We start from the raw sequence: 57671 nt of genomic DNA, 5'->3' as shown, positions 1-57671 counted from the left end.
AGGGTTCGGACCGTTCCTTGTACCTATTCGGCTGCCAGCTTGGCGCGCTCTTTTTAGCGGTTCTTGCCGACTTGCATGAAAGGTCCGCGGCAACGTCTCCATGGATGGGCCGCGCGGCGCTGTTCAACGAACCTGAGATGTGCGGAGCACTTCAAATCGCGGCCTTCAAGGGCGAGCCATTTCGGCTGATCGCGCGCGTGGACCTCAACGGGGAGGGCGGTGCGCCGTCTTGTCGCTCTCGAAGCCAGGTAAACGCGTGGGGCGACGCCCGAAGCGTGCTTTGAACTCTCTAGAGAAGTGGAGCAAGCTCGCAGATCAGCAAGAGTATACGATCTCCGAAATGCGCTCCTCACCTAGAGACAATCGATGAGCGGCGAAGGATAGACGATCTCCTTGAGCAGTCTGCCGAATGCTGTACCATTTGTCAGCACAGGGTTTCTGGACCGTGCGCATGGAGCAGTTAAATTTCTCAGCAGCATTTCGCGGGCCGAAGCCCCCCTTGTCCAGGTTACAGCAGATAAACTGAACGATTTGAACTATTCGGCTTTCGGCCGCTGGGGTGGCAAGTTCGCCATAAGACGTCGATTGACTGCTGCATGAGGCTTGCAAGCATTAGAATGGCGCACTTGGGATAACCCTCGGGCGGATTTTGCGTGTGGGACTTGCGCGTTACATGCGCAACGGCGGCTGCCGCAAAAAACGTTTGTGGAATGTTAGCATTCCGCAGAAGCGATGCATGCGCCCGTGACCTGCTTCGCGTCCCAACTATCCAAGAAATCAATAATGAAGAAGGCAGTTGCACTGCTCATCGCGATTTCGTATCGCCGCCAGTTGTTGAGAGCAGGGGTCTCGCCCGGGAGATGATGCCTTGAGGCCCGTTGGCGACACGCAAGCAACAGGCTTCAACGACCAACGCGCGTTTTCGGATAGCCTGACATGACAGAGGCATCGCTGTGGACGCCACAGCAGAGACGGTTCGTCTTGACACGATAGATGTCGGCGATCTTGCGATGCGCGATTGTGCAATCCAGGCCGATCGACTTGATATCGCCTCTTGCTTGTCATGGGAGGCGCGGCGTTCCTGTAACGGTGACAACATCAATTCTTCCACTGCACATTGAAGACTGGAGCGAACCGACGCATCTGAATGCCAAGAACAAAGACTGTGCTGTCGCTCTTATCAGCATCGAGCGAACAATGCCATCTGCTCTGTTACGCGCCAACTATGGTCGGATTGCTCATCATGCCCTAGCAATCGGTGTGCCGTAGTAGACGCGCGACATCTAGTGGAAGAGCGGCCATATACGATCCATGCTGCAAGGCCTGCGCACCTTCAGTTTGAATCGTTCAGCCGAAGAAACGGTCTTATTCAGCGTACCCGCTAAGCCTTGCGCCGGTGAAGGACCTCCTTCAGCCGCAGCCGGTACGACTGGGGTTCTAGGAAGCAGCTCAAATAAGGTGTCGTGTCGCATCTACGCCAATCGTATCCCAGATGTTTGGTTCACGACGTGTCCGGAGCCAAACGCTGACAGTGCGACCAGTGTCGACCCCAGATGAAGCTCCTGATTGTGCATCTTTGCTAGACTCAGCTGATGTGCGGGGCGGCATGCCGATTGCTTTAGGCTCGACAAGGCGCTGAGCCTATCGAAAGATAGGGCGGCGCGAATTGTCGCACGTATGGAGTGCTGTTAGCGGAGAGCAGTTCGAACACCGGACCCCAAAACGCAGCGTTTCGTTCCGAGGATGCTTCATCTGTCGACCCCTCAAGACGCTGGGGCTCATGATCGTACCGCTCCAGCGATGACACTGAACAAGCTAAGAGCTCTTAAATGCAAAAAAGTGGGATCGACCTTGCAGCCATTCTCGACCTTGACTCGATCGGGGTCGACCAATTTCGCGGCAACAGTCCGAACGCCAGCGAGCAACGGGTATTCGGCGGCCTAGTCATCGGACAAGCGATGTTGGCAGCATGTCGCACAGTCAAAGCCCGGCTGCCACATTCGCTGCATTGCTACTTCATCCACACCGGCGATCCTCAGGTACCCTTGATCTATAGGGTCGAGCGCCTGCGCGACGGTAAAAGTTATTCAACCCGGCGCGTCACGGCGATGCAGCGCGGTAGCGCAATCGTTTCGATCATGGTCTCCTTTCATAAGGGTGAGGAAGGCGCGTTCGAACATCAGGATAAAATGCCGGAGGTGCCAGGGCCTGAGCATTTCGCAGCCGAAGAGTTGTCGAAGAAACCACTATATCCGGATCCACCCGAAATTGTCCGCCGTTATTATGAACCCGATCGTCCGGTCGAGCTTCGTCCCGTCGAGATCGGCCGGTATGTTGGCCAAAAGATCGAGGACGGAAGACTCCATATGTGGATGAAGGCCGCGACAAAGCTGCCCGACGATCCGGCGTTGCACATATGCGCACTGGCCTATGCCTCGGATTTGTCGCTGCTGGATGCCGTGATGGCTCGCTATGGGCGTACGCTGTTCGATGGACGCATCTTGTCCGGAAGTCTTGACCACGCAATGTGGTTTCATCGTCCTTTCCGTGCCGATGATTGGCTGCTCTATGCCAAGGAATCGCCGAGCGCGCAGAGCGGTCGTGGCCTCGCCCGTGGGCTGATCTTTAGGCGCGACGGCACGCTTGTGGCTTCGGTCGCCCAGGAGGGCTCGGTGCGCGAGCGACGCTGAGCTTACGCAGCGCAGTGAAATTGTGCCTTGGGCGAGCGAGCGGCAAGCAGCCCGTCTATGCTGCTTGCTCGCGTGCCTTGCCGAGAAACAAAGGAGTGGATCAACGACCATTTGATCCCTGGCAAATCACATCGCCTCGATTGCGGGCGACTGTCAGTACGGTGTTCCCGGCGCTCAGGGCCTTTCATTCTGCGATGAAGTCTGCGGTGTCAGGACCTTACTCCATTCATAACCATATTCGGTCGTGCCGTTGGTCAATCCACTTTCGGCAGGCCAATGCCTGACCATGCGTCTGCGCATTGCACCATCGTACGGAGGCCCGGTTGAACCCGCAGTGTTCATCGCGCCAACTCAGGCCACGCACTGGTCCGGTTGAGGTGCTTCGCAATGATTTCGGTTTGAATACGCAGTCAAGCAACACCGACTGTTCGCTACCTTGTGCAGTAGTTGATCCGGGTGCTTGGCTGGGACATGATCCTCGCGGGGCTGGCTGTTGCCCGAATGCTTAGCCCGTCAACTCTGAAACTACCAAACCCGGCAGTTGCTACGTCCGTCACGGAGCGCTTCAGTGTTTATTACAGGGGGCTGGGGCCGGGCACGAATCAGACCGGGCTCTATTCGATGGCTGAGTTTTTGACAAGAACGCGTGCTCGAGAGAGGAAAGGCGCAGGCGCGGTATCGCCGAAGGTGGAGAGTTCTATGCTCACAACGACAGGTTCGAAGATCCCTTGCGCAGGGCTTCCATTCCCAAAATCGGAGTACGATTGCCGGCAGCAGAAGGTGCTTGAAGCGGTAGCGCGTGCAGAACTTGATGCAATTGTGGTTACCGCTATCGGCCACCTCAGATACCTTACCGGCTATCATGGGTTTGGTGGGTACTTCGCTCCGTTCCCGTTGATTCTAGCACCGGGGTGTGCGCCGGTTTTCGTTGCAAGAGAGTACGATGCCGAGGCTGTCTGTGCCGAAGGATGCGTCGATGAGGTCGTTTGCTATAGGCACCCTGGCGATGTTGCTAAGACCTGTGCCGAGGTTCTTCGCCAGCACCGGCTGCAGGATCGGAGAGTGGGTCTCGAACTCGGATGTTGGAATCTTGCACCGGCCGATGTGAGTGCAGTGCAAGGACTGTGTCCAGGCATGAAAGTATCCGACGCGTCCCATTTAGTTGCGTCAGTCGCTGCAGTCAAAAGCCCGCTTGAGCTCGACGTGATGCGTCAAGCAATGACGATAACCGATCTCGCCGTGCGCGTGTTTCGGAACTCGGTTCGCGAAGGCGTGAGCGAAACGGAAACGTACGCAGCCATAGTTGGAGAAGCCAGCAAAGTTGGCGGCGAAATATGGCGATCCGTTACCCTCGTGTTCGGTGATCGGACGAAGATGCCGCACGGTGTCCCGACCCCACACGCACTCCGAAACAATGAACCCGCCATGATTGAGATCGGCGGCGTGAAGCACGGCTATGCCGCAGGGCTGGTCCGCAGCGCGGTGCTTGGTCGGCATCGTGAGGCCGAATCGTTGCACGCTCTTTCGGTTGAAGCGCTCGAATCCGCCATTGCCGCGATTAAGCCTGGGGTAAGCGCGAAGATCGTGGACGCCGCCGCGCGCAAGGTGATTGAGCAATCTGGACGCCCGGGCGCCTTTCGCCATCGTACCGGGTACCAAAGTGGCATCCACTGGACAGAACGAGGGAACCTCAGCCTGGAGCCTGCCGCAGAGGAGATTTTACAGGCGGGAATGACCTTTCATCTTCCCATTATTCTGTTTGGGGAAAGCGGTCATCTGTTTGGCTGCAGCGAGCACGTGGTCGTCACAGACTCTGGGGCGGAAGTGCTCAGCCGTACAGGTCACAACCTATTTCATGCTGTGGGCTCCACATGAATGGCATTGAGGCGTTTCAACATTTGCTGGCGGAGGCAACTGCTTGGCGCCACCATCTTCATGAGAATCCCGAGCTGGAATATCGGCTTTACAACACTGCTAGATTTGTAGCCGAGAAGCTCGCTTCTTTCGGCGTTGATCATATCGAAACGGGGATAGCTGAAACTGGTATCGTCGCCTTGATTGACGGCAATTGTGGAAACGGGCCGACGATCGCACTGCGCGCGGATATGGACGCGCTTCCGATACTTGAACATTCCGAGAAGCTCTGGTCCTCGAAAGTGCCGGGCAAGATGCACGCCTGTGGGCATGATGGTCACACGGCCATGCTATTAGGCGCCGCGAAATACCTCGCCACGACTCGGCGGTTCAAGGGATCGGTCGCCTTGATCTTCCAGCCCGCTGAAGAGAGTGGAGTGGGCGGTCAAAGGATGGTCCAGGCAGGAATCATGGATCGTTTCTCAATAGCGAAGGTGTTCGGCCTGCACAATGTGCCAGGAATCGAAGTCGGCAACTTCGGCATCTGCCCAGGTCCGATCATGGCCGCTCTCGACGAGTTCGACCTCATCGTGAAGGGGAGGGGCGGTCATGCCGCCAAGCCTCATGAGGCCGTCGATCCGGTAGTCATCGCCGCACAGATCATCGTCGGCCTGCAAACCTTGGTTTCTCGGAACACAAACCCGATGGAGGCGCTCGTGATATCCGTCACCAAACTCAACGCGGCTCAGGCCTACAACGTCATTCCGGATCAGGTCGAGCTGGCCGGTAGTATTCGAACTCTTGTGCCCGGGCTGCGCGACTTCGCACAAGGGCGGATATTTGCGGCTGCGCGAGGCATAGCGCGCGGATTTGGCGCAGACGTCGAATTTGAGTACTGCAGGTCCGCGCCGGTCACGATCAATCATCCGGAAGAAACTAATCTGGCGGTCAAAGCAGCACGCAATCTGGTTGGACCGGCTTGCGTCGATGAGAAGATAAGCCCGCGGATGGGCTCGGAAGATTTCGCTTACATGCTTGAAGCAAGGCCGGGCGCAATCATCTTTCTTGGCAACGGATCGACAGCTGGTTTGCACCACCCGGCATATGACTTCAACGACGACGCCCTGCCTTATGGCATCGGCTATTGGGTGAAGGTCGTCGAGACGGTGCTGGCTCCGTGAAACTTCGACCGTCCGGCGCTGTCGCTTGGAGTCTTAAAAGAGATCAACGACCTTAGGCTCTCTCCAGATCTTGAACCCGCTGGGTGTGTGCGGTGCAGCGCTCGATCGGTCTGCATCGCAGCTGCCTGCCGACTGCTCGAGCAAGCAGGTCCTGAGCGTGCTTGCGCCACGCCTTCTCTATCGCGAGAGGCGATGGCGGGCATCCGCGGATCGCGTTTCGACCTCGAATAAAAGAGAGGGACTGGTCGCCTCGCATTTGACTGGAGGCCGGAAAAGGCTGCTTGCCCTCTCGAAGTCGCCGCGAGCCGGGACATATCGCTCGCCGATCAGATACGGTTGGAGGCTGATGGGCGGCGCTCGCTATACACCGGCAGAACGAGTGCATTCAGGTACGGAAATTCGACAGGGAACGTACCACGGGGAAATAGCGCGCTGTTTGTAATAGCTCATGGAATTTTTTGCAGACGTCATCCGGAGTCGGTCGACCGCGCGATCATGCCCTTGATGACGCTTCGATCTTTCGTCCGGCAACCTTTTCCGCGAAACACATAGTCGGTCTCCCCCAGAGAACGCGGCGCCGGCGATGCGGACGCCATTGTCGGTCGAATCATTTACAAAGCAGACCGCATCGAGCTCAGAGGCGACAGCCTGCACAAAATGAACGCCGAGCTTGCTATCTGCACTCCGTCTACCCCACGAGTCCATGCGACCGTATCACGACTGCGACGAGCCGGGTGGGTGTCGCGCTGCGGTCGAATCGATTGGTCCGATCGCCAAGTCAGCACAGGGTCATTTTGACACACAGTCACTCAATTCGCTATCGCGTTGCTGTTACTCGGGTGAAAGTCCCAGGGACGAAGAAGGCGCAGGCTCCAAGCGGCTGCGCCAATCACGTATGGGTCTTTCAACCATGAGTTGTTGCGCGTCGTGCATCACGGTCGACTAAGGAGAAGAACGGGCTTTCAAGGTGTCACATTAATATCGATAAGCAATCTCACGCGGGAACGGGAGGGCCCAAAGAAGCGCGGCCAGTGCTCGCGGCGATGCGTGTTGGCTTCTCAGCGGCACTTACCGGATGCCGACCGAACTTAGTCGATTATGCTGAATGCTGAACTTCGATGGCGGTATGAAACGGCAGAGCGTTAGATTCGACAGCATCTAGCCCTCCTTTTTGGAAGCGATCTTTAGTTAGCTCGCTGAACAGGAAGATGGGAGCGGGTGTTACCAGCAGACCGGTGGATTGGAATGAAACGTGACATAACACAATTCCCTCGGGCTCTACGTTTCTCCTAGACCTTCAAAATCTATTATGTCGCGTAATCGGGGCTGATGCGGTCGAGGCGGCGCTTGAGAGCCGTCCAGGGCCGAAGGTTCCTATTGTACCCCTCTCGTTGGAACTGCTCCGCCGTATGAGCGGCCACTCTGTCCGACGGCAGGACGATTTTGTGTCCACCTTGCATAGCAGCGATCTGGACCCGGCACGATTGCTCCAAAAGGTACATGTTGAGGAAGGCTTCTGACACGGTACGGCCAACTGTAAGCAAGCCGTGGTGTTTTAGGATCATGACGTCTTTGTCCCCGAGATCGCGCACGAGACGCTCGCGCTCGTTGAGATCGAGCGCAACGCCTTCGTAATTGTGATAAGAAATGCCACCGTAGAAGCACATCGATTTTTGGTTTAATGGCAGCAGTCCCTGTTCTTGAGCCGCAACGGCCATTCCTGCCAAGGTGTGCGTGTGAATTACGCAATGAGCATCCTGACGAGCCATGTGTACGGCGGAATGAATTGTGAAGCCTGCGTTGTTTACTTTAGCCTCGTCCTCTTTCTGAAGCGCATGCCCCTCCGGGTCGACGACGACGAGACTGGAGGCTGTGATTTCGTCAAACATCATGCCGTAGGGGTTGAGCAGGAAACGATGCGCGTCCCCAGGTAGGCGCGCTGACAGGTGCGTGGAGATAAGGTCGTCCATGCCAAAGTGAGCGATCAAACGATAAGCCGCAGCCAAATCGCAGCGGATGTCCCATTCATCCGAGGCATCGCTAAACATGGTCTCTCCTCCTCAAACCTAGCAAGGGAATCTCGAACTATAATAGCGACGGCGAAAAAAGGTTTTCACCGGTGAATGCCAATCCCTCGTGGATATTCCGCTCGTGGCGAATGATTTCGCAGCTTTCGCGCGCTCTCATGGACATCTTTCCGGTCCTCTAGGCGGGGCCCCTTTGCTGCGCTTGCTTGAGGCGCAAGATAGTTGCCCAAAGCCTGGAGGCGTTTCACGCCTCACAGCCGCCAGCACTGTAGGTCGCAGACCGTGAACTCTTGAGAAGCGAGATACCAGGCATTGTGTCTCGCAGCTGATTGCGTCACCTAGATGCTGTCATGACCGAGCTCGGCGAATGCCCCGCTCGAGCCGCGCAACCGAATCTCAGCCATTAAAGTTTGTGCGGAGGCTGCTCGGGACGCTATAAGCGTCTTCGTCCGCACATTCTCCATTCCTGCAGGTGCCGGAGGATCACAGCTGTATGCGTGCGTCTGTGCAGCACATCAGCCGACTTGTTTGTGCTGGCGGCGCTACCGGCGCCCCCGATAAAGCGTGCCTTGAGCGCGAATTTCGTCCGCGAATTCTTCAAGACGACGGTGGACGGCTGACGTCTAATACGTTGGTGGAGCCACGCAAGCGGAGGCTTTCACGAGTTAAAGCGCGTGGGGCGAAGCGCTACGTGCTACGAGCAATATCAACTCGTCGATGCCATTGTCAGTCGGCAGAGGTCTGTGATGCTGTAAACTGGGAGCTTCGTGATGCGGCGGATCGCCGGAGCAACAATCGGAAACGCCGCGCATTCGAACAAAATTATGGCGATCTCCGGATGGGCTGAGCGGAGACGCGCGATGCACGCGGCAACATCTGCCTCGATCGCGGGGACGTCGAGCGGCGGTGCCGGGCGCTTGAGCTCGTCATGCCAAAACTTGCCCCCTTCGATGCCGCCGATCACGACCCTGGCCCGCTCCGCCCGATCATCGATCCCGAGCAGATCTTCGCTGCAACAGGTCGAATCATAGGTCAGGACGGCGATCTTGGCGCGCTCCGGCAATTGACGAAGCAATGTGGGTAACAACAGCAGGCTTGACATCACGACCGGCACTGTGACCGAAGCCGCCACCGCCGCTTGATGCCGAACAGAAAAGCCGCAGGTCGAACTTATCGCGACCGCCCCTCGTTCGACCAGGCGCTGGGCGGCGGCTATGAAGGCGGGCTCAAGCGCCGCATCGCCGCGTACGACGTTCTCAACCCAAGCTCCCGCGACCGTTTCTGAGATGGTTTGAAAATCGAACGTCGCCGGATTCAGCATTGAGCCGGACGCCGGGGCAGGCGGTATAGCACCGGGGGGGAGCCCGCGCTCGAGATGCAGGATACCGAGGGAGCGGGGCGTTAGGTACGAGGTCATATAGCAACCATAGCCTGGTTTTAGGTGGAATTATCCGCAATTCCGGCTGGTGGTCGCGGAAATTCTGCTTTCCATTAGGCAGAAGAGTGGGGTTTTGCTAATTCAGTCTACCAAAGGAAGAGGGCGACAATCCTGGCCTGACGGGCGCAAGCGCTGGACCTAAAGGCGCAAGGCTCATTCTTCGATCCTATCGGCCGAAAGATTTGACAGATCATTTTCGAATGAGCGCATAACTGCTCGCTCTCGATGAAAGGGATCTATGGGCACGCCTTGACAGCGATGAGTGTTCGTCGAGTCGAGCTCAAACCAAGCACATTTCATGGAAATGAAGCAGAATTTCGGCGGCAAATGGCCGCACATCGGCGATCCTCGGCTCGGAGGAATCGTATCATCAAAAATTAAGCAAAAGCGGAACCCACCGGCCGCTCAGTCACCGTGGATTGGTTGCCTTATACGAAGCTCCCGTTTCGGTTGTCTAGAGCAATCCTGGGCGGTTTTGAGGACTCGCGCTGAAGGGATGAAACGAATGTTGCGCGCTGCTGGGCCTGAAGTGACAGGCAATCTTGCGTCCACGCGACAAAGTGCTGTCGTGTTCCTTGATGGTGTTGATCAGGAAAGCGACATTGCAAGCCGGAGAAACTGTGCTGCAAAATGGACAAGTATCGGAGACGCTCATTGCCTCTTCGCCAATCTTAGCGTCCAAAGAGGTACTCTTGACGAAGCTGCCCTTGCCTGGCTTTGCGCGCTTACCGCATTTGAAGTTGCCAGGCGACTATCCGATGACGACGATCCGCAAAGGGTGGACGTTGTGGCCAAGCTGGAGGCCTGCGTCGAGGCTTTCGGATCCTTAGATCAGAGGCTGGAGCGTGTCGAAATCAAACTCTATGATCAGGGCGAGTTGTCTGCCTACTACGTGCCCGCCAGTACTTCCAGTTCGTGCGTCCCCGCAATTGTGTGCATCAGCCGGGAAGAAGAAACGGCAGGGATCCTGCTTGGTAGACTCTTGCCTCTTATAACTGGTCGAAACATGGCGGTTCTCGTCGTCTCATACGATGACGTCTCAAGTCATTGGCTTGGACTGTCAGAAATATTGCTTTCTTGTTGCTTGGATCATTTGTCGACCCTGCCGGAGATTGATGCGTCTCGAATGGCAATCTACGGAGATGGCCTTTCAGCCGCGCTCGCGACCAATTTTGCTGCGACTGACCGGCGCGTGTCTGCGGCGATTTGCGACGGGGGGCTTTGGAGCTGGACCCGGACTCGGTCATCTATTGAGTGGATGAGTAGGACTGCTGAAACTCCGGATGATGGGCTGTCCTCGACGCAACGATCGCGTTTGGCGAGGAAGTTAAGATGCCCCATTCTCGTCGTTGCTGGCGAGTGCAGTATTGTCAACGCCTCTGAAGCGATCAAATTAGAGGCTGATTGCGCCTCGGCGAGCATTGACCTGGAATTGTTAATACCACGGACCCCAGAGGGGGCATTCGAGAACTTCATGGCATGCGATGAGGCTGCCTTCGAATGGCTCGAACGCAAGTTCGAGCGCGCTCCAGCTTCATAGCAGCCCGAGGCTTAATTTCTGAGATGCCAGTCTGCTGTTCTTGGCGATCGCGTTTAGTCGCTTATTCAGATACGCAAGCGACTCCTCATCCAAGCCATTTAGAATCGTCGAATTGACGGCTTGTCTCTTGTCCGACAGCTTAGCAATTTCCGTCCGCACCTTTGGGGTCAACGAGATCTGCAAGAATCTCGCATCATCAGGCGAGGTTGCGCGGATTAGAAATTCCAGCTGTTCAAGTTTCTTCGTCTGAGTCGTGATAAACGCGGGGTGAAACCCCAATTTATTGGCGACTGCAATGCCGGAGACACCGCTGCCATGGTCGAGTTCATCGACCGCCATCAGCATCAGCCATTGAGATTCGCTTATACCGATTAATCCCGCCCAACTCTTATCGATCTCTTCCAGTTGAGCGCGAATCTCGACGATGTTCCAGATCAGGTCCCTTACAGCCCTGTCAAATTGCTCTTGTGTGGCCATCTTCATTCTTTTTTGCCAGTTTTGATTGTCCGCGGCGGCGAACGTGAGCGGAGTCCGCTGCATCCTATCCAACCTCGGGAAGACTGAAATAGCCCAGACAGAGCATGCCCACCATCAAATTTATCAATTGACTAATACAATTGACTGGTGATATCAAGGTCGCGGTCACTAAGACTCATAAGCAGCTTTGCTCATTGAAATCTCCAAGAAAGCCCTCGGGATGCCCCCCGGGGGCTTTATTTTTAGACGAATCTGGAGCCTTTTGCCGCGTTGAACGGTGCGCATGTTGCCAATTAGCAACGGTTCGGCACAATGTGATACTTTCAATCATTAATTAATTGCAGAAATTTATGATCGAAAGTATGTCTCGTTGGGACAGCGAGGGGGTCCTCGAAGTCGTTCCGTCAAGCGGTCCGCCTGGGGTGGAGCTGGTAGCGGATCTTTGAAGGACGGAAACGCGGTTTCCAACTTGGAGGGTCATCGATGAAAGTCATCAAGAGTATTGTTCTTGGATCTGCGGCAATGTTCGTGGGGGCTGGCGCGCAGGCCGCCGATCTCCCCGTCAAGGCCAAGGCGATCGAGTACGTGAAGATCTGCTCGCTGTATGGTGCTGGTTTCTACTACATCCCAGGCACTGACACGTGCTTCAAGCTCGGCGGCTATCTTCGTGCCGACGCAGTCCTGGGAAGCAGCTCTGACTTCGACTTTCCTAGCAGCGGCGCGCCGGGCGCTCAGAACCGCCTCAGCAACTACTACGAGACATTGGCTCGCCAAGCTCTGAGAATCGATACGCGCACTGCGACCCAGTGGGGCGTGGTCCGGACCTACTATGAGGGTGTGTTCACCTGGCGAACCGGTACCTATTCCGGTGCAGGCACGACTGGCGTGAATGGCTCGACGGCCTATACTACATCGCCTGCTGCTCAGGTCGCTGGTGGTTCGCTTGGCGTCTACTACGCTTTCATTCAGTTCGCTGGGTTCACCGTCGGTAAGGCTGAGTCTCAGTTCAGGACGCCTTGGGCCCAGTATCCCGCGAATAACCTCGAGCTGCCGGGAAGCGGCTGGGATCCGGTAAACCAGTTCAGCTATACCGCTGACTTCGGTCAAGGAATTACAGCCTCGTTCTCGGCCCAAGATCAGGTGCAGAACTACACGACCAACGTCTGGAATGTGAGTGGCGCGACCGCAGCTGGCCTGGCGACCGGTGCGTACGGTGCGAATGACATTGGAGGCTCGCGAGCTCCAGACCTCGTCGCGATGCTTCGTGTTGATCAGGCCTGGGGACTGTTCCAAGCGTCAGTCGCTGCGCATGATAACCATGCAGCCTACTACGGTGCCGATGAGACGACTGGCCATCCGGGCGACAAATGGGGCTGGGCTGGTCAGCTAGCATTGTCGATCAAGAATCTCCCGACGGGCGCGGGCGACACGATCAACTTGACGGGTGTGTATGCAAACGGTGCGAGCCGTTACGTCTTCCAGGACTATATGTCGACCACCTTCGCGATGTATGGCGGCGCCGGGGCGGCAGGTGCTTACCAGAGTTTGGGGATTGCTGGTGTTGCTGACTCCGTGTTCGTCACCGGTAAGGGCCAGGAGCTGACCACGACCTATGGCTTCAACGGTGGCTACACCCACAATTGGGATCCATACTGGAACACGTCCGTCTTCGGCGCCTGGGCGGCCGTCAGGTACAACGGCACAGCCAAGGGCTATATCTGCGGTGCATTTGTCGCAAGCCTCGCATTGTCGAGCGGTGTTGGCGGCTGCAACCCCGACTTCAATTATGCGGTAGTTGGTACGAAGACGTCGTGGACTCCGATCAAAAATCTGACCTTCACGGGTGAACTGGCTTACCTGATGCTCGACCAGAAGTATGCGGGAGGAAGCACCGTGACCCTACCGTTGCAGTCGGGTATCGCGAAGCCGATTGCTACTTATGAGCTGAAGGATCAGAACAGTCTCGTGCTGCTGCTCCGCGCTCAACGCAATTTCTAAGTGGTTTCTATAGCGAAAGGAGCAACGAACAAGGCTCTCAACTAACCTCCAAGAAGGCCTCCGGCATGCCCGCCGGGGGCCTTTCTCGTTAGAAGTCGACTTCCGCCTGTGTGGCTCGATTGATCAGCTTCGAGAAGTCGTTCACTCTCGGCACTCACGACATGTTCCCGGAGGCGAGCTGCATAGAACCAGCATATTCGTTCTGGCCCCGCGAACGGCTGTCGAAACTTAGGTCTGTTTTTGATCTCTTAAAATCTGCCAATGCGTCATGGGGGGAGGGTTCAGGCGCGGAGGGTGCGCACGTTGGCAGCTTTATCCGAACGGAGGAAATGACGGCCTCAAGTGCCTGCTTCGTGCGGCAATAGGAATGAAGGAGGGAAGCAGCCTGACCTCCAATCGCTTTGCCTCAAAACGTCGAACTGGCGGGCTTCGGGCATTACGCCCCGCGCCCTACCGATCAACAACGCAGAATTTCGGCCGATGTGTCTCTTATTTAGAGGAATTCACCTTTGCAAGGTTCTCTATAATGCTGCGATCAGGATCTTTTAGGGCTTGAAGAATACGTGCGCCGGGCGTGGCCTAGCCTTTGAGCGAAGTCGAGAAATCTTCTTCCCAGGTAAAATGGGGCAGCGACCATTCAAGCGCCGCCGAAATGCGCAGCCTCTCCTCAAAAGACTTCAGATAGCCAGGAACCAAGGAGCTAAGACAATGACCGTCAGCAAAGGACCTCAAGTGTTTCCGCGCACGGAGTACTTGCGAAGGCTTGCCGCTGTAAAAGCAGAAATGGTCAAGCGCGACATCGAGGCGCTCGTGATCACCTTTGATCGCAGTATCAATTATCTGACCGGTTACACCGCGCGATCCGCCTATGTCCCGCAGGCTCTTGTGGTTTCCGTTCACGAAGAGGAGCCTTCGCTCGTCTTACGTCTCATGGATGTGCCAGCCGGGATCCATCTGACGTTTCTCGAGCGGAACAAGATAATTGGGTATCCCGAATCGCTCGTTGGCAACCCGGAGAAGGATGGTTACGACGCTGTGATCGATTTTCTTCAGGAAGCTAAGCTGACCGACCGCGGGGTTGGTCTTGAAATGGGGCAGCTTCCAGCGCGCGCGGCAGAAAACTTCAAGAGGCGACTACCCGGTGCGAGGTTCGTGGACTGTACGCACGTCGTCACTTGGATCAGGGTCATCAAGTCCGATCTTGAAATAGCTCTGATGAAAGAGGCCGCCGCGATTGCTGATGCGGGGATGTTGCGTGCGGCCGAAGTCATTCGCCCCGGTGTGCATGAAGCTGACGCGGTCGCCGAGATCCTTTCGACATTGGCGCGCGGCGCCAACGGCAAGCACGGCACCGGAATCGCGAATATCTTCATGTGCTCCTCGCCGCGCACCGGAACAAGCCATATCATCTGGAGTGACGACATCTTCCGCCAGGGCTCACAAATCAATCTTGAGCTCGGCGGCGTGCGCCACACCTATACGGCAGCGGTTATGCGCACCTTCTCGATTGGCAAGCCTTCCGACCGTCTGCGGCGCCTACATGAGGCCGAGGTCGAGGGCCTAGAGGCCGCGCTGGAAAAAGTCCGACCCGGAGCAACCTGCAGCGACGTCGCCGAAGCATTCAATCGCACGATCGGGAAGTCGGGCTTTCAGAAAGAATCTCGCTGTGGCTATGGCATCGGCATCGATTGGAACGAGGCGGTCACGAGCCTTAAGGAGGGAGACATGACGGTTCTGAAACCAAACATGACCTTCCATCTGATGCTGGGCAACTGGATCGATGAGGATTTCGGCTATGTGCTCAGCGAAACATTCCGCGTTACGGACTCGGGAGCCGACGTAATGACTCGGGTACCGCGCAAAATTTTCGAGATTTAGCTCGACTGCGGGATTTCCCGTCAGAAGCCAGGCACACGGAAGGCTGCCTCTCTTTGGCAACGTCCCTCGGGACGTTGCCACTATACTCGCTGGACGCTTCGGCCTTATAGCTTCCTCTTGTGGCTGCCGCTCTGATCCGGGTTCGGAGCACTCACGATATCCGCTGATGATCCATTCTGATCCGGCCTGCCTCGATGGACCGGTTTCGCCCTTCTCTCAATCATCCATCGGGATGGTTGCGGAAGTGCTGCGATCCGGTTTGCGCGCTGACGAAGCTGATCACATCAAACTCGATGCCCGCGTCGGTCGTCTCGAATACCGAGCCGTCTTGACCATGGCGCGCCTGGCAGCACCAAGTCTGCGGACCGGACGGCTTCGAGCACGGAAGACAATGGTCGCGCGCTCCCTTGCTTCCTGCAGAATTTCCACATATTCGGCCCAATTTTCGCAGCTATTCGGCCTCAACTCGCGTTAGAATTTTTGCCTCTGGAGCGGGGAAAAAGACCAGGCAAGGGAGCGGAGATGCGGGTTTCTTCGACGGCGCAAATCAACCGTGATCAGTTAAAATCGGTGCAAGGTCAAATCGCCTTTGCCCGACGCTCGCCGAGCGAGAAAGCTCCAGCAATCGTCGTGCCGGGCTCCGATGGACCGCTGGTGAGCTATGACGTCACCATACGGGACGCGCGTCCGATTGTGGACGAACTTTCTCTCGACAGCGAAGGCTTTACGCTCATTCAGCACAAGATCTCCTGCGCGAACGAGCGTGATCCGGAGGTGATGCGCGACAGGTATCTCGAAGAAATGGTCCCGTTCATCAAGGACTACTTCAAGGCCTCGTGGGTCGTACCCAAGAAAGATGCCGTTATCATTCGCTCTGTTGGCGCAAGCTCTGTTCTTCCCGCAGAGAAGGGAGCCGGTCTGGTCAGGCCGTATGTGGCCAGCTTTGCTCACATTGACTATGCGCCGATCGCCGGCCCGGTGATGGCCGCGCGGGAAGACCAACTCCAAGGCATTCCGATCCGGGCTTATTCTCGATTGATGATCATTCAAGCTTGGCATGCTCTCTCGGAGCCTCCGCAGGATTTTCCCCTGGCGTTCTGCGATGGCAACTCGGTTGTGGATACGGACCTGGTCGATACCGTTTACGAGAAATACGACGTCAAGCACAAGACATGGCTTGTTCACTACAGTCCAGTTCACCGCTGGTATTACTTCCCGGAGATGACCTCGGAGGAGTTCGCTCTTTTTAAGGGGTACGATTCCGAAGACGATCACAATCCGAGGTCCGCTCATGCGGCGTTCGACAATCGTCGCGCCTACCCCAATGCGAAACCCCGCAGGAGTGTCGAGGCTCGCTTCTTCGTGTACTACGACTGAAGTACTGAGAGCGGTTTCGTAGAAGCGAAATCATTATGCAAGTTCAAAGGGGGACTTGCGGCAATCCAGGTGGAGGGGAGACGTTCCTTAGATGAGCACAGTTCTGATCACGGGCGCGAATCGGGGCATCGGTCTTGCGCTTGCGCAGCAATACGCAACTGAGCGGGCCGAGGTCTTTGCGTGCTGCCGCGATCCAGCAAAAGCCGGCGACCTCAAAGCGCTCGCCGCGTCATCCGGCAGTCGCGTGCGGATCATTCCACTGGACGTAGCTGACGAGTCCTCGATCGCCTCCCTTCAGCGCACGGTCGGCGATCAGCCAATCGACATTCTCATCAATAATGCCGGCATCAGCGGCCTATCGGCTGACCGGATCGAGGCCGAAGGCTACATGACCACGATGCGCGTCAACGCGCTGGCACCTATGCTGATCGCGCAGACCCTGCACGACAATTTGAGACGCAGCACCCAGAAGAAGCTGGTGGCCATCACCAGCATCATGGGCTCGACCAGCAGCGCCGCCGGCGGCAAGTACGCTTATCGGGCGTCAAAGGCGGCACTCAACAATGGCATGCGTGGCTTGTCGCGCGAATGGGCTCGAGAAGGGATTCTGGTGGCGTTGCTGAATCCTGGTTATGTGCAAACAGAAATGGTCAAGGGGCAGGTTGCTTTCATATCGGCTGACGAGTGCGCGCGCGGCCTCATCGCTCGGATCGCGGAGCTCACGCCAGCGAACAGTGGGGTTTTTCAGGATTACCGCGGTGTGAGGATTCGCTGGTGAACGTTTCACGTCAGCCTACAGGATTGATGCTCACGACGGCTGGCTGGCTTCGAACTTGGCGCGTTGTCGCACTGGTGGCGAGCGCAGTGCTCGGTTCTGCACGTGCACAAGAGGGATCTCGCGCATTCTGCTTCATTCAGCCACGGATCGTTATGACCGGCTGATTGGTGTCAGCGATATTCTGTGGTCGGGCAGGCCCCGAGCTCAAGGCGAGCTAGCATCTCAATGGTCGAGATAATGATAGAGCCGTCCGTGTTGCTACACACAATTCATACTCCGCGAATAAAGTGAAAATCGGATCACGTTTTGGCGCGTCCGCACGGACGCCAACGCAGCCGCTTCTCTTCTCAAGACCGACCTGCAGAGAGTACCCGCATGACAGAGCATTGCTACTGGCGCTTCTCGCGCGCCTTGCATCGCGCGATCAACGATCAATGCTTTGCGGACATCAAGGGTCTGCTTGATGACAATGTTGAGTGGGCGCTCTACGGTCCCATTGACATGTTTCCTTTTTTGGGCAGCCGGCAGGGCAAGCCTGCTGTGCTGGAAGTCATCCGTAACATGGCCGGCATTATTCAGGTGCGGCGGTTTCGACCGCGAGATGACCATACTCGGCTTGAATCCCGCGGCCTCCATCCTACGCTGCTCGCTGATGGCGCGCGATTCCAAGAAGCCAATTGTGTTGCGCCTTGCCCAGTTCGCCCAATTCGAGGCCGCACGGCTCATCAATATGCGCGGGCTCATCGACACCTTTGATCTCGTCGAGCAGGCTCTCGGCCGCTCAATTCATCTGCCGAACACGAGTGGCTGCGTGACGGAAGCGCGCTAGATAGGAGTTAGCTGCAGACCAATCGCGAGAGGGAAAGCCGCAGCTTGCGTGACTTTGCTGTCAGCGGCCCAGCTTTCTTGCGCGGCAGGGTAGGATGTCGGGTTCCACGATCCGCCTTCAGGCTACTACACCGGAGGCTGCTGCCTCATTCGACTTGATCCAGGTAAAACAATGTTTTCCACGAATTTGAAAACTTCAGGATCGAGTCGCGCCGTAGCTACAGCGTCAGGCCCCCATCGATGACGATAGTCTGCCCTGTAATCATCGGCGCTGCAAAGCCAAGATAGACGATCGTTTCGGCGATATCCTCGGGAACGCATCTGCGCCGCAGGGGAGTTCGCTCAATCGAGCTTTGCCGCTGCGCTTCCGTCCACTCGATCTGCCAGGTGCTGTCAACCGCGCCAGGCGCCACTGCGTTAATCCGGATCTCCGGTGCGAGACCTTGCGCAAAATGACGCGTGATTGCAATGATACCGGCCTTGCTTGCCGCATAGGCCAAACTAGATCCCCTCGAGGTCAGGGCCGACACTGAGGCCAAGCTTACGATCGCGCCTCTCGATTGCCGCAACGAGGGGGCAGCCGCGCGGGTGCATCGGAAGAGCCCGATGAGGTTCGTCTCCAACACCGCCGACCACAGCTCGTCGGTAATGAGGTCGAGATCGGACGACGAAATGGACTGCCGTGCTCCCGGCGTCCCAGCATTGTTAACGAGAAGGTCCAGCCCTCCCATCTTGTCAAGGGCAAGGTCTACGAGTTCTGTCTCTTTTCCATCACCGATCGCGCCCGGCGCGCCGAAGACGTCGTAACCGTCCGCCCGGAGCTTGCTCACCTCCTCGGGGCCCCGTGGATCGTCGGGAAGGTGGTTCAGCGCAACACTGCACCCCGACTCTGCCAACCGCTTCAAGGTCGCCAAGCCGATGCCTGAAGCGGCACCGGTCACGAGCGCTCTTTTTCCCGACAGTTCGTAGCGGATCATGGTCTCTCCTTCGATGATTTGTCTCATAAGCGAGCCGCGCGGGCACAGCCCAGCGCCCCTATGGGAACGCCCGTCGCGAATTGACACGTTTCTTATATCATATAAAAAGCTCGCGCAACGCGAGTTCATGCTTGACCGTAGGTCGTTAGGGAAAGCTAAATGCCCGCCTGAGCCTCCGCTTCAACGGCAAACTGACAGAGAGATAGGACAAGATGAGCAATTTGAAGTTGTCGAAGGCTGAGCCGGCCCGCCGCATGACCGGAGGTCGCTTCATTGCCGAGACCATCAAGGCGAAGGGTATCTCGCACGTCTTCTTCATGGATGCCGTTCTGCGACGCGCGCTCACCGAGATGGAAGACCTCGGCATCAAGCGGATTCTCGGGCACTCCGAGAAGGGAATCGCATACATGGCGGACGGCTATGCGCGCGCATTGCGACGGCCTGCCGTTTGCATGGCGCAATCCGTCGGAGCCGCCAATCTTGCCGCGGCCCTCCAGGAATCCTGGTTTGCCTACGCACCGGTCGTCGCGTTGACGGGGCGCCACGCGGCCAACTATCAGTACCGAAACGCGTATCAGGAGCTTCCGCACGAGCCGCTTTACGCCTCGGTCACGAAGTTCAGAGGTCGAGTCGATGAGGTGGCGCAATTGCCCCATCTCCTTCGTCAAGCGTTCAGAGAGGCGACGACCGGTGTCTCCCGCCCTGTCCATCTCGACATCACCGGCTATACGGGCGACATCGTTGGCGCTGCCGAATTCACAGCTAGCATCTTCCCCGAAGAGACCTACGCAAAGGTGCCAGCTTTCCGGCCTTCTCCGGATGCGGAATCGGTCAGCCGTGCCGTGGCGGCAATCGCGGCTTCAGAGCGCCCTGTGATCCTTGCAGGTGCGGGCTTGATGATGTCAGGCGCCGAGGGCGCCCTGAAGGCATTCGTCGAACATCACCAGATTCCAGTTGTGATGTCGCTTGACGCAAAACACGCTCTTCCGGAGTTCCACCCGCAAAATGGGGGTGTGGCCGGGACCTACTCGCGCAGCTGTGCAAACAAGATCCTGAACGATGCGGATCTTGTCATGTTCGTCGGCAGCGATACCGGGGACATGATTACGAACCACTGGAAGCTGCCAACGCCCGAGGCGCAAATTGTACAGATCGACATCGATCCGGCGGAGCTTGGTCGCAACTTCCCCGCAGCGGTTGGTGTACAGGGCGACCCGAAAGCGGCTCTCGATCGCCTTGGCTCGGAACTGCCATCCCGTTCGAGACCTGGTTGGCAGCGGAAGGTTGCTGATTACGTCGCCGAATGGCGGGCGGAAGCGGAGATCGCGCGATCCTCCGAGGCGACGCCGATCAGGCCGGAGCGTCTATGCCGGGAGCTCTCGAACTGGCTTCCGAAGAACGCAATGCTGGTGGCCGATACCGGATACGCATCGCACTGGAGTGGCACGCTCGTCTATCTGACCGACCCGGCTCAGGGATACCTGCGAGCCGCCGGCTCGTTGGGCTGGGCTTTTCCGGCATCGCTCGGCGTTCAATGCGCGATGCCAGATCGTCCCGTCGTCTGCTTAACCGGCGATGGTGGTTTTATGTATCATCTTCCTGAGCTGGAAACAGCCAGGCGATATGGCCTTAACGTAATCACGATCGTGAACAACAATCATTGCCTTGGACAGGGCAGGAGAAACATCGATCTTGCCTACGAAGGAAGGGAAGGCAACAAGGAGGAGATCTTTGCCTATCGAGACACGGATTTCGCGCAAATCGCGCGCGATTTCGACTGCTTCGGCGTGCGGGTCGAGAAGCCCGGTGACTTAACCAAGGCCTTTGATGATGCGCGCCGGTCCGGTAAGCCCGCCGTCATCGACGTGGTGACTGAGTTTGAGGCGCTCGCTCCCTTGCCCTGGACCCCACCCTCGGGAAGCTAGGCCGGTACTCCCCTGGCCAGACATGCCTTAAAGGGGCCCACGCAGCCCCTTTATTCTTTTGTGGCTCCCCACCGCCGTGATACACGGACTTGCCTGTGAGGAGGCAGCCTGTAACAAGTCGCGCCAGTCGAGACGGGAACGAACAGAAAATGAGAAAAGCGGGATCTCAAGACGCGGACTCCTCTGCTTCCTCATCCACACTCCCCATGCCCACCGAACTTGATTGGCTGCACATCGGACGTGACAACTTACACGCCAGGGCATATCTGATGCTTCGCAAAGCTCTTATGGCTGGTCGGTTTCGGCCGGGGCAGCGGCTGCTTCTGAAACCATTGGCCGAAGAGCTCGGAGTTAGTGTCACTCCCGTGAGGGAGGCGCTTCTGCGGCTGGCTTCCGAGCGCGGCCTTGTTCCGCATCAGTCGCGCACGATGATGGTCCCAGTCCTGAGCGTGGCCCGGTTCAGGGAAATTCGCGACATTCGAATTGAGTTAGAAGGGCGTGCGGCAGAAGCTGCGGCGAACAAAATCTCAGCGAGGGACATCGTCGCGCTGGAGAAGATGCAGGAGCAGCTGATGCTCGCAAGACGGCAGCGCGACGTGCAGACCGTCCTCGCGATCAACGAAGAATTTCACTTCAGGATCTACAGATCGTCAGACTTGCCTGTCGTCTGCGGGTTGATCGAAAGCCTGTGGGTTCAGATTGGTCCGCTTCTCACGCTGAATGATTTCAGTGCATCCGCAACCGCGAAGGATCATCCGCACCGAGCGATCCTCGCGAGCCTGGCTGCTGGAGATGGTGCAGGCACACGGCGTGCGTTGGCAAACGACATCATGTGGGCAAGCAAATATCTCGAGATAGCCGTCGTCAGGCTCAACGAACCGGCAGAAGACAAGAAAAAACGAAAAACGATTACATCTGTCGGCGCGAACTGACGATCAGCTCCATCAATTGGCCCGCTGTTCGAGGGCGCTTTGGCGACGTATAAAAAACACGCGCATCGAACTGATCGTCTCGGGTGTGGCTGCCATGAGCACGAGCATTAGTGTACCATATCCAATGCGGGTTTGAGCGGGGTGCAAATGCCTCAGATAGGTGGTACGTCGCAACAGCAAGGCCTCAAATGTCTGGACGGTGAGACACAAACAGGCCAGCATAGCCCATTGCCCCTTACTAAGAATCTCGCCGCTGCGCCTCGCGCGAACAACTCAACACGATGCTGGGGGCATTCGCGCCGGAATAACCCGCGTCACCATCGATTATGGCCGAAAATTATATCAGGCTTCGTGAGACCACGTGTCGGTGGAGCAATGAAGGCCGTGTGGCTAGTCCCTTATCGCGGAGATCGAACTCGATAAAGATTGCGGTGGAGTTAAAAGACTGGAGCTCAGTGCGTACTATGTGATGAAGCGTGTGCGAGCCGAATCCAGGTGCGCTCCAACGTTTGTGAGAGTTCGGCCTGCCGCCCATTTGGCCTGCTCGGTTGTCCGGAGACTTGATCAGGGAACCGAGAACTGGAGCGCTAGAAGCGATGTGTTTGCGATGGTAGAAGGCCCCGCTTCCACGGTCGGGGGATATCGCGGCAACCGATTGATGACAGACTTGAGACTCAAGCATCAGGGCGGTGCCCACAAGGGAGTGACGGCGTGAGAAATAGATACTGGACCTTGGCGGACGAGCCGGTGACGGGATGGCCACAGCAGGACACGTTCGTGCTGAAGGAGGGGGCAGTCCCGGTGCCCGCCTTGGGACAGGCGCTGACGCGGACCATCTATGTGTCGCTCGACCCATATCAATTGTACTACCATCGGGAGCGCACTGGGCCAGAAGGCGCGCCCTGCCATGCGCGCACCGTCTCGCAGATCATCGAGAGCCGGATGGACGGATTTGCGGCCGGCGATTTCGTTTTCAACACCAACGGCTGGACCGAATATGCGCTCATGGGCGAGGGAGTCTGGCGGCCGGGCTACATGGTCCCGCGCAAGCTCGATCCGTCGGTCGGGCGCATCTCCCAAGCCGTGGGCGTGCTTGGATTGCTGGGGCTGACCGCCTACGCCGGCATGAACTTGATGGCCTCGCCTCAGCCGAACGAGATAGTGGTGGTGTCGGCGGCTTCAGGCGGCGTCGGCCAGATCGCGGGGCAGCTCGCCAAGCAGCGGGGCGCGCGGGTCATCGGGATCGCTGGGCGCGAGGCCAAATGCAAGTTCGCGACTGATGATCTGGGCTTCGATGCGTGCGTTTCCCATCTTTCGCCCACTCTGTCAGCCGATCTCGCCGCGGTTTGCCAAGCGGGCATTGACGTGTATTTCGAAAATGTTGGGGGCAAGGTATTCGAGGCGGTGCTTCCGCTGTTCAATCAGGCCGCGCGAATGACCATCTGCGGCCTCATCGCGCATTATGGCGACGAGGACGGAGGCGTCGATAGACGCGCCGCACTGATGAAAAGAGGTGAACCACTCTTCAAGGCGCGTGATGTCAGGGTAAGGAATCTCTCCGTCAGCGAGTTCGCTGGACAGCACGAGGAGATGTTGGCGTATCTCGCCCCCTTAGTGAAGGCCAGTAAGGTCAAGTACCGCGAGGACATCCGCCATGGATTGGAGATCATCCCGACCGCTTTCGCCGAAATGCTACGCGGCGACAATTTCGGCAAGATGCTGGTGCAGGTAAGTCCCGACCCGACGCTTGGAGCCCGTGGGCCTGGAAAGTCCCGTCAAGGTCCATTCGGGACAGTAGCCTGATTCGGCGAGGTCCGCTCCATTCGAGCGGTGCAGCGGCGACCGCTTGAAGCGCGGCCGCTGCCCGCAATCAAATTGCTGGAGCACCCGAAAGGACTATTCCATCGTCGGCATCACGAATTCGGCTCCGGCCCGAATACCCGTTGGCCATCTCGTCGTGATTGTCTTTAACTTGGTATAGAATCGAATGCCTTCCGGGCCATGCATGTGGTGGTCGCCGAACAGAGATGCCTTCCAGCCGCCGAAAGAATGAAATGCCATCGGAACCGGAATCGGCACATTGATGCCGACCATGCCGACCTGAATCTGATGAGCGAATTCCCGGGCCGCATCGCCGTCCCTGGTGAAGATCGCTGTGCCATTGCCAAATTCGTGCTGGTTGATCATGTCCGCTGCATCATCATACGAGTTTGCGCGAGCGACCGCTAGAACCGGACCGAAGATCTCTTCTCGATAGATTTTCATGTCTGTCGTGACGCGGTCGAACAGCGTGCCCCCGATGAAATAGCCGTCTTCATAACCCTGACGCTTAAAGTCGCGCCCGTCGACCACGAGCTCCGCTCCCTCGGCAACACCCGCATCGATATAGGCGCGAACTTTCTCGAGATGCTCCTTGGTCACCAAGGGCCCCATCTCGGCATCGGCATCGGTGCCGGGCCCGATGTTCAACGCGCGTACCTTCGGGGCCAGCTTTTGGATCAGGCGCTGGGCAGTCGTCTCGCCGATCGGGACAGCGACCGAGATGGCCATGCAACGCTCGCCGGCCGAGCCATAAGCGGCGCCCATTAGCGCATCGACCGCCTGATCCATGTCGGCGTCCGGCATGACAATCATATGGTTCTTGGCACCGCCGAGCGCCTGGCAACGCTTGCCGTGCCGGGTCGCGGTCTCGTAAATGTAGCGAGCAATTGGCGTCGAACCCACGAAACTCACGGCTGCAACATCAGGATGGGTAAGAAGCGCGTCAACCGCTTCCTTGTCGCCCTGCACGACATTGAAGACGCCACGAGGCAGGCCTGCTTCCTCGAGCCATTTCGCCAGGATCAGCGAAGCAGACGGATCGCGCTCGGATGGTTTGAGAATGAAGGCGTTGCCGCAGGCGAGCGCGACGGGAAACATCCACATCGGGACCATGGCCGGAAAGTTGAATGGCGTGATGCCCGCCACAACACCCAATGGCTGCCGCAGCGAATGGCTGTCAACCCGCGTACCGACATTCTCCGTAATTTCACCCTTCAAGAGCTGCGATGCGCCCGTGGCGAACTCCACTACTTCCATTCCGCGTTGAACTTCACCCTTGGCATCTGAAACCACCTTGCCGTGTTCGGCTGTGATGGCGTGGGCGAGTTCGTCGGTCCGCTCTTCCAAAATGCGCAGGAACCGGTTGAGGATCCGGGCTCGTCGGAGGGGAGGGGTAGCGGCCCAGGCCGGGAAGGCGGCACGCGCGGCACCTACAGCAGTTCTCACGTCATCTGCCGAAGCCAATCCGAGCGTCGCGGATTGTTGGCCAGTTGCAGGATTGAAAACCGGCGAAGTCCTGCCGCTCCGTCCTGGCGTCAGTTCGCCATTGATGAAGTTCCGAATGGTTGCCGACACGGCAGTGCTCCTCTGTAAACCGCTTGATCGCGTCTCATAATGGATGCATGGATTTGCGCCTCAACGGGCAAATTCGCGACTCCGTTGTGCAGAAAGTGTAGTCGATGGATTGGGAAAGCGTTCGGATCTTTCTTGAAGTCGCGCGTGCTGGGCAATTCTTGAAAGCGGCAAAGCATTTGCGGCTGAACCATGCGACAGTTGCTCGCCAGGTCACGGCGTTGGAAAGGAGTCTCAACGTTAAGCTGCTTGAGCGCCATACTTCCGGCTGCGTGTTGACAGCGGCGGGAGACGCCCTCGTCGTGGCAGCGGAACGCGCCGAAAGCGAGTTGCTCAAGGTGGGCGCCAGTATCGGAGGCGCTGCTGAAGCGATCACTGGCACTGTGCGCGTTGGGGCGCCGGATGGACTTGGCAACTACTTTCTGGCAGATCAGCTCGGGGCACTCGCGGCCAAACATCCCGGTCTGATCATTCAACTGGTGCCGCTTCCACGCACCTTTTCATTGTCCCGCCGAGAAGCTGACATTGCAATAACTCTCGATCGGCCGAAACAGGGGCGATTGATCTTGTCGAAATTGACCGATTACACGCTCAGCGTTTATGCCGCGAAGAGCTATCTCGCGCGCGAAGGCCAAATCGGGAAACAGTCCGATCTGACGGGCCGGTTGTTCGTCACGCATGTTGAGGATTTCGCTTACAGCAGGGCTCTGGACTACGCCTCAGCACTCGGTCGGCTGATGTCGCGCCGCTACGAGTGTGGCAGCGTGGTTGCTCAAATGGAAGCGGTGAGAAGCGGCCATGGTGTTGGCATCCTGCACGACTATGCTGCCCGCCGCTATCCGGAGCTTCAGCGTCTGCTCCCTGATGTGCGGTTCGTTCGAAGCTACTGGCTCACCTCGCATCCCGATACCCACGACGTGCGGCGAGTTCGGGAAGTTCATCGCTTCATAGTGGCTTCTGTAAAATCGTATCGCCCCAGCTTTGATGCGCACTAACCGGATTACGCCACCTTGGTAGCCCCCCGCCTGGTCTACAATCTTCTCGCGCCGAAGTTCACACTTATGCGAAAGGAAGTTTTTGACCGATTCCTTCCCCTGGTTGGGTCAGAATAGATTCGGGCGAAACTGTACGCCATAGGTTGGATGGTCGGGATAGGTAAACGCGAGCAGCGAAGCGAAATCTATTTTGAAGCGATGTAGTTGGCGCGATTACCAGGCGCTTGCTGCGGACCTCATCTCTATCTGATTTGGTAGCTGTCCGAGCGGTGAAGTCAATGGTTTAGTCATTTCGCAAACCATTGAGTATGCGTGAGATGTAAATATCGAGCCGGCAGTGCGGCTTTCTGATGAGATGGAGCTCGTGGCCGATTAACGAGTAAACGTATCTACTGCAAGAAAGGTGGCTTAGATCCATCGGCCAAAGACGCGACGTAGTGACAGCTGCTCAGGATCGGGAAAGTCATTGATCCACATGTAGCGGTAGTCGTTTATGTCTGGCGTAGACCAGTGGTTCACTCTCACATCAGTCAAGAATAGGGTAGGCCGCGCTCTTGGTAAGCGGCGGCCAATCACGTTCGAAGCGTCACCATCGCCCGAAAATAGAGTTTACGATGGAAGTCTTATCCGATCTGCGGGTCGTCGAAATTGGTAGCTCAGCCGGGACCAGCTATTGCGCGCGGTTGTTCGCCGATTTCGGCGCCGATGTTCAAAAGGTCGAGCCGCCGGCAGGTGATCCACTTCGCCAAAGCGCGCCACTTACACCCGGTGGGCAGAGCGCATGGTTCGCATTCCTGAATTTCAACAAGTCCAGCGTTATCATTGATCCCACGGCCCCAGATGCGATCAGACGGCTGACAGCATTGATTGAAGAGTGCGACATTCTGATCGATGGACGCGATGTTGATGCCGCTGACTGCCCGGCCGTCGATATTGCTGCCATCCGGCAACGACGCTCCGGCTTGATCTATCTCCAAGCCAGCTGGTTCGGCAGCGAGGGGCCGTATGCGAGATTTGCCGCGACTGATTCTACGGTGCGCGCACTAGCCGGTTTCGTAAAGCTGGTCGGCCCGCCCGAAGGCCCGCCGTCGCACGCCCCGGATTTTCAGGCGGGTATTTTAGCCGGTCTATGGGGCTTCATCGCGGCGGCTTCTTCGGCGGTTGCGCGAATGCAGGGTGGGGGGGCTCGGTCGTGGTCACTCAGCATTTTCGAAGCGATCCTCGCTCCGACCGAGTATCTGATGTTCGAGGCATTTGCCCGCGGCGATGTGATGCGTCGGATCGGCGTTAATCGCTTCTGGCCGAACTTCCCGGTCGGCATTTATGATACAAAAGAAGGCTGGCTCGGCGTTTCGACCGTAACTCCAAAACAGTGGCGCGACTTCTGCGAAATGCTTGGCCTCTTTGAGCTACGAGATCGTTCAGATCTTGCCTCTAATGAAGGTCGTCTGCAGCACATGGATCATATCGATCGACAGTTTATCCCGAGGCTGAAGATGCGGACAGCCCAACAGTGGTTTGCAGAAGGACTGAAACGCAAACTGCCAATCGTTCCGGTGCCCCAAGTATCGGATTTGCTCCAGGATGCAGAAAAGATAGCCAGCGGTGCAGTCGTGCGTGTTCGCCTTGGCGAAGAGGTGGGAAGGACCGTGGGCTCGATGCAGCGGCTTACGTTGACACCGCCACGTCCGGGAGGACAGGTTCCGGAGGTGGGCGAACAACAGCGTCGTGGTGATGTACGACCAGCCGAGCCGAACATTCCGCAATCATTGCCGGGTTTTACCGATTCGTACCCGCTCCCTTTGCAAGGGGTCCGCGTGGTGGACTTCACGATGGGTTGGGCAGGACCATTATGTACGCGCACACTGGCTGATCTTGGTGCGGATGTCATCAAGATCGAGGCGATCCAATATCCGGATTGGTGGCGTGGCGTTGATAGGCCCCCTGGCTACCTGGAAGATCAGATGTACGAAAAGGCGCCGTGCTTCTGCATTATGAACCGCAACAAGCGCGGCATGACGCTCGATCTGAAGCGTCCGGAGGGCCTTGCCCTTGCGAAGCGGTTGTTGGAAGGAGCCGATATTGCCGTCGCCAACTATTCAGTCAACGTGCTGCCGAAGCTGGGGCTTAGCTACGAGGTGCTCAAGACCCTCAACCCTCGGCTGGTCATGATGTCGATGTCGGCTTTTGGCACGAACAGCGTCCATCGCGAGTGCCGGGCGTACGGTTCGACTCTTGAGCAGGGCTCAGGACTTCCTGGCGTGATCGGAAGCGCCGGTGGCCTGCCAGTCATGAGCCACATCGCTTTTGGCGATCCCGTTGGCGGGTTGAATGGCTGCGCTGCAGTTCTGGTCGCGTTGATTCACGCCCGCAAAACCGGGCAAGGCCAATTCATTGATCTGGCGCAAATCGAATGCATGATGCCGTTCCTAGCCCCATGGATGACGGTTCACTCGATCAGTGGTATGCCGCCGACCAAGTATGGAAATCGGCATCCACAGCACGTTCCACACGGCTGTTTCCGATGTGCGGGTGAGGACAACTGGATCATTGTAGCGGCTACGGACACGGCCATGTGGCAGAGGCTTGCCACCCTTATCGGCCGACCGGACTGGGCCAAGGACCCATCTCTGAAGTCACCCGAAGCCCGCCGCGCCATCCAGGACGATATCGAGAGAGGCATCGAAAGCTGGACCGCCGCCCGCGATGCGGATCAGGCCATGTTTGAGTTGCAGGCGGTAAGGGTTGCGGCGGGTACAGCCCGCCTGCCAATTGATATACTCAAGGACCCGCATCTCGGCTCGCGCTCATTTCTGCAGGAAGTGAATCGCGCCTTCTTGGGATTGCACCCGCAGCCCTCGATACCAATTCGTGAGAACGCGACCCCCTATCCGATCCGTACGGCGGCGCCGACCCTCGGTCAACATAACGTAGAAATCCTATCAGCGCTTCTTGGGCTTTCCGATACCGAAATCGAGCAATTGGCCAGGGATCAAATTATTGGTACATCGATGCTTTCCAAGGCGTAACTCACAAATCCTGGACTCACCTTGTATTGAGAGGACCGCGCGATGTCACGATCGCAACACCGACGCTTGCTGGAGCGGCCGTCCGTCATACAGGTATTCTGCAAAGCCCGCTTCGTATGCTGCTCGCACGTGCTTGCTATCGGAGCAGGACTACCAGGGAGCGATATCTGGAATGACCGCCGATACTGCGCATAGATGGCCGGCTATGGGTGACACAACCCAACTTGGAAGAGGTCCGCCGAGGAGCCTTGAGACGTGCCGATGCCCATGAGCGCGTTTTGCTCGATTGCCGAAGCGCTTCTGATCAATCGCCCGCGCCTGATGAAATGGACGAGCCGGAGCAAAGACACGAGCGGCCGCTCGCCCGACAACATCGGCGAGACGTCGATGTTATCTGCGCCAATGCAGGCTGTTGCGGAAGCGCATGCGTACAGATGAGGCGCCTTGCGGCGTGGACCTTTGTCTGCTCTAGCAACTGAGGTTGCAGCGACTTCAGAAACCCAGGGCATTGTTCATATAAACAGCGGGGCTTGCAGTCGCAGGCTCGCCGCTTCAGGGGATGACCAGGCCGGCCGTAAAACTATGCAATCACGCATGGCGACCCCCGAGTTCGAAGGTGCCTTTTCATGAAGATGTCCAATTGTCCGAAGTTGAAAGCATCCGTTAAATGACAAGTCATGCCAGGCTCTTGCCCACAGCGCCCTACAAGCCCTGGTAGCTTCTTTGTCCCCCCCTCTCAGGTAATTAACCTGGGAGGAAGCCCTCGGGACTGCGTGATCATGCTGAGTTAGGGCGGGCCCATTCGTTTAACCACTCGCTTGTTGGAGGGCGACACATGGCTGGAGCGACAAGCGTGTCACGCAACATCGAAACGTTGGAAGCGCTGGAATCTCGCGTGCGCGCGTATTCCCGTTCGTTTCCGGCCATTTTCTCCCGAGCGTGCGGCTCAATCATGCTGACGGAGGATGGCCGAAAGGTCGTCGACTTCCTCTGCGGTGCTAGAACTCTCAACTGCGGCCATAACAATCACCGGATCAAAGCTGCTATTGCCGACTACCTGGCATCGGATGCCGTAATCCACGGCCTGGACATGGCCACTCCTGCGAAGCTGGAGTTCATGGAGATTTTCAACTCTCTCATGCTTCGAAGACGTGATCTGCAATACCGCCAGGCGAGCACACGGGCACATTTCGAGGAAACAACCTCACGCTCGTATCTGCAACGGCAGCACTAGATCTATATTGGCGCGACGATATCTTCTCACACGGAGTTCAGCGAACGGGAGAAGTTATGCGCCATCGACTTGAGGCCATAGCGACCCAGTATGGAAACAGATTTTCCGTTCGAGGACGCGGAATGGCCTTGGGGTTTGATTGTGAATTGCCAGAACTTGCAGCAACTACCGCATGCAAGGCCTTCGAAAAAGGATTGATTGTTGAACGATGCGGGCCTGTCGATCAGGTTATGAAATTCCTGCCTGCACTCACGATCGACTCTGAAACACTGAATGATGGTCTCGAGATATTGAGCATTCATTTGACGAAGCGCTGAAACAGAAGAGGCCGTCGTGACCTGGGTCAAGACTTGGGTCTCCAATAGGTGAAAGAAATGCTATGACGTACGAGACGATCAAGTATGAGATTGCCGAGCGAATCCTCACGCTTACGTTGAACCGGCCGGAGAAGCTAAACGCGTGCAACTCCCTTATGGAGCGCGAAATTGTAGATGCCTTCGACCGTGCGGACGGAGACAGTGACGTCCTCGCGATAATTGTGACCGGCGAAGGCCGCGCCTTCTGCGCTGGCGCCGACCTTTCCCTTGGAGCCGATACGTTCGATCGTGACGTGCGGCGCGGGCCAGTGAAGCGGTTACCCGATGGCAGGGTGGATTACAGCGATCCCTCAGTCAGCGACGGAGGCGGCAAAATTGCTATGCGAATCTTCAGGTCTCTCAAGCCTGTGATCGCTGCTGTGAACGGACCTGCCGTCGGCATGGGCGTAACCATGCAGCTTGCGATGGACATTCGGATCGCGTCCGGCGCCGCACGTTTTGGGTTTGTATTCTCCCAGCGTGGCTTGGTCTCAGAAGGCGCCTCTAGCTGGTTTTTGCCTCGCGTCGTCGGCATAGCACAGGCACTCGAGTGGTCTTACACTGGGCGGATATTTACGGCGAAGGAAGCGCTTGCCGGCCGCCTGATTAGCAAGATCGTGCGTGCCGATCGACTATTGCCGACCGCGCGTGCCCTCGCTCACGAAATCACGTCGAAGACATCGCCAGTCTCGATCACGATGATCCGGCAGCTGATGTGGCGCATGTTGGGCGCCGATGATCCGATGGAAGCCCATAAGATCGAAAGCCGCAGCATGTATTCGCGCGGCCGCTCCGCCGACGCCAAGGAAGGCGTCATGGCGTTCCTGGAAAAACGGCCGGCGGTGTTCAAAGACAGGGTACCGGCCGATTTGCCGGACTTTTTTCCATGGTGGACTGAGCGGGAGTACCGATAACCATTGATCCTTCGTTGTTCGGCCTATCGTGACTGCTCGACCGCCTTCTACACGTGACGCTTGAATAAAACGGTCAAAAACAGAGACACCCCCCTTGGAGTGAAGCTTAAGCAGGCCTTTCGATTAGCGGAACAACGCGTTCGGCTTTCTAAAACAGAGGAGCTGCGGGCCCGCGATTGATTGTCTTTGAATTCAGCCGGATCTCACGCGCTACCTTCGCGAAACAAGCGCGTTCAGAATGCTTTTATACTCGGGGAAGGATGGTGCTGTAGCAGTCTAACGCTGGAATGCCGTTGTTCTCACGTATGCCGAGTAACCAAAGCGCCATATTTGAGGTGACTTCTGACACATCATCGCCGTAGCCGATTGCCCGAATTGACCTGTGCACCTGCGAGTCATGTCGTAGCTCGCCTGATGTTAATCGTACCAACTCCATTTCCTCGTTCTCCGTCGTCCTTACCGGAGTTGGTAGTGGTCTGATCCATGACCAGCCTGTATCGTGAACTTGCCGTTCAGTCTGTGGCGCGGCTGATCACAACAGGATAGTTTGCAGATGAAACGCCTAGTTAACCCTTTGAACGTCTCGCGCTTCCTTCGAGGATATGACGAGGCCGCTGCTCAGAAAGGTATCAAGCTTTCGATCGGGTTCGATTTTCACAAATATGTATCGATTACAAAAGCGCTTCCGACTAAAGCGCCGACATATCCAACTTTCCGCCCGGATCGCTCGTCCATTAAACTAGGTGAGGGATACTGGATGATCGGCCTCGACAAGAACGATGAAGTCGCGCTTGTGCAGGCTGCGCGGCTGTTTGACCTTTCGCACAGCAATTTTGCAGAGCATCTTGAATCCCTGAAGGCATTCTATGCTGATCCTGCGACACAGGCACACCCTGAGGATCGTTGTAGTTGCACGGCGCCCAGTGCGAAGAAGATTAAGGGAAAAGTGGCGTACCACGGGGATTTCTGGTTGCGCAAGGATTTTCGAGGACAGCGCATGCCTGAGATCATGGCTGCCGTGTTGCGTGGCGTGTCGTTCTCAATGTGGGCTCCCGACTTCCTCGTTGGACTTCCTGAGCGCTGGCTACTGTCTAAGGGCGTTCTTGCGCAGTACGGGCATTTGCATTGTGAGCCAGGCGGATCGGTGCTGCATCTGATACAAGATGATATTGTGGCCGACGATCTACTTGCCTGGTTAACTGGTGAAGAGTTGGAATGTCTTGTCAATCGCCACGAGAGAAGCGAGGTGGCATTGTGCTGGGGAGTCTCGGCACTACATTGCTAAAGACAGGCAATATGCCACACTAGCCGCGTGCCTATCAGCGCTCCGGTTGCAGCGGTTTAGGATACGGCGCGCAAGAACGTCATTCTAGTCATTGCTGATGAGGTTATGAATCTCCGGCAGACTCTCCGGGAAGCTTCAGCCTTGTATGACCTTGTTCCGGACCTCCTTACAAAGGGCAAGATCATCGGCGGCGGTTTGCCAATTGGAGGGCGGGAGGAGGTGATGAGAGTATTCGACGCCTCAGCGGGCGGACCTCTACTTCTCGAGGCGGGAGGTTTTCGGCCAATCCTCTGTCTATAACAGCTGCTCTTGCCGCGATGAAGCATCTAGATCATGCGGCTTTCGCAAATTTTGACGAGCTTGCTATGTTGTTCGGGACGGATTGCTCGAGCTATCTCAAAAACGAGGGCGCCGCTCTCTGTCGCTGGAGCGGCCTCCCTATTTCGAATTCATCCGATGGCCGAAGGCCCCGAATGACAATCGCAAAGCCTATCCCTCGCCCAGCGCATCCAAACTCATGAAGCAGCTTGCGGAGTATCCCTCCGCCAAAGCTTTCAATTACCCACATTTAGTCGAACGGGCTGAGGGAGCGCACCAACTATTGCATCGCAGGAATCGACCGTGATTCCTTGTCTGGCACCGATTCGCAGGGGGCGGTGCCAATGGACGAAGAAGCCGATGCATGGTTTGATCGCGAGCTCGCTGAGTGAGGCGGACATTCTGGCCGGCCACTTTCAATCGACGCGTGAGCGCACGATTGCCACCGACGGTCCCGTTCTAGGGTTCAGACTCAATTGATCCAATAAGCGACGAGAGCGGCGAGGTGGACGGCGGCCAAGAAGTTTCTGGCAAGTTTGTCGTAGCGAGTAGCAACACGCCTGAAATCCTTGAGCCGGCAGAAACAGCGCTCGATAACATTGCGCCCTTTATAGAGGCGCTTGCTGAAGCTGTGGAGGGTTACCCGGTTGGATTTGTTTGGAATGACGGGTTTCGCGCCCCGATTGACGATTTCGGCGCGAAAGCCGTCGCCATCGTAGCCTTTGTTCCCAATGAGGGAAGACATGGGCGGCGCGAGCTTCAAAAGGGCCGGCCCTGCGGCAATGTCTGCGGCTTGTCCCGGAGTGAGATGAAATGCGCAAGGTTTGCAATCAGGGTCGCTCAGCGCGTGGATTTTCGTGGTCCGCCCACCGCGCGAGCGGCCGATCGCCTGTTCACACTCCCCCCTTTTCCGCCGCTCGCCGAGCGATGCGCTTTGATCGAGGTGGAGTCGATCGACAAAGCCACTCGGTCCTTGCCGCAGCGGGCGAGCGCTTCAAAGATCGCCTGCCAATGTCCGCGCTTAGCCCAGCGATTGAACCGATTGTAGATCGTCGTGTAAGGGCCATAGTCGGACGGGCAATCGCGCCAGCGTGCGCCGCACTGGAGCATGTGAATGATACCGCTGATAATGCGTCGATCGTCTTCGCGCGCCGGGCCGGTCTGGTTCGTTGGCAGATGCGGCTCTATCTGAGCCCACTGCTTCTCGTTGAGCCAGAACAGTCCTTTGCGCATCGAAGTCCCCCGTGCCGAATCAACTTGGCACGAGGGAATCAGAACTCGCTAATTAGGTACAGACCCTAGTGCTCCATGATACGACCGAGTTCAGCTATCAAAGAGAGAACCCAGACGCGATCGGGATCACCAAGCGCATAAACAGCGGCCGGGACAAGGCGGGCCGCCTGAGATCGCACACGGTTTGCGGCATCCTGATGCACTCGAGCTTGGCGGTGACGACCGAAGGGCTGCCGCTTGGACTGACGGCCGTCAAATTCTGGACCCGGAAGAAATTCAAGGGGACCGCCGCGCTTAAGAAGAAGATCAATCCGACGCGTGTTCCCATCGAGAAGAAGGAGAGCATTCGCTGGCTGGACAATGTCCGTCAATCCACGGAGCTGCTGGGCGATCCGGGACGATGCGTCCATGTCGGTGATCGCGAGAGCGACATCTATGAGCTGTTCTGCGCGGCTCGAGAAGCCGGAACGCATTTCGTGATTAGGACCTGCGTTGATCGTTTGGCTGGGGATGGAGATCACACGATCGCCGACGAAATGGACGAGGTCGCCGTCAAAGGGCTGCATTGCATCGACGTCAGAAACAACAACGGCGATCCCGATGAAGCCGTCCTCGAGATCAGATATCGCAAGCTTCGCGTCCTGCCGCCGATCGGAAAGCAGAAGCGCTATCCCGCGCTGATCTTGACGGTGATCCATGCCGAAGAACGCGTGACGCCGAAGAATAGAAAGAAAATCGAGTGGAAGCTGATCACAAATCTGCCTGTTAGCTCCCGCACCGACGCCATTGGGAAGTTGGAATGGTATGCTTTGAGATGTAAGATCGAGGAGTTCCACAGGATACTCAAATCAGGCTGCAAAGCTGAGGAGTCAAAGCTCAGGACCGCCCAGCGTCTGACCAATCTGATCCCGCTCTTTTGCATCCTGAGTTGGCGGGTCTTTTGGATGACGATGCTCAACCGTGCGGCTCCAGACGCGCCGCCAACCCTCGCGTTGACCGCGACCATCGGCGTGCTCGATCGCCTCGTCAACGACAGACCAAAAGCAAGACGGAAAACGCTCTCGCGTTATCTGATCAAGGTCGCCCGGCTCGGCGGTTATCTCGCCCGCGCCAGCGATCGGCCACCCGGCAATACCGTCATTGTGGCGCGGGCTGTCACGCCTCACCGACATAGCGCTAGGTGTCATGGTCGGAGGAGAATTTGTGGGTAATTGAAAGCTTCGCCGTATGCGTACCTTGCGGACGTCTTTGTGGAGAACGGCATCATGTTCCCGCACGGCGCCGCTGCTTCGATGTCAACACCCATGACTCGTGACGCTGAGTTGGTCGTGGATGTATTTGTAGGCTTTCTAGACAGCCATCGAGTGTCTGCTGGAAAACATAGAGGAACTACTCGTGGTGCCAACGAAGGCTAAGCAATTGCACGGGCTTGCAAGCGTTGGCGCGGACCTCGCCGGTTGCAATCTGCCGTTTCGGTAGAGGTGAAAGCGATCACTCCTTCGAGCTCGAAATATGGCGGTGGCCGACGGCTTTCCTGGCATCCAGTTGGTTGCGTATTTGCAGATCAGAATGGCTTCGCGCGAATCCTGTCGCTGCAAGCGGGGCAAGCTTATAGACAGCGTGTAGCGATCGTTGATTGGTGCGAGAGATCTCTGGACTCTTCGAATTTTCGGGACGGCACAGAAGCGTGCGCTCGCAGATGCGACAATCTGTCGTGATAACTCTGCATCGGTTGGACGGCACCGCAAAAACTCCCTCTCCTGGTGCAGCCAACCAGAGCGCTGACTGGTAGGTGTCGATAAAACGATGCAGCGCCCTCCGCTTCAAAAACGGGAGAGCGACTTGATAGCTCACTTCTAAAGACGGCGCTCAGTCGCCGCCCGTTGAGCACTACAGCGTCCTATTTGATCTAGTAGCTGCGAGATTGCCCTGCCATGGGTAAGTTCGCATCTCTGAAGATACGAGAAGGCTGTTCCTCGGGATATGTAGAGAGTCTCCCCGACTTCGCCAAACCGCGTACTGTACCTAATTTCACCAGGCTGGAGCGCACGCCTGCAGAGGGAATGAGAACGACATGAAGGAACAAATCGTGCCTCCTGAAGGTGGTCGCCCGAAAGTGCACTTTCGGAACACCGCGTACGTCATCAACAAGAGCAGGTCATTTTTTGATGCAGCTCATACCGCTGGTCTCATGGCTGTTCAAGGACGTTCTACGACCGGACGCGCATTTGCGTTAGGCACCGGTCCACTTGATGGTCGGCGGGAGATAATTGATTTTGTACGGTGTTCCTATCTGGGGCTGGACAATCATCCTACGATCGTAGCTGGCGCGATCGACGCGATCGAGGCACATCGATCGCTGCACTGGTCTTGCGCACGAACGCGACTCAATTTCGATTTCCTGGCAGAGCTTGAGGCCAATTTGTCGGAAATGTTCTGCGCGCGTGTAATCGCCTTTTCAACCGTCATGCTCGCTAATCTCGGAGCCATGCCCCTTCTTGCTTCTGGCATGTTGACAGAAGGCGCGAAGCCGGTGGTCGTGTTTGATCGCAACGCGCACCTATCGCTCGCGTATCACAAGCCGGTCGTTGCGGATGAAACGCGCGTGGAAACCATTGCGCACAATGATATTGACGCTCTTGAAGGCTTGTGCCGTAAACACCCGGTAGTTGCCTATGTTTGCGATGGTGTCTATTCGATGGGTGGAAACGCGCCCATCAAGGAGCTGCGCGACCTCCAGGAACGTTATAGGCTCTTTTTGTATATCGACGATGCTCACGGCATATCGCTATTCGGACGCCATGGCGAAGGATTTGCTCGCACTCAGTTCCCGGAAGCTTTAGGCGATCGCACAATCATAGCAGCCTCGCTCGCCAAGGGATTCGGAGCATCGGGCGGCATGTTGATGCTAGGAACGGCAGAGCAGGAAGCTCTGTTTCGACGTTACTCTATTCCCTATGCATTCTCGGTGGCCCCCAATTTGGCGGCAGTGGGCGCGGCGCTGGGCTCTTGTAAAATCCACCGCTCGGCAGAACTTGGCGAACGTCAGAGGCAGTTGGGGCAACGGATCAAGGTGTTTGACGCTCGTGTAGCGACGGTCGAGCAAGGCAGTTCACTTCCAATCAGAATGGTTTCTATCGGATCGGAAGCCAAGGCGATTGCAGTGGCACGAGAGCTTCTCGACGCCGGCTTTTACACCTCGGTGATCTTCTTTCCTACCGTTGCCCAAGGAAAGGCAGGGGTTCGAGTGTGTGTTACGGCAGATCATCAGGTTGGCGACATAGAACGGCTGTGTGACTGCATTTTAGACAGAGTACACCAGGCCAGGCTCGACGAAGCAGCAAAGACCGTAGCGCAGTAATAAGACCAGTCGCCAGCAGGGAGTCCACGAGGCAGGATAGCTGGAATAATGTACGCCTGCGACGAGGACATGAGCGTTCATTTAGCTGTGGACACTGTGCTCCTTTTCGAAGGTCATCCCCCTGAGCGCAACGAAAGGCGCTCCTTTCGATCGTCGGAACCATGGTAACAGGAAAGCTGAGAGAAGGTGATCCGGGCGTTGTCCTCGTGACTGGAGGAGCACGCGGCATCGGACTTGAGATCGTGCGGCGGTTCTTGGCGGATGGCTATCGAGTGGCCTTCGTGGCGACACAGGCGAAGCACGTGCAGCATGCGCTCGAAAGCCTTGGCTATTCGGAAGAGCGCCTATGTGCGGGGGTGGTCGACGTCACTCAGGAAACTGAGGTGACCCGGTTTGTTGACCAGATTCGGCGACGGTGGGGGGTAATCACGGCTTTGGTAAACAATGCCGGAATCTCTCCAAAGCGCATGGACCAGAACGTTCCCTGGCTTTCGCAAATGTCGTCTCAGGAATGGGCAAAAGTCATCGATGTCAATCTAAGCGGCCCGTTCTTTCTAATGCGTCTCTTAGCGCCATCAATGATTTCAAACGGCTATGGACGTATCATCAACGTCGGCTCTCTGGCGGGTCGCGCCGTGCCGCTGATCGCAGGTCCGCATTATGCTGCATCGAAAGCGGGATTGGTCGGGTTAACCCGCGCTGCTGCCCGTGATCTCGCGCCATACGGTGTTACGGTGAATTGTATCGCCCCGGGTCGGGTTCTCAGTGATCTAACTGGGCCGGCAGACGCGGCGGTGAACCGTTCCGCTCTCAGCCGGATTCCTGTCGGTCGTTTCGGAAAGGCCGAAGAGATTGCGGACCTCGCTGCTTTTTTGGCCTCGCCGGAGGCGAGCTTTATTACGGGTGCGACGATCGATATCACGGGTGGCGAGTTCGCTGCCTAGCTGATGAGCGTCGTTGCGGCGCAGTAGCGTTCCTTATGAACTAGATTGAGTTCGGATGGGATCAGCCACGAAAAACAATCTACAAAGATGCAAGCACTACAACTTCTCCGGCCACTGACGTCGTCGGCTTGGCCGTGCCATGATTTCCCAAAGGGGAAGCCGTGCTTGGAATCGGTGCGAATATTTTAGAAAGACGACAGCTTGATCGCTGCCGGTGGAGATGCATTAGCAATAATGTGCTGCTGCATCTCACTTGCGTAACATCTTCCAATTTGACGAAGACCGACATGGAACTGGAGGAACGGCGCCGAGGCTTGTGTCGGACTCCAGCATTGTGCGCTCTACCGGACAGGAATGTCGCGTTGAAGATGCAGGAATTGCCTGGTGGATCTCAGACGCTGAAGTCCAGCATCGGATTCGAGATGATAGTGGTTCGGCATACGAGCGCCTGCACGCCAATGGTCCCAGCGGCCTGTGATCGGGCGAGGAAGCGTAGGTGGTCCTTCACGACTGTTCCTAGCACTCTCGAACGGCTGATGAAGGGCGTCGGGTCCGTTCAATATGCGGAACTTGTCGGGCATCTCGTCTCTGTAGCGCGGCCTGTGTCCCATCTCCTGCAGCGGAGGGTTCTGATGGCGCAGGGGAACAGAGAGTGCATTTCACGGCTCACAATGCCCGTATACCTTTAGCTGCGCTTTCTCGCCGCTTGAGATAGATCACATTGAAAGCGTCGCCTGTCGTGTCGAAGCGAAATTGTTCGAGACATTGCGCGGCGGCACGGTCCTTGCTGCCTCCACGGAGCTTCCGTTCAGCAGGTCGGTCGAGAATCAGCGAAGGCGAGCAGGTGGATCAGAAGACATGCATGGGGAAAGTCGTGTGTCAGCTCTCATAACCCGAAAGCGTCCGGTGCTGGGCTCTCCAGAACGGTGTGGTGCTTACGGGCACCGCATCCGCGGGCTAATAAGTTGCAAAGCATAGCTATGGCTGAAGAATGAAGCCAACCAAAGAGGCGTTGTCGCAGTTACGAGTGGTCGAAATTGGTAGCTCAGCTGCGACAAGCTACTGTGCGCGGCTGTTTGCCGACTTCGGCGCCGAGGTTTGGAAGGTCGAGCCGCCGACCGGCGATCCACTTCGTTCCAGCGCTCCGCTGAGCCCAGGTGGCCAGAGCGCGTGGTTCGCGTTCCTGAACTTCAACAAGTCAAGTATCGTCATCGATGCTGCCGACCCAGGAGCGGTCAAGCGACTGACGCTGTTGATTGAGGATTGCGACATTCTGGTCGATGGCCGTGATGTCGATGGCGCGAACTGTCCACCCGTTGATGTCACCGCAATCCGACGACGGCGACCCGCGTTGATCTACCTGGATGTGAGCTGGTTCGGCCAGGACGGGCCTTATGCTGAATTCACCGCGAGCGACTCGATCGTTCGCGCCCTTGCCGGTCTCATCAAGCTGGTTGGGCCAGTCGAAGGACCTCCTTTGCACGCGCCGGATTTCCAGACCGGTATCCTGGCGGGTCTATGGGGCTTTATCGCAGCTGCTTCGTCAGTGTTTGCGCGAATGCAGAGTAGAGCAGGTCGGTCGTACTCGCTCAGTATCTTCGAAGCATGTATCTCGCTCAGCGAGTATCAGCTATTTGAAGCATTTCAGCGCGGCGACGTGATGCGCCGGATCGGCATCAATCGCTTCTGGCCGAATTTTCCAGCAGGCATCTATGAAACAAAAAAGGGGTGGCTTGGCGTCACAACAATAACCCCGCCCCAGTGGCGTGCGTTCTGCGACATGCTCGGCCTTCCTCAATTGCGTGACGATCCAGCTCTAGTGCTCGGTGCCGACCGTCTGAACCATATAGAGCAGATCGAGCGACTGATCATCCCAAGGCTTAGGAAGCGGACCGCGCAGCAGTGGTTTGCCGAGGGACTAAAGCGCAAGATCCCGATTGTGCCGGTGCCAGAGATGTCCGATCTTCTCCAGGACAAGGAGAAGATCGAGCGTAGTGCAATCGCCCCAATTCTGCTCGGCAAGGAAAGAGCGCTGACGGCTGGCTCGATGCAGCGGCTGACATTGACACCGCCGCGCCGCGGCGGAAAAGTTCCGTGTCCCGGCGAGCGGCAGGCTCTGACGAATAGCCGATCGAACTCCGCAACGGGCGTGTCGATGTTCGTCGACTGCAGCAGTGCAGCCGAAAAACCTTTGCTGAGAACGCGCGTCATTGACTTTTCCATGGGCTGGGCTGGCCCGTTGTGTACGCGGACCCTTGCTGACCTCGGTGCGGACGTGATCAAGATCGAGGCGATCCAGTACCCGGACTGGTGGCGCGGTGTCGATCGCCGGCCGGATTACGTAAACCGTCAGATGTACGAGAAGACGCTGCGTTTCTGCATGATGAACCGAAACAAGCGCGGCATCACACTCGATCTGACCAGACCCGAGGGCCTCACCCTTGCTAAGCGGCTGATAGCGGGCGCCGACATTGTCGTCGACAATTATTCGGTGGATGTGCTGCCAAAGCTTGGGCTCGGTTACGAAGTGCTGAGAAGGCTCAACCCCGGCCTCGTCGTGATGTCGATGTCGGCCTTTGGCAAGAACAGCGCTTTTCGCGATTGCCGGGCATACGGCTCGACGCTGGAGCAGGGCTCGGGGCTACCGAGCGTGGTCGGAAGTGCCAATGGGCCGCCGGTAATGAGCCACGTTGCGTTCGGGGATGCTATAGGTGGTCTGAATGGTTGCGCTGCAGTTCTTGTCGCACTGATCCACGCCCGCGAGACTGGGCAGGGGCAGTTTATCGATCTCGCGCAGATCGAATGCATGATGCCGCTTGCTGCTCCATGGATCATTATCCAATCGCTTTGCGGTACGTCGACAAGGTACGGCAATCGGCATCCTCAGTTTGTGCCGCACGGCTGCTTCCGCTGCGCCGGAGAAGACGGCTGGATTGCAGTGGCTGCGACCGACGCGGGTATGTGGCAGAGGCTTGCGAGCGTGATCGGCCGAGGAGACTGGGCTGCTGACCCCTCGTTGAAAGTTGCGGACCGCCGCCGTTCGATGGAGGATACGATCGATAGGGGAATCGAAGCCTGGACGCGCACACGTGATGCAGATCAGGCAATGTTCCAGCTGCAGGCCGCGAGCATCGCAGCCGGCGTTGTGCGCCTGCCAATCGACCTGCTAAAGGATCCGCACCTAAGATATCGTTCATTCTTTCAGGACGTTAAACGCGCTTTCATCGGTCTGCACCCGCAATCGTCGATCCCGATTCGTGAAGGCGCACGGCCTCATTCGATCTGCCGAGCAGCACCCGTTCTTGGAGAACATAACACGGAAATTCTGACCGGCCTTTTAGGGCTCTGCGAGCCGGAAATCGCCGATCTCAAGAGGAAAGGCATCATCGGGACGAGAATGCTCTCGGAGGTGGAGCTGAGCCAAAGACGAAGCTCTCAAGAAACCTCGACGATATAGCCTCGCGTTTACCTGTGGCTCTCACGGCGGCTTGAGGACAAAGTGTATGCTTGCGCAGTCGCAGATGTAACGGAATTGTCAAGGAAGGACCGGATTGTCTGATAACAGCGAAGTTGCACTTGTATTTGAGTCATTGGCGTCGGTCGGCGCCCCATGCGCTAGATAGAATATGTGAAGATCCGCATGCCTTGGGTCGAAACGACTGCCACCTTGGCCTGAGGAGCGGGCTCAAAGATCGCCGGTCGTCCTGACTGGATCAGCTGGCTAGTCTACAGGACAAAGACATCGTTGGTCGTCCATGAACTCGAACCCACCGATCGCACGACCCTCTGCAGGCCGCTCGACACTGGTAAGATCGACCGCCTGGAAGTCGGCTGCTATTCGGGAATAGTCCAGCGAGATGGAAGTGGCACTGAAGTCAACTACCAGTGCTCGCTGTTGCTCCGGATATGTACCCGTGTCATCTATACGTTCGACATCTGCTGCAAAGGTCGAGACCGCTGCAAAATAGCTTTGCGCGAAGGCGAAGCTGAAGGAACAGCGCTTACACAGCAGCGACTTATAATCTGTACCTAGCGGAGCGTTCCTTCGGCTGCTTTGCTGCCTCCTGCTGCTCTGAAACAACATGTGCGGTGTTTAGGTCATAGAATGTGGTTTTCGACCGGCCGGCAGGTCGCTTTAACATGAGAGGCGTTTGAGAGAGGAGTACGGCATGGCGCGTAATGGTCAAATGGCGCTCGGATTATACGTCTTACAGGCGGGATATATCGAGGGAGCTTGGCGCGATCCGAGCGTGCCCAAGACGGGCGGAGTCGATATCGAGCATTATGCGCACCTTGCGGCGCTTGCCGAAGGCGCGGCATTTCACTTCGTGTTTCTTGCAGATAGCCCAAGTGTCGTCGAACGAGATAATGCAAACATAGCGCGGGCAGGCCGAAACGATACGTTTGAGCCGATCACGCTGTTGTCGGCTCTTTCATCAAGAACAAAAAATATCGGCTTTGTTGCAACAGCGACCACGACGTATCACCAGCCGTATCATCTCGCACGTATGATTGCTTCCCTTGACCACCTCTCGCACGGGCGTGCCGCTTGGAATATCGTTACCTCCGGAAATAAGTTCGAAGGGGCGAATTTTGGTGATGAGGAGATTCCAGAGCATGACGCGCGATATGAGCGAGCTAGAGAGTTCGTAGGCGTCATGAAGGGACTTTGGGATACATGGGAAGACGACGCCTTCGTTCGTGACAAGCAAAGTGGAACCTTCGCCGACACGAGGAAGCTGCACTTCCTCAATCACCGTGGAACCTATTTCTCGGTCAGAGGCCCACTGAATATCGCACGGCCGCCCCAAGGCTACCCTGTACTCGTCCAGGCTGGCTCATCCGAGGCCGGAGTGAGATTCGCTGCAGAATTCGCCGAAGTTGTATTCACCGCCCAGCCTTTGCTTGAAAGCGGTAAGCAGTACTACACAGATCTAAAGGAGAAGGCTCGTGGGCTGGGACGCGAAGACGATCAGATATTGGTGATGCCGGGCATTGTCCCGATTGTTGGGAGGACCAAGCAGGAGGCCTCCGATAAGCTTAAGAAACTGCAGTCCTATACACATACAGACGTGATGACGGAGACGGCAGATCGGTGGCTGGGGTTCGTCACCAACCTGCGTGCGATCAATTTGGACTCGCTAGTTCCTGCCACTTTGCCGGAGACGAATTTCATTCAAAGCCGCCAGAAGGTGCTCCTCGAGCTAGCTGCTCGCCAAGGAATGACCTGGAGACAGCTGATCCGCTCGATATCGGATTCGCGCGGACATCTAATGGTGGTCGGGACGCCTAATGAGATAGCCGACATCATGATCAATGCCTTCGATCAATATGCGGCCGATGGATTCAACCTCATTCCCGCGATCGTTCCGAGCGGGCTCAAAGATTTTGTGGAGCTCGTCGTTCCTGAACTGCGCCGACGCGGTAAGTTTAGGTCGGAAAGCTCCGGGCAGACTCTTAGAGAAAACCTCGGGCTCAAGCGGCCACCCAATCAGTTTACACGAGCGGCGTAAGCCATGCTTTGGCTACTTGGAGGCAAAGGGCGCTGAGCGCTGTTTAAGCGGAACCGTGCTGATGCGGCATAGCTGGAGCCGGAGGTCGGAAGCCGCCGCAGGTTCGAAGCGGGCACGTGAGGCCGCTCCGGCTCGTCTGCGCCCGTGGTTAGCTACAAGCATGACCATCTGGAATAGTTACTTCATATTCCGGCACTGGCGGGCCGGCTTGCGCCCTCTAGACATCGGCTTGGGGGGCATCGCACACTTGGCAGGCTCGGCGAACAATTCGGACAAGTGAACACCCAAAGTCGCGGCGATACGGTCCAAAAGATCAATGGTCGGATTCTCTTTCTTCTGCTCAATGCGCCCCATATATGAGCGGTCGATCCTGGCATCATACCAATTGCTCTTGCGGAATGCCGCGCTGTACGCGGAGCCGGCTTCCAGGCCACAAGCGCACGAGCGTTCATGCGCCAAGGCAGCCATTCCGGCGATTATGAAACCACTGGTTATAGCCGCACTATTACGATAAGCTCATACTCAAGCATTTGGCTCTCGCAGCACCGTTGCTTCCAGGGAGCAGTCCACCGTGAGACGGGAGATGTCCTGGTCGTTTTCGAATGCCGTCGACCCATCACAGGCGCGCTCACGGCGCGAGTACTGGCGGGAGAGCAAAATGGCGCCAGAGGTAACGCGGCTTTTTCCGGGCGCCGCGACCAAATAGGGCGGCCGTCAGCTGGCGCTCGAAGCGTGCACGAATTCTTTCCACTTGGCTGGCTTTAGGCGCGGCCTTTCACCAGCGCACGGGAAAACGACGGTGGGTCCATTCCGTTCAGGGAGGGTGAAGAGCAAGGACGCCCTAAGCTGTGTGGCAAATCTGCGATCAGTCGCGGTATGGACTGCGAGTAGATCCAGCGCCGAGCAAAGAGCAAAGGCCCAGAATGGAGTCACCAGGTCATTGTGAGCCGATATGCGGTCGCCGTTATGGCGTTGGGCAAAAACAGCTTGGGACCGCGACGATTCGAGCGGTTCCAAAATGGCCCCAAGTTCGCTAGCGTTGCTCCGATTTCGATAGATTTTTCAATTTGGTAGGAGCTTCACGCAGTGCCGGCCGATCCGAAGATTGCAGATTTGGCGCCCAGCGCGCACGAGCTCACGTCATATGACAAGGAGCACGCGATCACCTATATGCGACTTCTCGATGCCGACGCTGACAAGGCAGATTGGCGCGAAATCGCGCGCATTGTGCTCGGGCTTGACACGACCGTTGAACCGGACCGTGCGCGACGCACCTTCGAAAGTCATCTGGCTCGGGCCAAGTGGCTAGCGAGCCACGGCTATCGTGATCTGCTGCGTGGTGGTTGGCCCAAGGAGTGAACAGCGCGGATAGCAGGATCGGCGGAATTCCCAGCAATCGCAAAAGATGATCGTGGCATCGATTAAGTGCATGCAAAGCGGGCACGCGCTACGCATGCAGCCGTAAAGCGCCACAATCATCGGCTGCAGTTCAACGCGTGTGAAGATCATGTGGGGAAATGGTGCGATGCCGAATATTGACTGGAGATCTGAGGAAGCATACAGCGGCCTCAAGAAGGCAGAAGCGGCCGACCTGGCCTGGGAGTGGCTGCGCCGAGATCGCGACTACCAAGAGGATTATAGGCGGTTATCTCGCCGCGAACGTTCAAGCGCAGCGGCGGGCCAGTTCCGGCGGAAGTGGGGGCTCTCGTTTTCCTGCTGATCCCCAAAAGACTTTCGACAAGCAAGCAGTTTTCTGGGCACCCGAGGTGCTGTCGACCGTACTGGCTGTCCGGGCGGCCAACTGTATGGCGCCCAAAAGCTACCAGCTCGACGTCGCCAATCTGCCGGGCAGCGAGCTTCGTCGCGCGCCGGATGGATGGCATGCCATCGTGCCGCTCGGGGGCGCGAAGCATCGCCTTTGGCTGAGCAAGCTTCCGGCGAGCGGATGTGCTGTCAGTATCGATCTGCCGCTCGAGGCGAATCTCGAGCTTCGCTTGCAGGCCGCGCGTCGACTTTGGCTCGCGCTTGAACGTCGGCCGCTCGGAACGCCTCCTCTTGCTTTGCCGGCTTTGAAGCTGCGGCGGCTGATCCTCGCGCTGCGCGCACTGGATGGATGGCAGGAAGGAAATAGCTATCGCCAAATCGCGCAAGGCCTGTTTGGAAGACATCGTATTGCTGAGCGGGGCTGGAAAACAGATGACCTGCGCAGCCGGACCATTCGACTTGTTGAGCTGGGGCGGCGCCTCATGCGCTTTCGCTGCCGCGCATTGCTGAACAAAGGCAAAGGCAGGGATGACATTTCATGAGCTCTCGGGCGATAGCACACATCCATTCTGTGCAGCCAATTCTTCTGCTGGCATGGCTCAGTATTGGCCTCAGCCTCGAACCAAGCGTCGTGGTGCGTCATTAGCAATAGGGCTGCCGGTGCGACAGAGAACCATGACGCCTTGCGCTATCCGAGCTCATTTTGCTGAGTTCGCATTCTTGGTTGGACAAGGGCGGCAAAGGTGGAGGGGCGGTGGCCTTGCTGGATTACGACGGGCTGAGGCGACCAGCCAATGCCCGTATGGCACTGGCTTCACAACTGAGAGAACCGGGACGGAAGGTGGATGCCACCGAGCTAGAGCTGGCTCGGATCCTCAGGATAAATCCGATGGCGAAGTTTCTTTGCTCCATTCCCGGCATTGGTCCATAGCGGCTCCGGCTCTCGCTGCGAGATCCGACCATGTTTAGGCCGGGTGAGGCCTGGCATAGGCTGACGGCTAAGCAGAAGTCTACCGCCGGGGAGGATAGGTTCGGTCACATAACGAAACCATGCGCATCCCATCGGGCGCGCCTTGTCATCGAAGCGGCGAAACGTCGTCTGTTAAACAACGGTGCGCTCCCGAGCCGGAGGCGGCTGAATCGAAGCTCTACTTGAACGGCCACTGCCTATGGTTGGTTGGAGCAGCCGCAACTGCACGCCATCGCGAACAACAATTGGGAATTTGCTGTAGCCCTTGGCGAGCAGGTCGCGCAAGGGCGCCAAGCGGGCGAAAGGCACGGTTAGCAGTTTCAAATTCCTGAATTGTTTGCGCGTTGCCTCCTTCGATCAGAGCTACCTCTTTCCGCGGCAAATGTGAGAGGTGGGCTTGGTACGCATTGGTAAGGCGACCAGTTCGAGCGCGTGCATCTCGGCGATCTCATGGGTGCCGGTGCAAACTGTAAAGCGCGAGAGGGCAGGGCAATGACACGGTGTTAGGCCTCCACTTGCTGAAACGCCTCACACGCGTTGGTCCGACCGAGATGGCCCGCGCCGTCCTCGCATCCTCTCACATCGTGAAAATTCGTCCCGGGTTCAGGATGTTGTTCGGATCGAGCGCTCGCTTGAGCGTACGCATCGCTTCGATTTCCTCCGATGTCCTACTCATCTTCAGGTAAGGTCGCTTAACAATGCCGATGCCGTGTTCCGCTGAGATCGATCCGCCGAATTCGCCGGTGATCTGATAAGCAAGCCTCTCTAATTCGTGCCTCCTGTCGGGCGTGTGCTCGTGATGTAGCTCGATATGCAGGTTACCATCGCCGGCGTGACCGAAGACGATCGTGAAAGCGCCGGGGTCGATCTCCTTAATACGCGCGAGAATTGTCTTCACATACTGATCCATCCGGTCGATGGCGATACTGACGTCGAGAGCGATAAGTGCGGCATAAGGAAACGTCCGGGTAAGTTCTAAGCTGCAATCGCGGATGCGCCATATCGCTTCTGCAGATGCATTCGACGTCGAGAGCGTCGCGTCAAGGATCATGTTCGCGCGCATTGCCGTATCGAGCAGCTTGTCGAGATCGGCATGGATACGATCGGCATCGTCACCAGAGGCCTCGATCAAGACATACAAGGGATAATGGACCGGCAGCGGCCGAACCACACCGTTCACACGCTCGAGTGCGAGGCGATAGTACTCGTTCCACATCACCTCAAATGCGGTCAGTTCTCCGCCCAGAAGTTTTCGCGCCATTCCCAAGATCGAGATGACTCGTGCAAAGGAGGGCAGGGCGCAAAGCGCCACTTGCCGCTCCCTAGGAGCAGGAAAGATGCGCAACGCTGCTCGCGTCACCACGCCGAGAACCCCCTCGCTGCCGATGAAAAGCTGCTTCAGGTCGATGCCAGTATTGTTCTTGATGTATTTGCGCAAGCCCTGCAGCACGATGCCATCGGCGGTAACGACTTCGAGGCCGAGGATCAAGTCACGCGTCATGCCGTACCGAATCACGCGATTGCCGCCGGCATTTGTCGAGATGTTGCCGCCGATAGTACAGCTACCGCGCGCGGCGAGATCGAGCGGGAACATGTAACCTTCCTGCTCGAGCCGTTCCTGGATCTTTTGCAGCGGCGTGCCGGCCTGCGCCACGGCTGCGCCTGACGAGGTGTCAACCTCCTCGACCGCATTCATAAGTTCCATCGATAGCACGATTTCATCCGGATTGGGCAGGGCGCCGCGCACCAGCCCGGTCATGCCGCCCTGCGTCGTAACTGGCACTTTTTCGCGGTGACAGAACCGAAGCAACGCCGAGACATCTTCCGTCGTCCTAGGACGGACCACCGCTCGCGGCTGCGCGACCGGTCTACCGGCCAAATCATGGTAATAGCGCGAGTCAATGTCCGTGCCAGTCAGCACCGAACCCTTGCGGAGCGCCTTGCATAGTCGGTCGATGAAATTGTCGGTCATCTCCCCTCACTCGATCTAATCGTGATGGCATGGCCCCTTGTTAGAACGCTGCAGCGTTCTCGTTGCCTTGCCGGGCGAGGTTCTCAGCAACCCTTCTTGATGTTCGTCGGGAATCATAAACCTTCTCCGCGCATTTGTGCCGATCTAGCAATCTTCATCGATAACCCCGGAAGAACCCCACTGCTCTCGAGCTGCCGTGTCTTCCCACTAGCAATCGACGTGCCACGCGTGGAATCTGATGCGCGGCTTGCTTCGCTTGGGTCTGCCGCTAGGGCCAACTCAGCCGTACATGACGCTCGCCGCAAGGCGTAATTCCCGGCGCAAACGACCGCTGCTCCTGTTCGGTTTCTGACGACGGGATGACGGCCGTTGCGTTCAAAACAACCAAGCGTCACCTGCCGATCTACGGCTTTTCTAATCCCAAACAACAGCTTCACACCTTTGCAAGGTGTTGGCACGGTTGTTGCTGCTCAAAGGCAGCGATAGCGGTGAAAGACGAGCGGTGCTCTCTTTAGGCGGTGTTCGACACGTGGACATTCGAACTATTGGACGCAAGTGTCGTTCGCTGCGGCCGGCATACCGACAACGCTAGTTCGGCTGCACTGTTGCATGGGTGCTGGAGCAAGAAACGGTGCAGCGGCCAGACCGAGCAAATCTGTTGCCGCCAGAATTAATCGGCGCGTGCACAACGTCATCTATCTGAAAGGAAACTCGCGGCTTATCTCGACGTCACCAAACAGTTTTCGAACTCCACGTCGTGGAGGAAAGAACAGAGGCAATGCGAATCGCTTTCGGGCTCCCCAATCCCGCGGCCGCAAGACGCGATGTCGTAGCGTGCGCTGACGCGTCAAGCCTGGAGCAGGCATGTCGCACTTGTTTCATCGAAGGACGTGTGTGCAATCGGGAGTACGCGTTGTGAAAGTTTATGATGCGATCTGACGCTCCTCTTTGGCGTTTCATGACGGTTACGCTCGTTGCAAGCAGTACTACCAATTCAGCGGATCTCGGGTCAGCAGTGAAGATCCTGCAGGGACTGTGGAGCTGGACCGGAGAATCTATTGGCGCGCTCTTCGGCGGCGACGATGACCGGAAATCCTTCAGTGACTACGGTCCATCAATCTACCGCAACATCGATACCCCTGAGTTCTTACAAGATAACCAGATCGGCTACGAACGAGCCCACCGCCGCGGCGGCGTCACTCGAGCCGGCGAGGATTTCCGTGATCATGTCTTATTCAACGATCGCGCGCTTAGTTCAGCTGTTCTTGCAGGATTTTCGGTCAGACCGTTGACCGCCTACGTTGATCGGGAGCGACGTCCCGCTCTCCCGAAGCACCCAACAGCGCGCCGCTTTCCAACGACACTCCTGTCGTGGCTTGTGCTGCCATGCGTCAATTTAGACGGAGACGGCCCGCGCTATGAGTGCGGCCGGATTGCGCCATGATTGTTTCCGACGGCAAACGACCCGCCGCTTTCCGCGAGGTGATCCCGTTCGTGTTCCAGCACTGGCTGAAGCAGCCTGTCCGCCTCACGATCGTCTTCGCCAGCTTCTTGGGTGCATCCGTCGCCGACCTGTTCATGCCAGTCTATTCGGGCCATCTGGTCGATGCATTAACGGCGGGTCCGTACGATCTGGCCGCAGCGCATACGGCGCTTGTTACGTTCGGCGGCATCGCCGCGCTGGGGCTCGTCTCGCTCATCCTGCGGCTTACTGGCATGCAGGCGATTGTACCATTCACGCTCAAGACGATGTCGGATGTGGTGCGCGAAGCCTTCATGCGGGTGCAGCGCTCCTCGACCGATTGGCACGCCAATTCCTTCGCCGGCTCGACCGTGCGCAAGATCACGCGTGGCATGTGGGCGCTCGACCTGCTCAATAATACCGTTCTGATGGCATTGTCGCCTTCGCTCGCCGTCCTTGTGGGGGCGATGATCCTGCTGAGCCTGCACTGGCCCGCGTTCGGCGGCGTGATCGCAGTCGGCGCGGTAATCTATGTGGCGATCACGATAGCGCTGACGATCAGCTATATCGCGCCAAGTGCACGAATATCCAATGCTTGGGATACCAAGATCGGCGCCACGCTGGCGGATGCGCTTACCTGCAATGCCGTGGTGAAATCATTCGGCGCGGAAGCGCGCGAGGATGCGCGGCTCGACAGTGTCATCAACCGGTGGCAGGCACGGGTATCGCGCACGTGGCTGCGTGGCAACGCAAGCGGTTTGTTGCAATATTTGATGATCTTGTGCTTGCGCGGTTCGGTAATCGGCGGCGCTATCCTGCTGTGGATAGCGGGCCGCGCTTCTCCGGGCGACGTCACCTATGTGCTGACGAGCTATTACGTCATTCACGCCTATTTGCGAGAGGTCGGCATGCACATCAACAATCTGCAGCGTTCGGTGAACGACATGGTGGAGCTTGTTACGATTAGCGGTGAGCCGATCGACATCATCGATAGTCCGGGCGCCAAGCCAATCGGTATCCGGGGCGGAAGGATAACTTTCGAGGATGTGACCTTTCACTACGAGGGGGGCCGCGCGCCGCTTTACGACGGCTTGTCGATCGACATCCGCGCCGGCGAACGGGTTGGGCTGGTCGGCCGATCTGGCTCGGGCAAGACCACGTTTGTCCAGTTGGTGCAGCGGCTCTATGATCTCTCGGGCGGGAGGATTCTGATTGACAGTCAAGATATTGCCAAAGTGACACAGCAATCGCTGCGCAGTCAGATCGCGATCGTGCAGCAGGAGCCGATCCTGTTCCACCGCTCGCTGGCGGAGAATATCGCCTACGGCCGGCCCGGGGTCAACGTGACGACGATCGAGCAGGCAGCGCGGCTAGCCAATGCGCACGAGTTCATCCTGCGGCTCCCGAAGGGTTATGGTACGCTGGTCGGCGAGCGCGGTGTAAAGCTGTCGGGGGGGGAGCGGCAGCGGGTCGCCCTTGCGCGTGCGTTCCTCGCTGACGCGCCGATATTGGTTCTGGACGAGGCGACCTCGAGCCTCGATTCGGAATCGGAGGCACTGATTCAGGAGGCGATGGAGCGATTAATGAGGGGGCGCACTTCGATCGTGATCGCGCACCGGCTCTCGGCGGTACGCAACCTCGATCGCATTTTGGTGTTCGATCGCGGTGAGATCGTCGAGCAGGGCACCCACGACACCCTGGTTCGGGCCGGCGGCATCTATCGCGGGCTATTCGAACGCCAGGCCAGCGGTAAGGCCTCGGCGACGACTTAGCCGGTCAATTCCGCACCTAAGCGGTGCATCAAAATCCGACCATCGGAGTCCTTCAGGTCACGGCTGCATGGTGCGTCAACTTGAGTACGACCATCTTTGGGGTGGCGCTATCCAGATGGTCGTTCCGAGTGACGTTCCTGCTTCCACGGAAGGGTCTAGGGCAAGTCGCGATCAAACAGGGACTATATCGGCGGAGCTAGTTGGCGTATTCGTCAGAAGAGACGCGGCCGTTGAGATCCCAAAGGGCGTCGGCGTCTAGCTGGGGCGTGTCGCAATATTCGTTGAGGTTCACGAAGGCCATTTTGGTCGATTGAGATCGGCCTATAGCGGCAACAACAGGAGGCGCGCGTCGGCGGCGATGAGGCGCGCCGCCTCTTCGTTCCTATGTTTCGACCATTATCGAGGATTACCATTGCGCAGCATGGGAACAAGAATGTGCTCGACATCGGCAAAGAAATACTTGGCATCAGCCCGTCGCGCGCAAAGCGCTTCGATCCCTCGCGGGTCAGAGCCCGCAAGAAACGTCGTGGTTTTCCAAGCCGTATGGCGCGTGGCACGAAAGCGTGTGCACGAGGTTCCGGGCCTACCGGCAGCTCATTGCCGTCGTCGGCCAGGTGTGTCGAGGAAATCAGCGCGCGGCCGAGCCTCTTCGGCGGCCGAAACACGATTCCCAGCGCGCTCAGCAACTTAGGCGGCAATCCTATTCGCTGGCGCACCTGGAATTCTTTTGACGCTGATTTATCAGCGGAAAAGAAGCGCGACAGCATCGAGTTGTTGGCCTCGATGCCATCGGTGGCTCGCCTGTCACGCGGCCGTGCAGAAGCTGCAAGGCAGGGGCAGAAGGCGCTTACGAAATTAGTGGCCGCTGTCGGCCTATTTCTGCGTATGACAGCGCGGACGAGCGTCATCGCCAAACGTTGGGCACGAGAGGCAGCGGTTTTCCTTCGCGCGTCGGTTGTCGTGCTCAGCTATGTCCGGTTTCAACTCTCTGTGTGTGGAACGCGCCACCAGGATAAAATATTTCGTCGGGCGCGACACGAGTAGATGGATTGCATCTCCTCAACACGCGCAGCGTCTTTTGGCACACCGATTGCTGCAGCGACCATAGAGCATTGTTGCGAAATGCTTACGTCCAGGAGTTCATGCGAAGGGCACGATTTATTCAAATCGATGTCATAGACAGCAGCACTGTCGCGTGCCGTTCCGAACATTTGCCGTTGCAGAGAGCGATTCGAAGAAACGCCCAGAAATCTCGAAATTCTTAGGTTCGTGGCTGTGCCATGCCTGGAAATGACGCCGAAGAAACAGAAGCCACGTCAATGTCCCAAAGCCTGATCGACCTGCTCGCTATCTTCGACGTGGAACAGATCGCAACGTACCTATTTCGCGGCAAGAGTCCGAATACAAACGCTCAACGGGTGTTTGGCGGCCAGGTAATCGGGCAAGCGATGGTCGGGGCATGCCGTACAGTCGAAGGTCGGCTACCGAACTCGCTGCACGGCCATTTCATCCGGCCCGGCGACCCCCACGTCCCGATCATTTACCAGGTCGAACGGGTGCGTGAGGGCAAGAGCTATTCGACGCGCCGCGTCACCGCAATGCAGCATGGCAATGCAATTTTCTCCATCACGGTGTCGTTCCATGCCGGCGAGGAGAGCGCCTTTGACCACCAGGACAAGATGCCCCGCGTGCCGCTGCCGGAAAAGCTCGTAGAGGAGGAATTGCCCAAGCAGCCGTTGTATTGTGAAACGATGGAATTCATCCGGCGCAATTACGCGATAGAGTTGCGCCCGGTCGAGATCGGTCGTTATGTGGGGCAGAAAATTGATGACGGTCGCGTTCATATCTGGATCAAGGCCGCAGAGAGGTTGCGCGACGATCCAGCGCTTCATATGTGCGCCCTGGCCTATGCCTCCGATTACTCGCTGCTCGATGCGGTGACGGCGCGCTATGAGCGCCCATTGTTCGACAGGCGGATGATGATTGCAAGTCTCGATCACGCAATGTGGTTCCACCGCCCCTTTCGGGCGGACGAGTGGCTACTTTACGCCAAAGAGTCGCCGAGCGCGCAAGGCGGACGCGGTCTCGTGCGCGGCTTAATCTTCAAGCCAGACGGCACGCTGGTCGCGTCTGTCGTCCAGGAAGGTTCGGTGCGCGAGGGACGCTGAGCCTTCTGGCATGTTCGTATAAACGTGATGCAAGTTTTCGAAGAACGCTGTGCCGTCGATCCTCCGGTAGGAGGGGGTAAACCTCTTCCAGGTGGCATTGTGGGGTTCGGCCGTGTCAGGTTAAAGTCTATGTTGACAGTCTGACAGCAAGCGCAACTTTGTTTCAGGCGTGGGATGAGGAAATCGATTTCGCATCTCTTCAAGTATAGGCGTTGCCGTGGTGATTGCTGGGGAAGGTTAAGCATCGTTGGAAATGGTGGACGCGGTAGGCCCGGCGCAAGAGAATGGGGCCTCCTCGAGTTGACTAAATCAATGTCAAATAACCCAGGTACGGTAGCGGTTGGGGGGCTTAGCTGCGAAAAAGATGGACGAAAAAACAAAAATCCCTCCCGGGGTGGCTCGAAAGGACGCCCTTCATCGACTGGGCCGCCAAACCGTGGTGATGCCGAAGAAAAACGAAAGCGCGTCAATGTCCAAAACCTCGATCGACCTGCTCGCCATCTTCGACCTTGAACCGATCGAGGTGAACCTGTTTCGCGGCAAAACATCTAAAAACTCGCTCGCAACCCAAAAACGATGCCCTACGTTCCGGAATGGCTCACCGCGGAGGAACTATCCAAGCGGCCGATTTTTCCCGACATACCGGAATTCATCCCGCTACTATGACCTCGATCGGCCGGTTGAACTGCGTCCGGTCGAGATCGGTCGTTATGTCGGTCAGAAGACCGCCGGCGGCCGCTTTCATATCTGGCTCAAGGCCGCAACAAAGCTGCCCGACGATCCGGCGTTAAATATGTGCGCGCTGGCCCATGCCTCAGATCTGTCGCTGTTCGATGCGGTGATGGTGCGCTATGGCCGCACTCTGTTGGACGGGCACATGATCTCGGCGAGCCTCGACCACGCAATATGGTTCCACCGCCCGTTTCGGGCTAACGAATGGCTACCTTACGCCAAAGAGTTCGCCGAGCGCGCAAGGTGGACGAGGCATTGCGTGGCCTGATCTTCAAGCGTGACGGCACGCTGCTAGCGTCCGTTTCTCAGGAGGGCTCGGTCCGCGAACGGCGTTCGGTTTCCACGTGAGCAAAACGTTCGGCGACCGGCAATCATGCGCCTCACCTTCTGTCAGCAGGATTGCGATCGTCAGCATCTGCGAGGTGTTGCGTGTGTGAGCGGCCAAAGACTTGCTTCTGATCCCGCTTTGTCCGCTCCCTGTCGGGAGATGCGCTTTTGACGTGGGTGGAATTATTCGCGCGTCCGTACCGCACCAGGCCGGCAACCTCTTGGAACGTGTTTCGTGGACCCCACGTCGGTCCGGGTAGCACAAAGCGATCGTAGATTCTCGCGGAGGACATATTCCGGCGGGAAATCACACTAGCGACAGCGACCTTTCAACAGATGAACGATGACACTGAATACGCGGGGATCATTTGCGCGAGACCCACGGACATCCGTTGGCAAGTCAGAGACGTTCCGCCCCCACTATTCGTCTCTCAACCAAAATGGAGTTCCACCCACGGACGCAGCCCGCGCGAACGCCACAGATCCTTCGTTGAGCCGATCCAGCATGTTCGCCGCTATTTATGTGCTTGCTGCGCGGAAGCGGCAGGCAGGAACCAGATCTCACCGGCGTGCGGCCGCAGCCGTCATGCATACAAAGCAGTTCTAGAGACATTCGATGACGTTCGGCCGCGATGGCCCTGCCAAGCGGAAGCTGGCCTATACGGCTCGAACATCGCAGGTCTTCAATTTAGTTCGTTGAACCTCAGCTGGATCTCATGCGCCGCAGTCCGCGCCAGAATAGCAATAGTCCTTCTATCGACTGAAGTCCTCACCAGAGTAGGTAGTAACAAGATTCCTTATCAACGGTGTACAGTGATACTCTCGCGATTTACGCTAAGTCGCAAGGCGCAACTGGACAAAGTGCCGACATTTGCTGCAGGTATATGACCATGCCGCCTCCACAAAAGACACGACAGGCGATCGTACTGACCACGTCAACAAAGGTCCCCGCGTCTCCAACTTACAAGTTTGATCGTGTCTCAACGATCGCGGGACAAGCTTTAGAGGAGAGGCCTCGACAAAAAAGCGGCGGCGTGGCCGTTTGCAAGCCGTTTCGAGAGTATGAGCTTTCGCGCTCCGACCTCTTCGAATGGCATACCCAAAATAGTGGCAAGAGTAGCATGCGATCGCTCTTTGCCACGTCTTCGAATCTGGCGTTGTAGCAGCGATGGCAGTTGGACCGGTCGTTGCGCAATACGGATATGCGTCTCAATGAAGCCAGAGATATCGGCTGAGGCTCGCAAGGCGTCCAGTACTCGCTACGTCGGCGATGATCGTGTCGACGAGCACCGCGCGCCTCAAAGCGGATCGCAAGCCATGCGACCAGGACTTGTGCTGTCCAGGGATGCACAGCGAGAGCCCGTGCTGCGCGGCACCCGACAACCATTGCTCCACCATGGTGGCTACCGCCACTCTTCGTGCACGGACGGCCGGCATCTTTGTCCCGTTTCTGACCAGCTCTAAATGATCTTCAATGCACCGATCATCGTTTCCTATCTGCGAATATTCCCTGAGCAAAAGCTTAATGCGTTTAGACCCCGCCTCGCGCCGTTACCTATTTAGAAGCTACTACCCGAGTGAGGGACGTAGCAGCACTGTAAAAGACAAAGCCGATGAAGATCACGAACGTTCGCACTCATGTCCTTCAAGCCGCGCTATCGGAGCCTCTCGCCTCCGCGCGTGGCTGGTACGATACGCGTACAGCGATGCTGGTCGAAATCGAGACCGACCAGGGTGTTGTCGGGTGGGGCGAATGCTATGGGCCGGCGCGAATTACGGCCGCCGTGGTCGAGAGCGTCGCGTCATGGCTAATTGGCGAGGATCCGCTGCGCACAGAGTATCTCTGGCAAATGATCTATGCGCGCCTGCGCGATCACGGCCAGAAGGGTGTCGTGATAGAGGGCTTGAGCGGTATCGATATCGCGCTCTGGGAGATCAAGGGCAAGCATTTTGGCGTTCCGGTGCATCAGCTGCTTGGCGGCGCGCTGCGGACTCACATCGTCGCCTACGCGACTGGCCTCCAGCGACG

The 57671-nt window shown here is 57.3% G+C and carries 38 protein-coding genes and 3 pseudogenes; 33 read left to right on the top strand and 8 right to left on the bottom strand.

Annotation, left to right across the window (positions count from 1 at the left end; translation table 11 throughout):
* The first annotated feature begins 1829 nt into the window (after positions 1–1829).
* The 3 genes from ABIB90_RS37570 (at position 1830) to ABIB90_RS37560 (ending at position 5725) form a co-directional block, all read left to right on the top strand.
* Positions 1830–2690, top strand: a complete 861-nt coding sequence (locus ABIB90_RS37570; RefSeq protein WP_354202521.1) for an acyl-CoA thioesterase — start codon at positions 1830–1832, stop codon at positions 2688–2690.
* 471 nt (positions 2691–3161) lie between these two features.
* A complete protein-coding gene (locus tag ABIB90_RS37565) occupies positions 3162–4565 on the top strand; it encodes a M24 family metallopeptidase (RefSeq protein ID WP_354202527.1) in 1404 nt (467 codons plus the stop codon).
* Entirely contained in the window at positions 4562–5725 is a 1164-nt protein-coding gene (locus ABIB90_RS37560; RefSeq protein ID WP_354202520.1) for a M20 aminoacylase family protein, read from the top strand. Before ABIB90_RS37565 ends, ABIB90_RS37560 begins: the two co-directional genes overlap by 4 nt.
* 1307 nt (positions 5726–7032) lie before the next feature.
* On the opposite strand, the gene ABIB90_RS37555 is transcribed toward ABIB90_RS37560, so the two are convergent.
* Positions 7033–7773 (bottom strand): class II aldolase/adducin family protein, encoded by a 741-nt coding sequence (locus tag ABIB90_RS37555; protein ID WP_279668194.1) that lies wholly within the window; start codon positions 7771–7773, stop codon positions 7033–7035.
* Positions 7774–8458: 685 nt separating this feature from the next.
* Complete coding sequence (locus tag ABIB90_RS37550) at positions 8459–9073, bottom strand: aspartate/glutamate racemase family protein (protein ID WP_354101941.1); 615 nt, start codon at positions 9071–9073, stop codon at positions 8459–8461.
* A gap of 415 nt (positions 9074–9488) precedes the next feature.
* Here ABIB90_RS37550 and ABIB90_RS37545 point away from each other — a divergent pair, with 415 nt between their 5' ends.
* Positions 9489–10730 carry an alpha/beta hydrolase family protein gene (locus ABIB90_RS37545; RefSeq protein WP_354202519.1) on the top strand — a complete coding sequence of 414 codons (1242 nt, stop codon included), beginning with the start codon at positions 9489–9491 and terminating at the stop codon, positions 10728–10730.
* Here the strand turns inward: ABIB90_RS37545 and ABIB90_RS37540 are convergent.
* Entirely contained in the window at positions 10725–11270 is a 546-nt protein-coding gene (locus ABIB90_RS37540) for a MarR family winged helix-turn-helix transcriptional regulator (protein ID WP_279668191.1), read from the bottom strand. The two genes, ABIB90_RS37545 and ABIB90_RS37540, sit on opposite strands and share 6 nt — an antisense overlap.
* A 420-nt stretch (positions 11271–11690) precedes the next feature.
* Between ABIB90_RS37540 and ABIB90_RS37535 the strand changes: the two genes are divergently transcribed.
* The 5 genes and pseudogenes from ABIB90_RS37535 to ABIB90_RS37515 all read left to right on the top strand — a co-directional run bounded on the left by ABIB90_RS37535 (position 11691) and on the right by ABIB90_RS37515 (position 18067).
* The gene (locus tag ABIB90_RS37535; protein WP_354202518.1) at positions 11691–13205 is read left to right on the top strand and encodes a porin; all 1515 of its coding nucleotides are present in this window, start codon (positions 11691–11693) and stop codon (positions 13203–13205) included.
* 708 nt (positions 13206–13913) lie between these two features.
* Entirely contained in the window at positions 13914–15083 is a 1170-nt protein-coding gene (locus tag ABIB90_RS37530) for a M24 family metallopeptidase (protein WP_279668187.1), read from the top strand.
* A 522-nt stretch (positions 15084–15605) separates the two neighbouring features.
* Positions 15606–16460: a CmcJ/NvfI family oxidoreductase gene (locus ABIB90_RS37525; RefSeq protein ID WP_354101945.1), complete on the top strand. Its 855-nt coding sequence runs from the start codon at positions 15606–15608 to the stop codon at positions 16458–16460.
* Positions 16461–16551: 91 nt separating this feature from the next.
* Positions 16552–17238 (top strand): SDR family oxidoreductase, encoded by a 687-nt coding sequence (locus ABIB90_RS37520; protein ID WP_279668185.1) that lies wholly within the window; start codon positions 16552–16554, stop codon positions 17236–17238.
* A 375-nt stretch (positions 17239–17613) separates the two neighbouring features.
* Positions 17614–18067 (top strand): annotated as a pseudogene (locus ABIB90_RS37515) (nuclear transport factor 2-like protein).
* A 217-nt stretch (positions 18068–18284) separates the two neighbouring features.
* Here ABIB90_RS37515 and ABIB90_RS37510 read toward each other — a convergent pair.
* Positions 18285–19043: an SDR family NAD(P)-dependent oxidoreductase gene (locus ABIB90_RS37510; RefSeq protein WP_279668184.1), complete on the bottom strand. Its 759-nt coding sequence runs from the start codon at positions 19041–19043 to the stop codon at positions 18285–18287.
* A 212-nt stretch (positions 19044–19255) separates the two neighbouring features.
* Between ABIB90_RS37510 and ABIB90_RS37505 the strand changes: the two genes are divergently transcribed.
* The 3 genes from ABIB90_RS37505 to ABIB90_RS37495 all read left to right on the top strand — a co-directional run bounded on the left by ABIB90_RS37505 (position 19256) and on the right by ABIB90_RS37495 (position 23703).
* Complete coding sequence (locus ABIB90_RS37505) at positions 19256–20968, top strand: thiamine pyrophosphate-binding protein (protein WP_354202517.1); 1713 nt, start codon at positions 19256–19258, stop codon at positions 20966–20968.
* Positions 20969–21174: 206 nt separating this feature from the next.
* A complete protein-coding gene (locus tag ABIB90_RS37500; protein ID WP_354202516.1) occupies positions 21175–21900 on the top strand; it encodes a GntR family transcriptional regulator in 726 nt (241 codons plus the stop codon).
* Positions 21901–22632: 732 nt separating this feature from the next.
* Positions 22633–23703, top strand: coding sequence for a zinc-binding dehydrogenase (locus ABIB90_RS37495; protein ID WP_354202515.1), 1071 nt, complete (start codon positions 22633–22635; stop codon positions 23701–23703).
* A gap of 93 nt (positions 23704–23796) precedes the next feature.
* Here ABIB90_RS37495 and ABIB90_RS37490 read toward each other — a convergent pair whose 3' ends face one another.
* Entirely contained in the window at positions 23797–25296 is a 1500-nt protein-coding gene (locus ABIB90_RS37490; protein ID WP_354202514.1) for a CoA-acylating methylmalonate-semialdehyde dehydrogenase, read from the bottom strand.
* 104 nt (positions 25297–25400) lie between these two features.
* Here ABIB90_RS37490 and ABIB90_RS37485 point away from each other — a divergent pair, with 104 nt between their 5' ends.
* The 7 genes from ABIB90_RS37485 (at position 25401) to ABIB90_RS37455 (ending at position 33106) form a co-directional block, all read left to right on the top strand.
* The gene (locus ABIB90_RS37485) at positions 25401–26288 is read left to right on the top strand and encodes a LysR family transcriptional regulator (protein WP_354101794.1); all 888 of its coding nucleotides are present in this window, start codon (positions 25401–25403) and stop codon (positions 26286–26288) included.
* A gap of 614 nt (positions 26289–26902) precedes the next feature.
* Positions 26903–29317 (top strand): CaiB/BaiF CoA transferase family protein, encoded by a 2415-nt coding sequence (locus ABIB90_RS37480; RefSeq protein ID WP_354202513.1) that lies wholly within the window; start codon positions 26903–26905, stop codon positions 29315–29317.
* Positions 29318–29572: 255 nt separating this feature from the next.
* Entirely contained in the window at positions 29573–29755 is a 183-nt protein-coding gene (locus ABIB90_RS37475; RefSeq protein ID WP_354101791.1) for a hypothetical protein, read from the top strand.
* A 415-nt stretch (positions 29756–30170) separates the two neighbouring features.
* Entirely contained in the window at positions 30171–30551 is a 381-nt protein-coding gene (locus ABIB90_RS37470) for a PLP-dependent aminotransferase family protein (RefSeq protein WP_354202512.1), read from the top strand.
* A complete protein-coding gene (locus tag ABIB90_RS37465; protein WP_354101803.1) occupies positions 30479–30868 on the top strand; it encodes an aminotransferase class III-fold pyridoxal phosphate-dependent enzyme in 390 nt (129 codons plus the stop codon). The genes ABIB90_RS37470 and ABIB90_RS37465 overlap by 73 nt, the downstream gene beginning before the upstream one ends.
* A gap of 62 nt (positions 30869–30930) precedes the next feature.
* Positions 30931–31821, top strand: a complete 891-nt coding sequence (locus ABIB90_RS37460; RefSeq protein ID WP_354101789.1) for a crotonase/enoyl-CoA hydratase family protein — start codon at positions 30931–30933, stop codon at positions 31819–31821.
* A gap of 553 nt (positions 31822–32374) precedes the next feature.
* Complete coding sequence (locus ABIB90_RS37455; RefSeq protein ID WP_354101788.1) at positions 32375–33106, top strand: hypothetical protein; 732 nt, start codon at positions 32375–32377, stop codon at positions 33104–33106.
* A gap of 790 nt (positions 33107–33896) precedes the next feature.
* On the opposite strand, the pseudogene ABIB90_RS37450 reads toward ABIB90_RS37455, so the two are convergent.
* A pseudogene (locus tag ABIB90_RS37450) lies at positions 33897–34657 on the bottom strand (IS5 family transposase).
* A 68-nt stretch (positions 34658–34725) separates the two neighbouring features.
* Here ABIB90_RS37450 and ABIB90_RS37445 point away from each other — a divergent pair.
* From ABIB90_RS37445 to ABIB90_RS37425, 5 genes are all read left to right on the top strand, one after another.
* Positions 34726–35868 (top strand): IS4 family transposase, encoded by a 1143-nt coding sequence (locus tag ABIB90_RS37445; RefSeq protein WP_354202511.1) that lies wholly within the window; start codon positions 34726–34728, stop codon positions 35866–35868.
* 863 nt (positions 35869–36731) lie between these two features.
* Positions 36732–38018, top strand: coding sequence for an 8-amino-7-oxononanoate synthase family protein (locus ABIB90_RS37440; protein ID WP_354101786.1), 1287 nt, complete (start codon positions 36732–36734; stop codon positions 38016–38018).
* 161 nt (positions 38019–38179) lie between these two features.
* Positions 38180–38962 (top strand): SDR family NAD(P)-dependent oxidoreductase, encoded by a 783-nt coding sequence (locus ABIB90_RS37435; RefSeq protein WP_354202510.1) that lies wholly within the window; start codon positions 38180–38182, stop codon positions 38960–38962.
* A 991-nt stretch (positions 38963–39953) separates the two neighbouring features.
* A complete protein-coding gene (locus ABIB90_RS37430; protein WP_354202509.1) occupies positions 39954–42419 on the top strand; it encodes a CaiB/BaiF CoA transferase family protein in 2466 nt (821 codons plus the stop codon).
* Between the two features lie 712 nt (positions 42420–43131).
* Positions 43132–44475, top strand: coding sequence for an LLM class flavin-dependent oxidoreductase (locus tag ABIB90_RS37425; protein ID WP_354202508.1), 1344 nt, complete (start codon positions 43132–43134; stop codon positions 44473–44475).
* A gap of 177 nt (positions 44476–44652) precedes the next feature.
* Here the strand turns inward: ABIB90_RS37425 and ABIB90_RS37420 are convergent, their stop codons facing one another.
* Positions 44653–44934: a helix-turn-helix domain-containing protein gene (locus ABIB90_RS37420; protein ID WP_354202507.1), complete on the bottom strand. Its 282-nt coding sequence runs from the start codon at positions 44932–44934 to the stop codon at positions 44653–44655.
* Positions 44935–45561: 627 nt separating this feature from the next.
* Here ABIB90_RS37420 and ABIB90_RS37415 point away from each other — a divergent pair.
* The 3 genes from ABIB90_RS37415 (at position 45562) to ABIB90_RS37405 (ending at position 46781) form a co-directional block, all read left to right on the top strand.
* Positions 45562–45834: a DNA -binding domain-containing protein gene (locus ABIB90_RS37415; RefSeq protein WP_354101782.1), complete on the top strand. Its 273-nt coding sequence runs from the start codon at positions 45562–45564 to the stop codon at positions 45832–45834.
* 148 nt (positions 45835–45982) lie between these two features.
* The gene (locus ABIB90_RS37410; RefSeq protein WP_354101801.1) at positions 45983–46195 is read left to right on the top strand and encodes a transcriptional regulator domain-containing protein; all 213 of its coding nucleotides are present in this window, start codon (positions 45983–45985) and stop codon (positions 46193–46195) included.
* A 46-nt stretch (positions 46196–46241) separates the two neighbouring features.
* Positions 46242–46781, top strand: coding sequence for a DUF2285 domain-containing protein (locus ABIB90_RS37405; RefSeq protein WP_354101781.1), 540 nt, complete (start codon positions 46242–46244; stop codon positions 46779–46781).
* A gap of 1005 nt (positions 46782–47786) precedes the next feature.
* On the opposite strand, the gene ABIB90_RS37400 is transcribed toward ABIB90_RS37405, so the two are convergent.
* Entirely contained in the window at positions 47787–49181 is a 1395-nt protein-coding gene (locus tag ABIB90_RS37400; RefSeq protein ID WP_354202506.1) for an FAD-binding oxidoreductase, read from the bottom strand.
* Positions 49182–50139: 958 nt separating this feature from the next.
* Here ABIB90_RS37400 and ABIB90_RS37395 point away from each other — a divergent pair.
* The 6 genes and pseudogenes from ABIB90_RS37395 to ABIB90_RS37370 form a co-directional block, all read left to right on the top strand.
* Positions 50140–50625, top strand: coding sequence for a hypothetical protein (locus ABIB90_RS37395; protein ID WP_354202505.1), 486 nt, complete (start codon positions 50140–50142; stop codon positions 50623–50625).
* On the top strand, positions 50622–52415 hold the full coding sequence (locus tag ABIB90_RS37390; protein ID WP_354202504.1) for an ABC transporter ATP-binding protein: 1794 nt from the start codon (positions 50622–50624) through the stop codon (positions 52413–52415). The genes ABIB90_RS37395 and ABIB90_RS37390 overlap by 4 nt, the downstream gene beginning before the upstream one ends.
* Positions 52416–52850: 435 nt before the next feature.
* Entirely contained in the window at positions 52851–53459 is a 609-nt protein-coding gene (locus ABIB90_RS37385) for a hypothetical protein (protein ID WP_354202503.1), read from the top strand.
* A 275-nt stretch (positions 53460–53734) separates the two neighbouring features.
* Complete coding sequence (locus tag ABIB90_RS37380) at positions 53735–54583, top strand: acyl-CoA thioesterase (RefSeq protein ID WP_354202502.1); 849 nt, start codon at positions 53735–53737, stop codon at positions 54581–54583.
* Positions 54584–55171: 588 nt separating this feature from the next.
* Positions 55172–55663: pseudogene (locus tag ABIB90_RS37375) on the top strand (acyl-CoA thioesterase); the annotation flags it as partial.
* A gap of 1592 nt (positions 55664–57255) precedes the next feature.
* A partial coding sequence (locus ABIB90_RS37370; protein WP_502918256.1) for an enolase-like domain-containing protein occupies positions 57256–57671 on the top strand: 416 nt, incomplete at its 3' end.

The sequence above is a fragment of the Bradyrhizobium sp. JR4.1 genome, assembly GCF_040548605.1.
GTDB classification, from domain to species: Bacteria; Pseudomonadota; Alphaproteobacteria; order Rhizobiales; family Xanthobacteraceae; genus Bradyrhizobium; species Bradyrhizobium canariense.
This window is presented reverse-complemented; position numbering and strand designations above follow the sequence as displayed.

Bases quoted from the DNA above. Each gene is read 5' to 3' on its own strand.
- ABIB90_RS37480 (WP_354202513.1), top strand. From the start codon at position 26,903: ATGGAAGTCTTATCCGATCTGCGGGTCGTCGAAATTGGTAGCTCAGCC.
- ABIB90_RS37565 (WP_354202527.1), top strand. From the start codon at position 3,162: ATGATCCTCGCGGGGCTGGCTGTTGCCCGAATGCTTAGCCCGTCAACT.
- ABIB90_RS37540 (WP_279668191.1), bottom strand. From the start codon at position 11,270: ATGCAGCGGACTCCGCTCACGTTCGCCGCCGCGGACAATCAAAACTGG.
- ABIB90_RS37395 (WP_354202505.1), top strand. From the start codon at position 50,140: ATGACGGTTACGCTCGTTGCAAGCAGTACTACCAATTCAGCGGATCTC.
- ABIB90_RS37510 (WP_279668184.1), bottom strand. From the start codon at position 19,043: ATGATCCGCTACGAACTGTCGGGAAAAAGAGCGCTCGTGACCGGTGCC.
- ABIB90_RS37390 (WP_354202504.1), top strand. From the start codon at position 50,622: ATGATTGTTTCCGACGGCAAACGACCCGCCGCTTTCCGCGAGGTGATC.
- ABIB90_RS37550 (WP_354101941.1), bottom strand. From the start codon at position 9,073: ATGCTGAATCCGGCGACGTTCGATTTTCAAACCATCTCAGAAACGGTC.
- ABIB90_RS37530 (WP_279668187.1), top strand. From the start codon at position 13,914: ATGACCGTCAGCAAAGGACCTCAAGTGTTTCCGCGCACGGAGTACTTG.
- ABIB90_RS37455 (WP_354101788.1), top strand. From the start codon at position 32,375: ATGAAACGCCTAGTTAACCCTTTGAACGTCTCGCGCTTCCTTCGAGGA.
- ABIB90_RS37435 (WP_354202510.1), top strand. From the start codon at position 38,180: ATGGTAACAGGAAAGCTGAGAGAAGGTGATCCGGGCGTTGTCCTCGTG.
- ABIB90_RS37570 (WP_354202521.1), top strand. From the start codon at position 1,830: ATGCAAAAAAGTGGGATCGACCTTGCAGCCATTCTCGACCTTGACTCG.
- ABIB90_RS37555 (WP_279668194.1), bottom strand. From the start codon at position 7,773: ATGTTTAGCGATGCCTCGGATGAATGGGACATCCGCTGCGATTTGGCT.
- ABIB90_RS37410 (WP_354101801.1), top strand. From the start codon at position 45,983: ATGTGGGGAAATGGTGCGATGCCGAATATTGACTGGAGATCTGAGGAA.
- ABIB90_RS37425 (WP_354202508.1), top strand. From the start codon at position 43,132: ATGGCGCGTAATGGTCAAATGGCGCTCGGATTATACGTCTTACAGGCG.
- ABIB90_RS37440 (WP_354101786.1), top strand. From the start codon at position 36,732: ATGAAGGAACAAATCGTGCCTCCTGAAGGTGGTCGCCCGAAAGTGCAC.
- ABIB90_RS37400 (WP_354202506.1), bottom strand. From the start codon at position 49,181: ATGACCGACAATTTCATCGACCGACTATGCAAGGCGCTCCGCAAGGGT.
- ABIB90_RS37525 (WP_354101945.1), top strand. From the start codon at position 15,606: ATGCGGGTTTCTTCGACGGCGCAAATCAACCGTGATCAGTTAAAATCG.
- ABIB90_RS37500 (WP_354202516.1), top strand. From the start codon at position 21,175: ATGCCCACCGAACTTGATTGGCTGCACATCGGACGTGACAACTTACAC.
- ABIB90_RS37460 (WP_354101789.1), top strand. From the start codon at position 30,931: ATGACGTACGAGACGATCAAGTATGAGATTGCCGAGCGAATCCTCACG.
- ABIB90_RS37560 (WP_354202520.1), top strand. From the start codon at position 4,562: ATGAATGGCATTGAGGCGTTTCAACATTTGCTGGCGGAGGCAACTGCT.
- ABIB90_RS37485 (WP_354101794.1), top strand. From the start codon at position 25,401: ATGGATTGGGAAAGCGTTCGGATCTTTCTTGAAGTCGCGCGTGCTGGG.
- ABIB90_RS37545 (WP_354202519.1), top strand. From the start codon at position 9,489: ATGGAAATGAAGCAGAATTTCGGCGGCAAATGGCCGCACATCGGCGAT.
- ABIB90_RS37380 (WP_354202502.1), top strand. From the start codon at position 53,735: ATGTCCCAAAGCCTGATCGACCTGCTCGCTATCTTCGACGTGGAACAG.
- ABIB90_RS37430 (WP_354202509.1), top strand. From the start codon at position 39,954: ATGAAGCCAACCAAAGAGGCGTTGTCGCAGTTACGAGTGGTCGAAATT.
- ABIB90_RS37505 (WP_354202517.1), top strand. From the start codon at position 19,256: ATGAGCAATTTGAAGTTGTCGAAGGCTGAGCCGGCCCGCCGCATGACC.
- ABIB90_RS37520 (WP_279668185.1), top strand. From the start codon at position 16,552: ATGAGCACAGTTCTGATCACGGGCGCGAATCGGGGCATCGGTCTTGCG.
- ABIB90_RS37535 (WP_354202518.1), top strand. From the start codon at position 11,691: ATGAAAGTCATCAAGAGTATTGTTCTTGGATCTGCGGCAATGTTCGTG.